We start from the raw sequence: 55,854 nt of genomic DNA, 5'->3' as shown, positions 1-55,854 counted from the left end.
GCCTCCTGGAGCATCCTGCTCGAGGCGAGCCTGCGCGAGGCGCCGGACCCCTCGGTGGTGGCCGCGCGGATGTCCCGCGCCTGCGCGGAGTTCCCGCACCTCGGCCCCGCCGCGGTCGTGCTGCGTCCGTCCGACTGGGACGGTGCGCGGACCGAGTTCGCCGACGGTCACTACCGCACGGGCGATCCGCTGGTCCGGGTCGCGCTCGCCGGCGACTCGCTGATGATCGCCGCCCACCACGGTGCGGTCGACGGCCTCGGCCTGCTGGCCTTGCTGGGCATCGCCCTCGGTGAGTCCGTGGGCAGCTCGGCGACCGGTGTGGCGTTGCGCAGCCCCGACCGGCCCTACCTCCTGAACGCCCTCGACCGCGTGCGCGAAGCCGTGTGGGCGCCCCCTGTGCGCATCCAGCCTTCGTTGCGCGGCAACGAGTCCGGTGACCACCTGGTGTCCCGCGCGCTGCCCGCCCTGAAGCTCGGCAGCGCCAGGCTCACCTCCGCCGCGCTGGACGCGACGAGGCAGTGGAACGCCGCCCGTGGTGCCGCGCACGGCCGCGTCGTCGCCGCGATAGGCGCTTCCTGGCGCGGTGGAGCGGATCCCCGTCCCGAGGCCGACAGCGCGCTGCTCAGACTGCGCCTGCCGGCCGGGGCGACCGAGGACGACGTGCGTGCGCTGCTGACGGCGGCCGCGCCGGAAGCGGGCTTCCCCAGCGCGCACAACCTGGTGGCGCAGTGGGGGATGCGGCTGCTGGCGTCCCGGCTCGGCAGCACCTTCCTGGTGTCGAACCTCGGTGTCGTCAAGGGGAACGTCAGCGCCCTGCGCTTCTTCCCCGCGGCGAGCGGCCGGTCGGGCGTCGCGTTCGGCGTGGTGACGACAGGGGAGGTGACCACGGCCACGGTGCGCGTGCGGCGCAGGAACTTCGACGCGGCCGCCGCCGCGGAGCTGCTCGACCTGCTGTGCGACGCGGTGCTCACCGGCCACGAGGCGCGGAGGTGAATGATGTGGTTCCGCGAACGGCGCAAGGTCAGGGCCCGGAGAATGCGTCTCTCGGAGGTAGCGGACAACGTCGGCGCGAGGTCCGGAGTGGTGCTCGGGGAGAGACGCACCGGCGGGGCCGGAATCGGGAGCTCGCCGGTCAGCCTGGTGATCCTCACGCTCCGCCCTGGCGTCGAGGACGAGGTGGCCCGGGCGCAGATCGATGCCGCCGTCGCCGTGGGATATGTCCGGCCGCCGACACCTCCCTGCGGGAAGGGGCAGAGCTGCTCCTTCTACGGCCAGCCCGACCTGCCCATGCTGACCATCGAGACCTTTTCACCAGGCGAGCGGTTTTCCTTCTTCCAGCCGGTTCCCGACGGGCACACCGGCGTCATCGTCAGCCTGAGTTAGCACGCGTCTGCTCGGCGCCGGTCGGGCGTCGCGTTCGGCGTGGCGACGACAGGGGAGGTCACCACGCCGACGGTGCGCTTACGGCGCAAGGCCGCCGCCGCCGGACTACTCGACCTGCTGTGCGACGCGGTGCTCGCCGGCCACGAGGCGCGGCGGTAGCCGCAGGGCGCTGTGCAGGGCGCTCTCGAACGCGCCGAGGCTCTCCTCCCAGCTGAACTGCTGGGCGCGTTCCCTGCCCGCCGCTCCCATCGCCTTGCGCAGCGGCTGGTCCCGCAGCAGCGTCTCCGTGTGCCGGGCGAAGTCGTCGAAGTCCTCGGCGAGCAGACCCGTGCGGTGCTCCACGATCGCCTCGGCCACGCCGCCCGCCGAGCGGTAGGCGACGGTGGGCACGCCGTGGCTCGCGGCCTCCATGATCACGATGCCCCAGCCCTCCTTGACCGACGGGCACACGTGCACCCACGCCCCGGCGAGGATCTCGTGCTTGGCCTGCTCGTCGACCCAGCCGTGGATGACGACGCTGTCCTCGACGCCGCGGTCGATCGCGTGCTGCCGCAGCACGTCCTTCCACGGGCCCTCGCCGACGAGTTCCAGCCGCAGGTCCGGCCACTGTGGACGGAGCCGCGCGACCAGGTCGATCGCGTGCTCGAGCCGCTTGTGCGGGACCAGGCGGGACACCGCGACGAGGACGGGGGCCTCGGTGCGCCGCGCGGTGACGGCGGGAGGCGCGTCCAGCCCGTTCGGCACGACCACCGTGCGGCGCAGCTCGACACCGAGCAGGCCCAGTTCGTCCCGCGTCACGTTGGAGACCGTGATGTAGCGGCACTTGCGGTACAGCCTCGGCGCCAGCCACGACTCGATCCACCAGCCGATCCGGCCGAAGACCGGGCCCAGCGCGCTGTGCCACTGCTCGCGGTGCACGTGGTGCACCAGCACCAGCACGGGGCAGCGCGCGACGAGGCGGCTGAAGAAGGGCATGCCGTTCTGCACGTCCACGATGACGTCCGCGTCGGAGCGCAGGATCGCCAGGAGGGCGTACAGGTAGACCGTGAACTTGTTGCCGCGCCTGCGGAAGCGGACGCCCGCCACCCAGCCGCCGGACGGGGCGCGGTCGTGGCCCGCGCACTGGATCGAGACCCGGTGGCCGAGCCGGACGAGGCCCTCGGCGATGCGCTCGACGTACCGTTCGGAACCACCGCCCTCGGGGTGTCTGGTGTCGCGCCAATTCACCAGCAGAATGCTCGGCCGGTAATCAGGACCACGCGACATCTGCCTCTCCCGATGCTAGGTTACTGCCAGGTAGCCATGGTAGACGGAATACGGGAGATGGCAATGGTCGAGATCGGTTCAGTTTCGGCCCCGGAAAAGTTGCGCAAGCCAACTTTCCGCCGTTCTGTTCGGCTTTTTCGAGCATTCCTGAAAGAGCAGACCGACCCCGACCACTTCTACCGGATCCTGGCGGACGACTCGGTCGCCCAGGTGTCGTCGTACGTGTCCCTGAGCGGTGCCGTCGTGCTCGACGTGGGCGGTGGTCCCGGCTACTTCGCCGAGGCGTTCCGCGGCGCCGGCGCCCGGTACGTGGGGCTGGACCCGGACGTCGGCGAGTTGTCCGCCCGCGGTGAACCCGACCCCGGCATGATCCGCGCGAGCGGCACGGCGCTGCCGTTCCGCGACGCCTCGGTGGACGTCTGCTACTCGTCCAACGTGCTGGAGCACGTCGACGACCCGTGGCTGATGCTGGCCGAGATGGTGCGTGTGACCAGGCCCGGAGGCACTGTCTTCATGTCCTACACGCCGTGGTACTCACCGTGGGGCGGCCACGAGACCGCGCCGTGGCACTTCCTCGGCGGGCACTACGCGCGCCGCCGTTACGAGCACCGCAACGGCAAGCCGCCGAAGAACTCGTTCGGCACGTCGCTGTTCCCGGTGAGCGTCGGGGCGGTCCAGCGGTGGGCTCACCGCCAGACCGTCGCCGACGTGGTCGAGACGTTCCCCCGGTACCACCCGTGGTGGGCGAAGTGGATCACCCGTGTCCCGGGGGTCCGGGAGATCGCCTCGTGGAACTTCGTGATCGTGCTCAGGCGACGTGCCTAGGCGACGTGCCTGGGTCGTCGTCCGAGCACACCGAGAAGAATTCCGGCGAGCAGCATCACCAGGCCGGCGGAAAGCAGGACGACCGGTCCGGTGCTGCTGATCAGAGTCAATTTGTCACGTGCCTCTGAGGCGCGTTCAATCGATTCTCTGACGGTTTTCTCGTTGAAGGTCAGGGTGGCGTCGAGCAGCACCGTACCTTCTTTTCCGTCGGGCCCGAACAACGCTTGCCGCTGCTGTTCCGAACCCTTGACGATGATGCCGCTGACCGGCTCGACCCACATGGTGCGGGTGTTCTCGTAGCGGCGCTCCGCCTTGACCGACGCCTCGGTGCTGTTCACCAGGTTGCCCGGCACGTCCTGGTCGCGGAACTTGGTCGACGGGATCTTCTGGACGAACTTGTAGACCTCGAGCCCGCCGACCTCGTCCGTGCCCTCGTACCGCGCGGTCGTCGCCTTGCGCAGGGTGGTGTCGAAGTACTCGTAGTCCTGGGGCTGGGTGTCGAACGGGAACTTGTAGTTGAGGCCCTCCTGGTGCACCGCCTTATCGGCCGCGGTGGGGTCGCCCTCGGCGTCGGTCACGTACTGCTGGGTGCACTGGAGTGCCATGTTCGTCCGGCGGTCGAGGCACACCCGGTGCTTCACCGCGGAGACGAGCTGGTTCTCGGAGTCGGTGACGACCAGACCCTGGTCCCACACCATCACGTCACCGTCGACCTTGGCCTCCGGCCTGGTCAGGTTGCTCTCGACCTTGCGGGTGGCCGTCAGTCGCGCGTCCTTGACGACGAGTTCCTTGGGGTAGAAGACCTTCGCCGCGCCTTCCGCGACGGATTCCGTCTTCTGGTCGAGCGGCACGACAGCGAGCTCGGGGTACACGTAGAAGCGCAGGACTGCTCCGAGCGCCAGCGAGAAGATGCCCAGTCCTACCAGCACGAGGCTCGCAACACGTCGCACTCGTCCTCCTTCTGGGTGTGTTCCGGGTATGAGAGGGACGTCACAGTGGCGTGGAACCTACCGGACAGTAACCTCTGCGCAACCCCTCGACCGGGGTGACTCAGGTCATCTTGATCGGTCCGCGTGGAGAAAGAAGCTACTCGGCCGCCGAACTTCAGAGCCGTTCGGCGGAACCCCTGCTGGGAAACGGGTAGCGGCTGAAAGAACCAGCTCCTTACTCGACGGCGACGATGCCGGAGGAAGAGACACGTGGAAGAAACCCCTGTGTGCTATCCGGGAGCAGTTGAGCAGGCCCGGCTGCTCGCGCGTGGTGCGGTGACCGCAGCAGAACTCCTTGCGACGGCCGAACATCGGCTCAGCTCGTCGCGGCACGTTTTCACAGATGTCGATTTGGCCACCGCCCGGCGCAGTGCGGAGGAGGCCGATCGGCGGTTGGCGGGCGGCGCGGCCGGCGGTCTGCTCGGACTGCCCCTGGCCGTCGAGGACTCCTTGCCGCGTTCGGCTTTCGACGCACTGGTGGCGGCGGGAGCCGTCGTGATCGGGAGAACGTCGGGAGCCGAGATCCACCGCAACCCCACCCCCGGCATGCCCGCCACGGCGCTCGACCCCAAGGTGTCGGGCACCGCTGTCGCCGTCGCCACCGGTGTGGTGTCCGCGGTGCTGGCACGCCGGGCGCCCGGTGCCGGCGGGGTGCCCGCGGGAGGTGCCGGCGTCGTCGGCTTCGAGACCTCCGGCGGGCGCGGCGTGGTGGCGAGGACCGTGGCCGACGTGGCGCACGTCGTGCGCGCGATCGGCTGGGCGGCCGAGCCCGCGGACCGTCCACTGAGGATCGGTGTGTCGTTGCGCGGCATCGCGATGACCACCCGCACCCGTCCGTCCATGCGAAGAGTCGTCGAGGACGTCGCCTCGCTGTTGTCCTTGCGCGTCGGCGAGGTGGTCGACCACGACCCGCACCTCGCCAGCGAGTCCAGGCTCCTGCTGGCACCGCACCTGGCCGCCGGTCCTCGTGAGCTGGACCTGCTCGACCGTTTCGTGCCCTCGCCGCTGCGGGGGATCTGCCGGTCGATGCGCGCGGCGGAGCGGGTGATGGTGGACCACATGTTCACCGGTGTCGACGTGCTGGTGACACCAGGGCACACCGGGCCGGCCGAGACGATGTCGCTGCCCGGCGGGGTCCTGGTGCGCAACGGCGCCACCTCTCCGTTCTCGCCGCTGTGGAAGGTCAGCGGCTACCCGGCCGTGTCCGTGCGCGCGGGCTCGGACGCCGACGGGAACCCGTTGCCGGTAACCCTGATCGCGGTGCCGAAGGCGGAGGGCGAACTGCTCCGGGTCGCCGGGATCATCGAGGAGGAACGTGACGCTCATCGGAGTCCGTAGTCGACGTTCGAGGACGACACCACGTTCTTGAGGTCGAGCGAGTCGTCCGGGTCGCTGGCGCCGGTGACGCCGTAGGTGATCGCGCCGGCCAGGCACGCACCGATCACCAGCGCCACCGGCCCGGCGACGAGACCGCGCCGCCACACGAGCAGCAGCACCAGCCCGACCGCGACCAGCACGGCGCCGGCGACCGACAGGACGGTGGGAAGGGTGGTGATGACGAACAGCTTCGGCATGTTCTGCTTGACCTGGTCCACGTTCGCGGAGACCGAGGCGTTCGTCAGCCGCAGTTCTCCTGCGAACACAGGGGTTCCCTCGCCCTCGTCCTGCGAGTCGGTGCGCAGCTCCTGCCGGATGTCCTCCCGGACCGAGAGCACCGCGCCGGTCGTGGGCTCGACCAGCAACGTGCGGGTGACGCCGTAGTACTGGGTGACGTCCACGGACGGCTCCGGGCTGCCGACCAGCGAACCGGGTACCGCGAACCGGTCGAGCTCCGTCTGCGGGATCGTGTGCGTGAACCGGTACACGCCGAGTCCCTGCAAGAGCTGCTCTCCGGCGAAGTGGATGTCGACCGGGCGCTTGAGAACCGTGTCGTACCAACGGTGGTCGCGCTGCTCGGTGTCGAACGGGAACACGAAGTTGAGGCCTGGTTGCAGCAACTGCCGTCCTTCGGCGGTGACCCGCTTGCCCCGTTCGGTCTCGTAGAACTCGCCGCGGCAGGGCGCGACCGCCTCGCCGGTGCGGCGGTCGAGGCAGATCTTGCGCACCTCGGCGCTGAGCACGAGCTTGTCCGAGTCCTCCTTGACGATCGTCGCCCGCTTCCACACGGTGACGTCGCCGTTCTCCTTGATCTCGGGCGCGGCCAGATCGCCTTCGACGTGAGTGGTCGCCGTGAGGCGGAGGTTGTGGCGCACTTCCGGCATTCCGCCGGGCGGGTACACGACGGCGGTGACTCCTTCTCCCTCGGAGACGGAGACCGTGTCGATGTCGTGCTGCAGCTTGGCGAGCAGGGGATAGGAGTGCAGTTGCAGCACCAATCCGGCCGCTACTGCGAAGGCACCGAGTCCGAGCAGGGCGGCGACGACTGCGGTTCGCACAGGTCCTCACAAGTATTCGGTTGGCAGGGAGGTCGTTCCGTGAGGCGCGATTTCCGGTAACCGTGCGTTCAGTTCTACCTGGTCCGTGAGCTAGATCACAAGGGCATACCTGAATCCCATTCGGGTTACCTGGCTGCGGCGGCTGGGTCACGATGGCTGCTCAACTAGGCCAAGCCGACACGAACCCCTGGCGTGGAACCGGTCTTCGTGAATGATCGACCGCGCACAGACTCGTTCAGGTCCAACAGCTTGGGGGACTTATGAGAGTTCGCAGATACCTGGCGTTAGCCTTCTCGGCCGCGATGGTCGCCGGCGCCGCCGTGCCCGCCGCGGCCGCGGAACCGGCGTGGCGCCTGGCCTCGATCCCGCAGAGCAAGGCGACGAGCAACCTCTGGGACGTCGCCGCCGTCGACGCCAGGAACGCCTGGGCGGTCGGCTTCGAGGGCTACCACCCGGACCAGCAGTACACGACCGGTGATCCCATGATGCTGCGGTGGAACGGGATCAGGTGGTCCCGGACGTCACTCCCGGTCGTGCAGGGGCGGGTGTCGTTCCAGCGCGTCGCGGCGTCGTCCGCCAGGGACGTCTGGGTCCAGGGTGCGCCGTGGTCGCCGGACGGCAACGTCACGCTGGTGTGGCGCTACAACGGCAGGACGTGGACCGAGGTGCCGTACCCGCCGGGTGCCACCCCCGGCACGCTGTCGATCCACGACTTGTCCGTTGTGGACGGACGTGCCTGGCTGGTCGGTCGCCACGGCAACACCCCGGTGTTCCACGAGTGGACCGGGAGCTCCTGGCAGGAACACCAGCCACCCGCCGAGTGCGTGACGGGCGGCGGAATCGTGAACTTCTGCACCATCAACGCCGTCAAGGCCTTCGCGCCCGACGACGTGTGGGCGGCCGGGCACGGCATGTGGAACGGCCACTCGGGCCCGCTGCTGTTCCACTGGAACGGCACGGCCTGGCGAACTGTCCAGGTAGGACTGAACCAGCAGCAGGTCACCCTGCGGTCGCTGGACGGCACGTCCTCCAGTGACATCTGGGCGGTGGGCGACGGCGGCGGCATGGGATCGGCCAACGTGGTCGTGCGAGGCGACGGCACCACCTGGCAGACCGTCGGCGGGCTGAACACCCCGGCCACCCCGGCCGTCGCGGTGGGAACCAACGGCACTCCGTGGGTCATCGGCCGCTTCCCGCTGGCGTCCTTCAGCTCTCACGGCCCGGCAGGGTGGACCACCACTCCGGCACCCGCGCCGCCGGGCTCGTTCGGCACGAACTACAACGCCATCGCCGCCGTGCCCGGCACGAACCGGTTGATCGCCGTGGGCTACGCGGACCTGCCGGGCACGAGCCCGTTGCGCCTGCAGGCGGTGATCGCCGAGTACTCGGCGCGCTGAGTCCGTTGTGCGGCCGTCCGTTCTGCCGGGCGGCCGCACCTACCTCCAGGTCCCGAGCGTGGTCAGCAGGTGGTCGATCATCGCGTCGGTGACCGGGCGGCGTTCGAACATGCTCCGGAAGACCAGGGGCCCGATGATGATCGCCGGGGCGTCCAGGAGGTCGGCCGAGGCCTGGAGCTCGCCGGTCCGCGCCGCCGACTCCAGCGCTGTGCCGAGCCGGCCGCTGATCGTGGCGATGAGCTGCTCCCGCCGGGCGGTCGCGTCGGGCTCGTCCGGTGCTCCGTGGAACAGCGCCGCGGTCACCGCCTGCACCTCGGGTAGCGCCAGTTCGTCGGCGAGCGTGCGCATCTGCCGCGCCAGCCACGGGCGGACCGGCGGAACGGGGTCTCGGAAGAACGGCATCCGGACGCCGGCCATCGTGTCGTCGAGCAGCAATCTCGGCTGCGGCCAATGGCGGTACACCGTCGCGCGCCCGACTTTCGCGCGTTTGGCCACGTTCTGGTGGGTGACCGCGGCCGGGCCGTCCTCGCGGAGGAGCTCCCGTGCGGCGGAGAGGATCGCCTCGCGGCTGCGGGTGATGCGCGGGTCGGTGGAGTCGGCCATGGCGACATCTTATGAGACAACTTGACTCAGAAGCATGCGGCACGGCACGGTGGAACTTATGAGACAAGATGACTCAAAGAGTTCCCGGCTGGTGGTCCTGGGTGCGAGCGGCGGAACCGGACGCGCTGTCGTCGATGTCGCGCTGCGAGCCGGGCACGCGGTCACGGCCGTCGTGCGCCGCGGCGACGCGATCCCGCCCGCCCCCGGTCTGACCGTGGCGGTGCTTCCGGTGCTGACCGGGCTGGCCCGCGTCGTCGCCGGACATGACGCGATCATCAGCGCACTCGGTACCAGTGACCCCGGCCCGTCCACGGTCTGTTCGGACGGCATCCGCGCCGCGTTGCTCGCGATGGCGGAAACGTCCGTGCGCCGCCTCGTGGCCGTCAGCGCGCACGGCGCGGCGGAGAGCCGTGACCGGTCGCTGTACTCGTTGCTGCTCTGGGCGTCGGTCAAGCACAAGATGCGGGACAAGGAGGTGATGGAGGCGCTCATCCGGCGGTCCGATGTGGACTGGACGATCGTCCGGCCGCCCGCCCTGAAGAACACTCCGGCGACCGGCGGCTACCGCACGGGCACCGACCTGCGCATCACCGTGACCTCCTCGGTGTCGCGCGCCGACCTGGCCGAGTTCCTCGTGGGCGAGGCCGTGCGACCGGCATTCCTGCGCCAGGCGCCGGGGATCGCCGCATGAACGTCCACAGTGGCCGGACGGATCTGAGCGGCCGGGTCGCGCTGGTGACCGGTGGCGCCGGCGGGATGGGCAGGGTCATCACCGCGGAACTGGTCCGCGCCGGCGCGCACGTCGTCATCACGAGCCGCGACGCGGAACGGGGAGAGGTCCTGCGGCGCGAGCTCGGCACCGACCGGCTGGAGGTGCTCACCGGCGACCTGGGCGTCCGCCGTGACCTGCACCGGCTCGCCGCCGAGTTCTCGCGCCGCCACGACCGGTTGCACCTGCTGATCAACAACGCCGGGGCGCACTACCGCGACCGGCGGCTGACCGCAGACGGCGTGGAGGCGCACCTGGCGGTGAACCACCTGGCCGGGTTCACGCTCACCTACCTGCTGCACGACCGTCTGCGGGCCGCCGCGCCCAGCCGTGTCGTCAACGTCGTCTCCGCGACCATGTCCGACACCCGCAGCGTGCCGCTGCCCGGCAAGCCGCGGCCGGTCTCGCTCGACCTGGCGGGCGTCACCGACCTGCGCGAGCTCAACCCCGCCGCGGGCTTCGCCCCGTTCACCGCCTACGCGAGGGCCAAGCTGCTGAGCACGATCTGCGGCTACGTCTTCGCCGAACGGTGGCACGACGAGGGCGTGACGGTGAACGCCGTGCACCCCGGGATCGTGAGCACCAGCATCGTCGACGACATCACGCCCGCCGCGCTCCGGCCGTTCCGCTCGCTGATCCACAGCCGTCTGCTGACCCCGGAGGCAGGTGCGGCGGCCGCGCTGCGCCTGGCCACGGACCCCGGTCTCTCGACCGTGACGGGCCGCTACTTCGTGCGGGACAAGGAAGAACGGTCGCCCAGCATCTCCTACGACCCCGTCACGCGAGCCGAGGCCTGGCGGCTCAGCGCCGGCTGGGCGGCGCTCGGCGGATGAGCGCGGGCGCGAGTAAGAAGATCTTCCGCCCGCGTCCGGTGCTCACCTCAGGAGCAGGCGTAGAACCGCGTCAGGCTTTCCTGCACTCAGCCTGCTGTACCCGCCGGCCGCTCTCGGCGTGTGAGCGGCCCCGCGCGGTGGGGGGTTCATCCCAGCGCGGCGACCGACGCGCAGCACGCCGCCAGGACGAGGCACAGCGGCGAGTAGATCCGCAGGTCGAGCCGCGCGAACTCGGTGTCCTGCCGGGACGACACCACCAGGCCCGCCGCGCCGCGCAGCAGGAGCACCGCGGCCACGCCGGCCGCCCCGGCGGTCGCCAGCCAGCCGGGGCCCGGCACCGGCAACACGCCCGCACGGCCCGCGACGACGTACGCGGCCACCCCGAGCAGGACCGCGACCGCGCCCGTCGCCGGCCCCGTCGGCAGCTTCTCCACCGGAACGCCCACCACACGACTGGCGAACTCCTCGCGAGTGCGCAGAGGCCACGGCGAGAACATCCACACCCCGTGCAGGACGCCGACCAGCACCAACACCGCGGCCGTACCCGAACCCACCAACGTCATCGCGTTCCTCCACCGTTCCGTACACCCCTGCATGGTCGACCGTACAGTACTGTACGGACGTGGCTCGGTTGTCGAAGCAGGACTGGCTCACCGCGGCACTCACCGCCCTGGCCGAGGGCGGCGTGAGCGCGGTGGCCGTGGTGCCGCTCGCCCAGCGGCTCGGCGTGACGCGAGGCAGCTTCTACTGGCACTTCACCGATCGCACGGAACTGCTGCGCGACGCACTGCTGTGGTGGGAGCAGCAGGGCACCATCGCGGTGATCGACCAGGTGGCGTCCATCGCCGACCCGCGGGACAAGCTGCGCCGGCTCTTCCTGATCGCGATCACCGAGGACCCGGCGAGCGGACTGGAACCCGCGCTGGTGGCGCACGCCGACGACCCGGTGGTCGCGCCGATCCTGCAACGCGTCACCGAACGCAGGGTCGCGTTCCTGACCGAGGCCTACGCGGAACTCGGCCTTCCTCCGGCACGCGCCCGGCGCCAGGCCGTCGTCGCCTACTCCGCCTACGTCGGCTGGACGCAGCTACGACGCGCGACGCCCGGCGCGTTGCCGGAGGTCGTCGACGACCCGGAAGCCTTGGCGTACCTGGTGGACAACCTCATCAGGACGGGCGACGCCTAGACCGCGGACGGACGTCGTTGTCGCGTGGTGCGATCGGCGCCGAAAAGGGTGAATAAGCTGGCGATCATGACGAAGCACAGGTGGACCGCCGGCGACCTCCCCGACCTGACCGGTCGTACCGTCGTGGTGACCGGTGCGGCCAGCGGCGTGGGCCGCGGCACGGCGGCCGCCTTCGCCGCGGCAGGGGCGCGCACGGTGCTCGCCGTGCGCGACGTCGCCGCCGGTGAGCTGGCCGCGGCCGCCATGTCCGGCAAGACCGAGGTCCGTGAGCTGGACCTGGCGAACCTGGCGTCGGTGCGCGCGTTCGCCGAGGGCTGGCAGGGCGAGCTCGACGTCCTGGTCAACAACGCCGGGGTGGCGATGACCCCGTTCGGCCGCACGGCGGACGGGTTCGAGCTGCAGTTCGGCACCAACCACCTCGGCCACTTCGCGCTGACCAACCTGCTGCTGCCCTCGATCACCGGCCGCGTGGTGACCGTGGCCTCCGGCGCGCACAAGGCGGGCGTGCTCGACCTCGACGACCTCGACTTCGACCGCGCCGGCTACACCCCGGTGAAGGCCTACGGGCGGTCGAAGCTGGCGAACCTGCTGTTCACCCTCGAACTGGACCGGCGCTGCCGTGAGGCCGGGTCGTCCGTGCGCGCGCTGTCGGCGCACCCCGGCTACTCGGCGACCAACCTGGGCACCAAGGGCCGCAACCGGCACCTGGTCAAGATCGTGCACCTGGCCGGGCGCTACCTCGCGCAGACCGAGGCGCAGGGCGCGCTGCCGTCGTTGTACGCGGCGACCCAGGACCTGCCGGGCGCCAGCTACGTCGGCCCGGACGGGCGGTTCGAGCTGCACGGCCACCCCGCGCTCGTCGGCCGGTCGGCGGCGGCCAGTGACCCGATGCTGGCGCGGCGCCTGTGGGAGGTGTCGGAGCGGGTCACCGGGGTGACCTTCCCGCTGGCCGCGAAGTCCTGAGTCACGCGAGCTCGGCGACGCGGCCGGTGTCGCACTGACGGGCGGCGTCCTGCAGGGCGCGCAGCGCCGCCCGGCACGCGGGACGGTTCGTGGTGCTGTTGCGCCACAACGCGAACACCCGTCGCCGGGGTGCCGGGAGCAGCGGCACGAACCGGACGCCGTCCGGTGCGGGGCCGCGGCCGAGCCGGGGGATGATCGCGGCGCCGAGCCCCGCCGCCACCAAGGCGAGCTGGGTGGAGTGCTCCGAGGCGGTGTGGGTGATGCGGCGCTCGATCCCGTTGCGGCGCAGCATGTTCTCGAGCCAGCCGTGGCAGATCTCGTCACTGGGCCACCCCACCCAGTCCTCGCCGTGCAGCTCCTCCAAAGTGGTGGAATCCCTGTCTGCCAACGTATGCCGGGCGGGTAGAGCCGCGTCGAGGACGTCTTCCAGCAGCGGGGCGCACGAGATCCCGTCGGGCACCGCGAGCGGCTGCTCCGGCCAGTCCTGCACCACCGCGATGTCGATGTCCGCGTGACGCAGCTGTGCGATCGACTCGACGGGTTCCAGCTCCGTGAGCCGTGCCGACAGGTTCGGGTGCCGCTGCCGCAATGCGTGCAGCACCGCCGGCAACAGGCCGCGAGCGGCCGTGGCGAACGCGGCCACCGTGAGTGATCCGGCCACCGCGCCGCGGTGGTCTGCCAGGTCGGTCTCGGCGAGTTCCACCTGCTGCAGCAACCTGCCCGCGTGGTCGGCGAGCAGGTCGCCCGCGTCGGTGAGCCTGATGCCGCGGCCCTGCTTCTCCAGCAGGCGCTGACCGACCTCGCGCTCCAGCCTGGACAGTTGCTGCGACACCGCCGAGGTGGTCACGTGCAACGCTTCGGCGGCGCCGCGGACCGATCCCGTGGTGGACACCGCGTGCAGGGTCCGCAGGCGTTCCAGGTTCAACACTTCAGCGATGCTACGCGGTCGAGCCAAGAAGGTTTCGATTGTCTTAGCGGAAGCGGAACGGCAGTGTCGGTGCCGCAAGAACCGACATCCGCAAGGAGATCCTGTGCACCCCGACCGTCACCACCTCGTCCTCGGCGGCGACCTTCCCGTACACCGCCTGGGTTTCGGCGCCATGCGGCTGCCCGCGGACGACCCGGCCGCCGCGCACGCCCTGGCCCGCCGGGCGGTCGAGCTCGGCGTCACGTTCATCGACACCGCCGACTCCTACGACCTCGGCCGCAACGAGGAGCTGCTGGCCGAGGCCCTGCACCCGTACCCCGGCGGTGTCGTGGTGGCCACCAAGGCCGGCCAGTGCCACCCCGGCGACGACTGGATCCCGCTCGGCCGCCCGGAATACCTGCGCCAGCAGGCCGAGCTGAGCCTGCGCCGGCTGCGGGTCGAGCGCATCGACCTGTTCCAGCTGCACCGGATCGACCCCGCCGTCGCACTGGCCGACCAGATCGGCGCGCTGCGGCGGCTGCAGGACGAGGGGAAGGTGCGGCACGTCGGGCTGTCCGAGGTGTCCGTCGAGCAGATCGTCGAAGCCGGGCGGATCACGCCGGTCGTGAGCGTGCAGAACCGGTACAACCTCGACGACCGGCGCTCGGAGGACGTGCTGGCGCACTGCGAACGGCACGGCATCGCGTTCCTGCCGTGGTTGCCGATCGCGCCGAGCGTCCGGCCGGGCTCACCGGTGGCGGAGGTGGCCCGCCGGCTGGGGGCCACCCCGGCGCAGGTCGCGCTGGCGTGGCTGCTGCGCCGGTCGGAGGTCGTGCTCCCGATCCCGGGCACGTCCTCCCTGCGCCACCTCGAGGAGAACGCCGGCGCGGCGGACGTCGAGCTGTCCGACGAGGACTTCCAGCACCTCGATCAGCTCGGCCGAACGGCCGGGATGTCGCGCGCTTGAGTGTGGACCGGCCGTGAGCGGCTCCTCTGCCGTGAAGCGCGACATCGGGAACGGGAACCACTCACGGCCGTGCCCCGCACCCGGCGGTGCGCAGGCCGAACTGAGCACCGCCGGGGGTGCCTGCCTAGGCGTTCGATGACCGAGCCGCACGCGATCGTGTCGGTGACTCGGGGTGTGGGCCGCGGTGTGGCGGCCCGTGCGGATCAAGTGTGGCGGGGGTCCGGGCCACGATCCAAGGGGCCAACCGTGATCAGATCAGGCCGAGTCGCCTGGCGACGAGGACGGCGTCGCGCCGCTGGTTCACGCCGAGTTTCCGGTAGATGCCGCGCAGGTGCGTCTTCACGGTGTTGACGGAGACGAACAGGGAGCTCGCGATCTCCTCGGTGGTGCGCATGGACGGCAGCTCGACCAGGAGATCCCGCTCGCGACTCGTGAGCACGCCCGCCGAGGTCGTCGCCGCCGTGGGCAGCGCCGTCATCGTCGTCGTGGCGAACCGGTCCAGCCTGCCGAATCGGCCCGCGCCGCGGGCGAGGAGCTCGCGGACCGGCTTGCCCGCGTGGACGAACGGCCGGATCGTGCCGACGGGCTCCGCGGCCGCCAGCGCGCGGGTGACGGCCTCGTGTGCGCGCCGCTGGTCGCCGGAACGCTCCACCAGCACGGCCTCCAGCAGCCAGGCGTCCACCACGGTCGGTGCCGCGACCGCGGGCAGATCCCCTGACAGCAACGGTTTCACCAGTTTGCGGGCCTGGTTGACGCGGGAGTGGTGGGAGTGCAGGACGGCCTGGAGCACCGCCTGCTCCCCGCACGGGCCGAACATCGCCTCGACCTGGCCGGGCATCGCCGCGGCCCACTGTTCGTCCCCGGTCCGCAGGGCCATCCGTTGCAACGCCGGTGCCACGTGCGCGACCACCGGTGGCGTCACCTCACGCCCGGCGACGTCCTGCCACTGCCGGCGCAGGCGTCCGGCGACGGCGCGCGGGTCGCCGGCCGTGGTGAACGACACCGCCGCGTCCAGCGTGCGGACCGCGATCCCGACCCCCAGGTCGGGCCGGTCGCCCAGCGCCGCGGTCGCGCGCATGGCCAGGTCGGTCGCCTGCACGTCCTCCATGCGCAGGTAGGCGTGCACGCCCATCAGGGAGTAGGCGAGGGCACAGGTGAAGTGCGTCTGCCAGCCCTGTCGCTCGGCGAACTCGACCGCCTCGCGCGCCTGCCGCGCTCCCTCCGCGATGTCGCCCATCGCGCTCGCCAACGCCGCGAGGTGCACCCGGCAGTCCAGTTCGGCGTGGGTGAACCCCTCCTTCCTGGCGAGCGCCGCCGCACGCACCAGGTCGGTCTCCGCGGCGCGGTGCTCGCCGCGTGACAACGCCGCGACACCGCGGTCGAGCAGGGCGGCGACGTCCGCGTCCGGTGCGCCGCTCAGTCCGGCGGGCGTCCTGGCCATGATGCCGAGCGCCTCGCCGACGTGCGCGTCGAGCCGGCCGCGGCGCAGCAGTGCGGTGCCGTGCAGCACCCGGACCCGTTCCGGTCGCAGAGCGGGGGACGCGCCGCCGATGCCGGCGAGCACCCGGTCGGCGGCGGCGAGGTCACCGGCGTCGAGCGCGACGAGTGCCGCGACCACCCCGACCGCGGGCCTGGCCAGCACGTGGCCGGGCACCGCGCTCAGCACCGGGTGCACCTCCGCGCCGCCCGCGTGCAGCATCTGCCGCAGCACCGAGTGTTCGATGATCTCCGAGGTGAGCTGGTCCTCGCCGGCCGCGACGGCGTGCCGCAACGCGGTCAGGGGCAGGTCGTTCTCGTGGTGCCAGCGTGCCGCGGACCGGTGCAGCGCGCTCTCGCCGGCCGGACGGGTCCGGCGCAGTTCGGCGAGGAGGTGCGCCCGCAGCACCGGATGACATCGGTACCACTCGGGTGTGCTGCTCAGCCTGCTCACGAACGCGTTGGTGCGCTCGAGGTGGTCGAGCACGACGCCGGGACTCGGGTGCTCCGGTGCCAGAGCGCTCGCGAGGCCGGTGCTCACCGCGTCGCAGACACTGGTCGCGATCAGCAGGTCGTGCGTGCTCGGCGAGTGGGGCGCGAGCACCTCCTCGGTCAGGTAGCTGCTCACGATCTCGTCCTGCCCGGTGAGCATGGGCAGGCCGGCCGGCGGTGTGCCGGTCGTGTTCATCCGCATCGCCGCGAACGTCAGCCCACCGGCCCAGCCCTCCGTGCCGGTGAACAGCGCCTCGATCTCCTCCGCCGAGAGCGAGACGCCGTACATGGCGAGCAGGGCCTCGGTCTCGCCCCGGTCGAACGCGAGCTCGTGGGGCAGCACCTCGCGCAACCGTCCCTCCAGGTGCAGCCGGGCGAGGTGCAGCGGTGGCGGGAACCGGCCGAGCAGCACCAGTCTCAACCGGTCCGGTGGCTGCCGGGTGAGCAGGTCGATGGTGGCGAGGGCTTCCTGATCACGCAGTTCGTGCACGTTGTCTAGGACCAGGCACGCGGACGCGGGTAAGCGGTCGAACGCGGCCACTATCGCCGAGGAGAAACCCGGTTCGGACCACGGGATCGACTCGAGGCGGCCCTGGTCCGGCCAGACGCGGGTGAGCGCGTCTCTCACCGCGATGCGCAGCCGGGCGGGCGCGCTGTCGTGTTCGTCGAGGGTCAGCCACGCGACCCGGTCGGTGCGGCGTCGTGCCCACTCCGCGAGCAACGTCGTCTTGCCACACCCCGCGGGCCCGGTGACGAGGGTGACCGGTGCCGCCGCGACGTTCTCGTCCACAATGGACAGAAGCCGGTCGCGTGCTATGAGCGGAACGGCCGAGACGGGAACCCGGAACCTGGGCGGACTGGTGTCGTGCGCTGATCGCTCGCACTCCGAACTGTCGGACATTGCGATGACTCTCCCCGATGGAATTTTCGTGGATGATCACGTGATCGAACCGCATCACTTCGCTGGGCAGGGCGGCCGAATGGCCTTGCCCGGCTGGGAGATCACCACGAGCACCCGCCCGGCCACCCCGATCACCCTGGGCAGCAGGCCGGCGGCGGCGAGCACACCGGTGACCGCGAGCGGGGACTCCTGCCCGCACTCGTCGTCCCCGGTGGCGGAGACGATGAACGCGAACAGCACGACGGCCAGCACGATGCGACGGGAACGGGAACGATCAGGTTGACGGCTCATGGAAGTCCGCACCTCCTTCGTGGTCCCGACGCTGCCCGCCTCACCCGGGCCGGACTTCCCCCGCACGGGGCGAGGAGCGCACCGGTGCCGGACCGCCTGTTCATCCGCGCCGGGTGAAGAAGCGGATCACCACCTCCCCGGACTCTGTGACCAGTTCACGACGGGGAAGAGGAGTCGCTGTGCCCAAGACCTGCCGGCCCGCTCTGCGGGATCTGATCGACGTAGTCCGGCCGGCGCGGCCGGTCGCGTCCGTCTACATGGGATCGAGTCCGTTGCACTCGTGGAGGTCGCGCTGGGTCCGCCTCGCCGACCAGTTGCGCAGTGACGGAGCGGGTGACGACGTGGTCGGTGCGATCGGTGCCGCGCTGCACAGAGCACACGACGCTGATCCGTCCGCGGGAACGCTGGTGGCGTTCGCGGGAGGCGAGGTTCCTCCGCGCGTCTTCGAGGCGCCCGGACTGCGCCATCTGGACCTCGCGTGGTTCAGCTCGCCGGCACACGTGCTCCCGTTGCTCGCGTGGGTGCAGGAGCGGCCGCCGTGCGTGGTCGCCGCCGTGAGCCGCGAGACCGCCGGCCTCGGCACGCCCACCGCCGACTGGATGTCGCTGCACTACGAGGACGAGAACTGGTTCGAGGGCGTGCGGTCCGCGGCGGCGGCGGTCGCCGGGATGCTGGTCCGGCAGGACGCCAGGCTGCTGGTCGTGGCGGGGGAGGACGAGGTGGTGGCCGCGCTGTGGGGCGCACTGCCGGCCGCCGTCCGGCGGGACACGACGGCGCGCTGGGTCGGCACCGACCTGAGCCCGAGCCGGATCGAGGACGAGGTGCGGGCGGCCGCCCGCACGTGGACCTCGGGAGTGCTGGCGGACTTCCACGAACGTGGCCGGACCCGGCGGCTGGGGGTCGAGGGCGCGGACGAGACCCTCGGTGCGCTGGCTGACGGCCGGGTGGACGACCTGTTCGTGGGCCAGCCGGAGGACATCACGGCCACCGCGTGGTACGGCCTCGAGCCGACCGACGTGGCTCCGGCGCAGCCCGTGGGGTCGGGCCGCCGCTGCGGCTTGCTCGCGGACGTCGCCGTGCGGGCGGCGCTGCTGAGCGGCACGCGGGTGCACGTGATCAACACCGGTACCCGGCAGGCCCCCGAGGACGGCATCGGCGCGCTGTGCCGCGTGCCGCTGACGCTGGTGCGGCCGTGACCGCGGAGCTGGTGCCGCTGCGCACCGGGTTCGACGTCGCGTGGCTGGGCTTTCGGCGCGACCAGGTCTGGCACTACGTCCACGAGGCCGAGCGCGACGTCGAGACGCTCACCGCGGACCTCGACGCGGCGGAGGCGAGGGCGGAGTCGCTCGCCCGGCACCTGGAGTCCGAACGGGAGGACAACCGCGTCCTGCGGGAGCGGCTCGACCGGCTGCGGGCGGCCCCGCAGTCCCCGTACGCGGTCGGTGAACGCCTTCGGTACGTCGTGGAGCGCACGCTCGCGCAGGCGGCCGAGATCACCGAACGCGCCACGGCGCTGGAGGACCACGCGTGGAAGTCCGCCCGCCGCACCCACACCGAGCACCGGGAGCTGCTCGCGCAGACCAGGGAGCGGATGGCGCGGATCCTGCGGGAGGGGGAGGCGGGCCGCCGTGCGCTGGACGAGGCGGCGGCCCGCCACCGGGCGGAGGTCACCGAGGACTTCGAGCTGGCACTGGCGTTGCGGCGCAAGCAGACCTGCCACGACGTGCGGCTGATGGAGGAGACCGCGCGCCGCCGGGCCGAGGCCGTCGTGCGGCAGGCGGCCCGCCGGGCCGACGTGATCAACGAGCACCGCGACCACGTCGCGGACGTGCTGCGGGTCGTGCACTCGCTGCTGGGCGAGGCGGCCGCGCGAGTGCCGGCGGTGAGCCCGGCACGGTGAACGCGCGAACCGGCCGGAGCAAGGGCATCTGCTCCGGCCGGTCCATCAGCGGGCGGTGGCGAGCCGGCATCGGCACCCCGGCAGTCGTCGCCGGTCCGGTCACCGCCAGGTCATCGAGCGGTCACGACGCGAACGTGTCCCGCAGCAGTTCCTCCTGTTCCTTGGTGAGGTTGGTGGTCAGCAGGGTGGCGCCGGTCTGCTTGAACCTCTCGGCCACCCGGTCGACGACGGCGCCCTCCGACATCACGAACAACGCGGAGGTGCCGGGCGTGACGGTGTCCCGGATCTCCTTCACGAAGTCGTCGTCGATGCCCGCACGGGACATCGAGCCCGCCAGCGCACCGATACCGGCCCCGATCGCCGCACCCAGCACGGGCACGAAGAAGATCAGGCCGAACAACAGTCCCCAGAAGCCGCCACCGAGCGCTCCCGCACCGGTGAGCTTGCCGAGCTCCCTGGTCTTCGGCCGTTTCGCGTCCGGGTCCCAGTACACGTAGGCCGCGTCGCGGACGATGATCAGCTGCTGGTCCTGCAGCTTCGTCAGCTCCTGCAGCGCGCTGTGCGCCCCGTCGGTCGTGTCGAACTTCCACACGGTCAAAGTCGCCATGCCGATGACTGTGCGAGGCGGAGGCCGCCGCGTCCTCACCCGTCACGAGTGAGCTGGTCGTCGAGGGTGACGGCGGCGTCGATGAGGGCCAGGTGGGTGAACGCCTGCGGGAAGTTGCCCAGCTGCTCCCCGGTCACCGCGATCTCCTCGGCGTAGAGGCCGACGTGGTTGCCATAGGTCAGCATCTTCTCGAACACCAGCCGGGCCTCGCGGGCACGCCCGGACAACGCCAGCGCGGTCACGTAGTTGAAGGTGCACAACGAGAACGAGCCCTCCGAGCCGCGCAGCCCGTCGGGCGACGCGTCCGTGTCGTAGCGCCGCACCAGGCTGTCGCTCACCAGTGACTCCATCGCGGCCAGAGCGTCCAGCCACAGCGGGTCCCGCGGCGCGACGAACCCCACCTGCGCCATCCGCAGCAACGACGCGTCGAGGACCTGCGAGCCGTAGCGCTGCACGAACGCCCCGGTGCGGTGGTCCCATCCCTGATCCCACACCTGGCCGTAGATCCGGTCGCGCTGCGAACGCCACCTCGCCACCGGCGCGGGTTTCCCCTCGCTCTCGGCGATGCGGATCGCCCGGTCGAACGCGACCCAGCTCATCACCCTGCCGTAGGTGAAGTCCGCACGGCCGGCGCGCGTCTCCCAGATGCCCTCCTCCGGCTGGTTCCAGTTCTCCGCGAGCCAGTCCAGCAGCTCGACCACCGCGTGCCAGCCGCGGTGCCCGATGCGCAGGCCGTGCTGGTGGGCGGTGTGCACGCTGTCCAGCAGTTCGCCGTAGATGTCGAGCTGCAGCTGCCCGGCCGCGTCGTTGCCGATGCGCACCGGCGAGGACCCCCGGTGTCCCTCCCAGTGGTCGAGAACGTGTTCGGTGAGGTCCGCCGACCCGTCGACCGCGTACATCACCCGCAGCGTCTCACCCTCGGCGACCCGCTCGGTGAGCCAGCCGCCGAACGCCCCGGCCTCCTCGGTGAACCCCAGCCGCAGCAACGATCCGACGGCGAACGAGGCGTCCCTGATCCAGGTGTAGCGGTAGTCCCAGTTCCGCTCGCCGCCGAGCTGTTCGGGCAGGCCGGCCGTCGGGGCGGCGACGACCGCCCCGGTCGGCGCGTAGGTGAGCAGCTTCAGGGTGATGGCCGAGCGCTCGACCGCCTCCCGCCAGCGGCCCCGGTAGGTGCCGCGGGCGAGCCACTCGTGCCAGAACCGCACTGTCCGCTCGAACAGCGCTTTCGCCTCGGCCGCGCCGACGGCCAGCGGCGGACCGTCCACACCGGACTCCAGCACGATGCCGCGGGTCTGTCCCTCCTCCAGGCTGATCGTCGCGCGCAGGTCGCCGGTGTCGGTGATCTGCCCGGACACCAGCCGGGCGTCACCCGGTTCGCGCACGGCGTGCAGCACCAGGCCGAACTGGCCGCACGCGAAGACCACGCCGTCGTCGGTGAGGTGCGTGCGGTGCGCCCGGCGGCCGTAGTCGAAGCGGGGGGCGACGTCGAGCTCGAACGTGATCCGCCCGCGGACGCACCGCACCAGGCGCACGAGCCGGTGCCGCTCGGTCGGGCCCTCGTCCGGCAGCGGCGGCATGAAGTCGATGACCTCCCCGGTGCCGTCCTCGGTCATGAAGCGGGTGATCAGCACCGCCGTGTCGGGGAAGTACAGCTGCTTGCCCGTGCCGGTGAACCCGGCGGGCCGGAACCGGCAGAACCCGCCGCGCTTGCGGTCCAGCAGCGAGGCGAACACCGAGGGCGAGTCGAACCGGGGGCAGCAGAACCAGTCCACGGTGCCGTCGGTGGACACCAGCGCGGTGGTCTGGAGGTCGCCGATCAGGCCGTGGTCGGCGATCGGCGCGTACGGGGGTGTGGTCATGGTGACGAGGCTCGCCCGACGAACGGCCCCGGTCTTCACCCGCCGGAGCGGACACGTGCCCCCGCACTCACACGTGGCGGGTGAAGATCCACCCGCCGGCACCGGGGCACGGTGGGCCCGACCAACGCTTCGGGAGACAACGGAGGCACGATGCAGGACACAGGCTGGCTCGGCTGGATCTGGTTCGCGGGCATCATGATGATCGTCATGGGGGCGTTCAACGCCATCGAGGGGCTCGTCGGGTTGTTCCGCGGCGAGTACTACGTCGCCAACGGCGAGCAGGTGATCGTCTTCGACCTCACCACCTGGGGCTGGATCACCCTGCTGCTGGGCGTGCTGGTGGCGCTCGCGGGCGCCGCACTGCTCTCCGGTGCCGCGTGGGCCAGGGTGCTCACGGTGATCCTCGCCGCGGTGAACGCGGTGGCACAACTCGCTTTCGTCTCGGTGCACCCGGTGTGGTCCACGATCGTCATCACGCTGTGCGTGCTGGTGATCTGGGCCGTGGTGGTGCACGGCAGCGAGGCGGCGGCAACGCTCGAGTCGTCATCTCGTTGATGCCACGCGCATTGACGATTCTGCTCGGTGCCGCGTCGGCGGTGGTCGTGGTCGCCGGGCTCAAGGCGGTCGCGTGGCTGGTGGCGCCCACCGTGCTGGCGGGGCTGATCGTGATCGCGATCAGCCCCGCGCACCGGTGGTTACGAGGGCGGGGTGCACCGCCCTGGCTCGCGACCACGGCGGTCGTGGTGCTGGTGTACGCGGTGCTGGGCGCGATCGCGGTGACGGTGGTGGTGTCCGGTGTGCGGCTGGCCGGGATGCTGCCCGAGTACGCGGCGCACCACCTGGTGCAGCAGGCGGAGCACGTGCTCGCCGGCCTGGACCGGGGCAAGGTGCTCGCCTCGCTCACCGGCCTTCTCTCGGACCTGACCGGGCTCACCACGAGCCTGGTGTTCCTGCTGGCGCTGCTGCTGTTCCTCGGCGTCGAGGTGCACTGGACCGACAGCCGGCTGGCCGAGATCGCGGACCAGCGGCCGCGGCTGACGGTGGCGCTGCGGGAGTTCGCCCGCCGCACCCGGCGCTACCTGCTGGTGACGACGGTGTTCGGCGCGGTGGTCGCGGTGCTGGACACGGTGGCGCTGGCGTTGCTGGGCGTCCCGCTCGCCCTGCTGTGGGGCGTGTTGTCCTTCGTCACCAACTACGTTCCCACCGTCGGGTTCGTGCTCGGTGTGCTGCCGCCCGCCGCGCTCGCCCTGCTGCAGCACGGTCCGCGTCGCGCACTCGCGGTGCTGGCCGTGTACGGGGTGCTGAACTTCGTGGTGCAGTCGCTGGTGCAGCCGCGTTACACCGGGGACGCCGCAGGACTCTCGACGACCACGACGTTCCTGTCGCTGGCGTTCTGGGCGTGGGTGCTCGGCCCGCTCGGCGCGTTGCTGGCGGTGCCGCTCACCCTGCTGGTGAAGGTGCTGCTGGTGGACGCGGACCCGCGTGCGGGCTGGGCCGCCGCCCTGCTCCGCACGCGGGCCCGGTCACGCCACGGACAACACGTGGAAACCCCACGGGCGCAGTGACACGAACAGCCCCTCGGCGGTGAGGTCGCGGTCGAAGACCTCACCGCCGAGCAGGTCCGTGAACCGCCAGGCCCCAGGCGCCCAGTCGAGCGGAATCCGGGCCTGCGCGGGTGAGTCGGAGAAGTTGACCACCACGACGTGCCGGGACCCGCCGACCTCGATCCACTCCCACGCGAGCAGCGAGCGGTGCGACTGGTTGTCCGGCCAGCCCTCGGTGCCGAGCAGGAACCACTCGCCGTCCCGGAGCCGGTGTTCGCGCACGGTCGCGAGCAGGTGCCGGTACCAGGCGGCGAGGTCGTGGTCGGGCGGCTCGTCCGGGCGGCGGTTCAGGAACACCGGCGGCCGGACCGTCCGGCCCTCGAACTGGCCCTCGTGCCACAGCGTCGCGCCGGGCAGGGTGGCGACGACGACCGCTGCCGCCCTGGCGGCGTCCGGCGGGAGCGTGGCCGCCAGCCTCGGTTCGTCCTGGTTCTCCAGGAACCGCACCAGCTTCGCCTGGTAGCCGATGTCGGCACGCAGGTGCGCGCGCACCCCCTCGGCGTCCCGCGAGACGAGCCGGTCGTAGAGCCGCTTGTCGTAGCAGAAGGCGAAACCCTGCTGCTGCAACGTCCATTCCATGTCCCAATACGCCTCGGCGATCAGCACGGTCCCGGCGTGCTGGTCGCGCAGACCTTCGATGATCTCAGGCCAGAACTCGCGTTCCGGCGCCTCGCGGCCCCAGGCGCGCGCGAACACGTCGTTGGTCATGAGCATCGCCATGTCGCAGCGGACGCCGTCGCAGCGGGCCGCGATGCCGGCGAGCGTCGTCGTGGCCGCGGCCCGCAGGGCGGGAGAGAATGCGTCGAGCTGCACGACGTCCGGCCACGGCGGGAAGAACGGGTCCCGGCCGCGCGCGAAGACGTGCTCACCGATCGCGAGCCAGTGCTCGGGGTTCTCCGCGTAGTCGTCGACATCGCCGCGGACGAACAGTTCCGGGCGATTGGTCACCCACGGGTGGTCCGGCGCCACGTGGTTCGGCACGAAGTCGAGCACCAGCCGCACCCCGCGGATCGCGAGCTCCGCCCTCGCCTGCGCGAGGCCGTCGTCGCCGCCGAACTCCTCGGCCACGACGTAGCGCCGCACGCAGTACGGCGATCCGCTCACGTCCTGCGGGCGCAGGTCGGGCAGCGCCGCCTTGAACGACACCCGCAACCCGCTCCGCGCGTTGGCGAGTGCCAGTCCGGTCGTGCTGCGTTCCCAGACCCCCATCAGCCACACCGCGTCCACTCCGGGCGGTGTCAAGGAGTTCCAGGCGAAGGCGGGCACCTCGCCGAGCGTGACGGGCCGCCCGGCGTCCCGTGACAGCTCACCCAGCCACACCGCGGTGTTGACCTCGTAGACCACGGGACGGTCCGGCCAGCCGCTCATCGCGCACCCTCCCTCGCGGGCACGCGGGACAGCAGCGCCACGAGCGCCGTCCACCCGGTCTGCTGGCTCGCGCCGATGCCCGCACCGTTGTCACCGTGGAAGTACTCGTAGAACAGCGGCAGGTCCCGCCAGTACGGGTCGTCGCGGTAGCGCGTCTGTCCACCGTGGACCGGGCGGCGGCCGTCCTCGCCGGGCAGGAACGTCGCGAGCAACCGGTCGCTGATCTCGCCCGCCACCTGCTCCAGGGTGAGGCGCCGCCCCGACCCGGTCGGGCACTCGACGGTGAAACCTTCCCCGTAGTAGGTGTGCAAGTGCAGCAACGCGCGCACGACCATCGCGTTGATCGGGAACCACACCGGGCCGCGCCAGTTGGAGTTGCCGCCGAACATGGAGCTGTCCGACTCCGCGGGCTGGTAGCCGACGCGGTGCTCCGCGCCGTCCACCGTCAGCACGTACGGGTGCTCGGCGTGCCACCGTGAGAGCGATCGGACGCCGTACGGCCCCAGGAACTCGTTCTCGTCGAGCACCCTGGCGAGGATCCGGCGCAGCCGGCTCTCGTCGAACAGCGCGAACAGCACCGGCCCGTCGCCGTCGGTCTGCGCGCCGTGGCCCCACAGCGCGGCGCGGACCGCGGGGTGCCGGTCGAGGAAGTCCCGCATGCCGTCGACGAGTCCCGGGTGGTCGCGGCGCAGCTCGGCCCCGACCACGGTCGCGGCGGCGAGCGGGATCAGCCCGACGGCCGACTGGACGCGCAGCGGCGTCGACGTGCCGTCGGGATTGCGCAGCACGTCGTGGAAGAAGCCGTCCTCCTCGTCCCACAGCCCGTTGCCGACGTGGTTGGTCGCCGCCGCGATCCACGCGAGGTTCTCCAGCAACGTCGCGGCGTGCTCCAGGTACGCGGGGTCCTCGCGCGCGAGCTCGAGCGCGATCTGCAGGAGGTTCTGGCAGAACAGCGCCATCCACGCCGTGCCGTCGGCCTGGTCGGTCCGCCCACCGGCCGGCAGCGGCGCGTTGCGGTCGAAGACGCCGATGTTGTCCAGCCCCAGGAAGCCGCCCTGGAACAGGTTGCGGCCGTCGGCGTCCTTGCGGTTGAGCCACCAGCCGAAGTTGCGCAGCAGCGGCGGGAACACGCGTTCCAGGAAGGCTCGGTCACCGGTCCCGGTGGTGTCGCGGTCGTGCTGGTAGACGAACCAGGCCGCCCACGCGTGCACCGGCGGGTTGACGTCGCCGAAGTTCCACTCGTAGGCGGGCAACTGCCCGTCCGGGTGCAGGTAACGGCGGCCCAGCAACAGTTCCACCTGCTGCTTCGCCGCCGCCGGGTCCACCACCGCGAGCGGTACCGCGTGGAACGCGAGGTCCCACGCCGCGAACCACGGGTACTCCCACTTGTCCGGCATGACGACGACGTCCCCGGCCGCGAGGTGGCGCCAGTCCTCGTTGGACAGACCGCTCGGTGCGCCGATCGGATCCGCGCCGCGTTCGACGAGCCAGCGCTCGACGTCGAGCCCGTAGTACTGGCGCGACCACAGCAGCCCGGCCAGCGCCTGCCGGCACACCAGCCGCTCGTCGCTCTTCGGATCGCCGCCGAGCACCTCGTCGTAGAAGTCGTCGGCCTCCTCGCGGCGGGTGGAGATCACCGCGTCGAACCCGCTGAACGGCTCGTCCGCGGCGGCGGCGGTGAAGCGGACGCGGACGGTCTCGCTGCCACCCGCGGGAATCGTCAGCACCTGGTGGGCGGCGGCCTTCGTGCCGACGCCGTCCGGGGCGAGCGCGGTGAGATCTCCGCGCAGCACAGCGCGTTCGATGCCGTCTTTGACGTACGGGGTGGTGTTGGGAATGCCGAAGACCCGTTCGTCGTCGGTCTCGTTGCCGGTGACCATCAACTGGCCCTCGGCGTACCACCACCACACGCCGAGCTCGGGGTGCGCGGCCCGCACCGTGCCGGTGCCCAGCGTGTGCAGTGAGGGCTCGGTGGTGCCCGCCCACGACCACGTGTGCCGGAACCACAGCGCCGGCAGCACGTGCAGCGTCGCCTCGTCCGGCCCGCGGTTGTGCGCGGTGACCCGCATCAGGACGTCCTCGGGTCCCGCCTTGGCGTACTCCACGACGACGTCGAAGTAGCGGTCGTCGTCGAACACGCCGGTGTCCAGCAGCTCGTACTCCGGGTCGTCACGGCCGCGCTGTCCGTTGGTGGCGACCAGGTCCTCGTAGGGGAAGGCCCGCTGCGGGTACTTGTAGAGCATCCGCTGGTACGACGAGGTGGGCGTGGCGTCGAGGTAGAAGTAGCACTCCTTGACGTCCTCGCCGTGGTTGCCCTCGCTGTTGGTGAGGCCGAACAGCCGTTCCTTGAGGATCGGGTCGGCCCCGTTCCACAACGCCAGCGCGAGGCACACCCGCTGCCGGTCGTCGCTGAAGCCCGCGAGCCCGTCCTCGCCCCAGCGGTAGGCGCGGTAGCGCGCCTGGTCGTGGGTGAACGACGTCCACGCGTCGTCACCGTTCGACGCCTCCCGGACCGTGCCCCACTGCCGTTCCCCGAGGTACGGCCCCCAGCGCCGCCACTCGTCCGGCTCTCGCAGCCTTTCCTTCTCCGCACCGGCCACGTCGCCCGCCTTTCGCTCGGCACATCAGGTGATCGCCAGGCTGGTGGCGGGCGGCGCGCGGCGGGTCACCCGGCGCGGGTGGTTCGGCCGGGGACTGGCCCCTCGTGAGCGGGGACGCCCGGCGGCAGAATGGTCAGGTGAAGACCGCGTTCGTGTTCGCAGGCGGCGGAAGTCTGGGCGCGGTCGAGGTGGGCATGCTCGCGGCGCTCGCCGGCGAGAGCATCCAGCCCGACTTGGTCGTCGGCACATCGGTTGGCGCTGTCAACGGCGTTTGGCACGCGGCCCACCCTGGACCCGAGGGGGTCCGCACCCTCACGGATCTGTGGACGTCGTTGTCCCGCAAGGACGTCTTCCCGATCCGTCCGGTGCGCGGCCTCCTCGGTGTCGTCGGGCTGAGCGACCACCTCGTGCCCAGCACGGCGCTGCGGCGCCTGCTGCGGACCCACCTCTCCGGCGTCACGCTCGGGAACACGCCGACGCCCGCGCACGTCGGTGCCACGGACGTGTTGTCCGGGGAGGAGGTGGTGCTCTCCGAGGGCGACGCGGTGGACGCGGTGATGGCCAGCACCGCGATCCCGGCGGTGTTCCCGCCGGTGCCGCTCGGTGGGCGGTACCTGATGGACGGCGGCGCGGTGAACAACAACCCCGTGTCGCACGCGGTGGCGCTGGGCGCGGACAGGGTGTGGGTGCTGCCGACGGGGTACGCCTGCGATCTCGAAGAGCCGCCGCGCAGCGCTCTCGGGATGGCGTTGCACGCGTTGACACTGCTGGTGAACCACCGGCTCGCGGTGGACGTCGAGCGCTACCGCGACGAGGTCGACCTCCGCGTCGTGCCGCCGTTGTGCCCGCTCAGCGTGTCACCGGCCGACTTCAGCCGGTCCCGCGAACTCATCGACGCCGCCCACCGGAGCACCCAGCGGTGGCTCGCGGCGGGCCGGCCGGAACGCGGCCTCCTGCACCCCGTCACCGGATGAGGCCGGCCTGCCGGTCCGCCGAGGTCACGATCACCAACGGACACGGCGCGTGCGAGACGAGGGCCTGACTCGTCGAGCCGAGCAACATGCCGTCGAACCCACCGCGGCCGTGACTGCCCACCACCAGGAGCTGTGCCTCGGTGCCGTACCGCATGAGCGCGCGCACCGGGCGGTCCCGTGGCAGCGCGCGTTCCACCCGCACGCCGGGATACCGGTTCTGCCACTTGGCGAGCACCTCGCACGCGTCGTCGTCGGCCTCGTCGCGGGCCGCGGCGAACCGCGCGGTGCGATAGGCGCTCTCCACGGTGAAGCCGGGCCTGCACAGGAGCACAGTGAGGCGGGCGGCGCGCAGAGAAGCGGCCTCGAAGGCGAACGCCAGCGCGGCCTCGCTCGCGGCGGAACCGTCGTGGCCCACCACGATCGTGCCGCCGGTCGCGGCCAGGCCGCGCACGATCACCAGCGGGCACTTCCCGTGCGAGGCCAGCGCGGCCGCCGTCGACCCGACCAGCATGCCCCTGACGTTGCCCAGGCCGTGAGCCCCGAGCACCAGCAGCCGCGCGTGCTGTGACTCCTCGATCAGCAGGGTCGTCGCGCCACCGCCGACCGGTTCGGTCGTGACCTGCACGTCCGGTCCTGCGGCACGGGCGGCCGTGGCGGCCTCGTGCAGACACGCCGCGACCCGCTCCTCGTCCGTCGCGGTGAGTCGTCCTTCGGCGGGCAACGAGAACGCGTGCACCAGCCGCAGCGGTGCGTCGCGCCGGGCGCATTCGTCGGCGGCCCACATGACCGCGGCCAGCGCGGACGACGAGCCGTCGACCCCGGCCACCACCGGCCCGCTCATCGCAGGGGCCCGAACGGGAGGAGCTCCTCGACGCCGCCCCGCGCGACGACGCAGGTCGACTCGGGCACCTCGCGCCAGGCACCGTGCAGGTCGCCCAGCGGTTCCGACACGACGAGCCGGGTGTCGGGGGAGAGCCCGTGCAGTCTCGGGTTGTCCGGGTACTGCTGCCGCAGCGTCGTGATGTCGGTGCTGTGGAACAGGCTGCGCGAGCGGCGTTCGCTGGAGTAGCGGAACGCCCAGGTGGTCTCGCCGTCGGTCGTGGCGACCGTCATCTGGAGCGGGTGCGCCACGCCGTGGTTCCTGCCGACCGCCTCGACGAACCCGGCGGTGCGGGCGACGGCGGTGGGAGGGTCGTGCTCGAGACCGAAGGTCAGCGCGAGGAAGAACAGGATCTCCGAGTCGGTCGACCCCTCGATCCCGGCGTAGAGCGAGGGGTCGACCACCAGCGCGAGTTCCCGGCGCACCAGAGGAAGTCCGGCGATGAGCCCGTTGTGCATCCACAGCCGGCGGCCGTGCCGGAACGGGTGGCAGTTGGTCTGCTGGACCGCCGTGCCGGTGGACGCGCGGACGTGCGCGAAGACGACGCCCGCTGTGGTCTGCGCGGACAGCTCCCGCAGGTTGCGGTCGTTCCAGGCGGGTTCGGTGCTCAGGAACAGACCTGGTTGCGACGCGGTCGCGTACCAGCCGACCCCGAAGCCGTCACCGTTGGTGGTCTCCACTCCCAGCCGCGAGTGCTTGCTCTGGGTGACGAGCGAGTTCGCCGGCACGTAGAGGAGCTCCTCCAGCAGCACCGGGGAACCGGAATACGCGAGCCATCGGCACATGTGTGTCCTCCACAGAAGGGGGTTCTTTCCTGGCAAGCGATCGTCACAGTCCACTTCGGACCTCGATGCGCCCGGCCATGGCCGCGCGCGCGACCAGCCGGTAGTCCTGCTCGTTGCGGTCCGCGTAGCTCTCGGCGAACTCGGCCAGCGCGGTGTCGAACACCTTGCCGTCGTCCAGGTACGCGGCCATCGCCACCCGGTCGCCGGTCCGCGCGTGGGCTCTGGCCAGCGTCCACCCGCACAGCGTTCCGTACAGCCGCAGGCCCGCCGCGTCCATGGACTCGACCGCCGCCGAGCCCTTCCAGTCGCGCAACTGCCGGACGTGGAAGTCCCTGGTGAGCCCGTCGATGCCTTCGGCGGTCTCCCAGCCGAGGAAGATGTCGCCGGTGGCCTGCATCAGCCGCTGTCCGGTCACGACCCGTTCGCCCTCGCTGCGGTGGTTCGGGCGCACGTCACCGGGCAGGTGGTCCGCGAGCACCGACCGCGGCGCCTCCTTCACCTGCAGCAGCAACGGATCGTTCTCGTCGCGCCCGTACAGCAGCACGATCCAGCACCGGGTCCCGACACTGCCGACGCCGACGACCTTGCGCGCCATGTCGACGAACCGGTACCCGTTCATCAGATGACGCCGGTCGGCGGACAGCGTGGCGGCGTAGCCGGCGAGCAGGTCCTGGACCATGAACTCCAGGTCCTCGCGGTCCGCGTCGGGCACCAGGTGGCCGACCGGCACGAGAAGCGGCGGATCGGCGGTGATGCGGCGGCACCCGTCGACGACGGAGGTCAGCTTGCGGTAGGCCTGCAGACTGTCCCGCGTACGGGCCTTCGCCTGCTGGTGCGCGAAACGGCGCTGCTTCGCCTTGTCCGCGCGTGCCTTGAGCATGATCTCCACCTCGTCGGCACCGGCCTGGGCGTACCAGACCTCCAGGTCACCCTGCTGCGCGAAGCGGATCATCGCCGACCGGTACCGGCCGGCGGCGGCGCGCACGGCGGCCGCCCGTGCCTTGCGCCCCAGCCCGTTCTGCCGGCCGGCGACGGCGATGCTGGCCGCGAGGCGTTTGACGTCCCACTCCCACGGACCGGGCAGCGTCTCGTCGAAGTCGTTGAGGTCGAACACCAGTCGCCGCTCCGGGGAGGCGAAGACCCCGAAGTTGCTCACGTGCGCGTCCCCGCTGAGCTGGCAGGTCAGACCGGACGACGGCGTCGCCGCCAGGTCACCGGCCATCACCGCGGCCGCGCCGCGGAAGAACGCGAACGGCGAGGCCAGCATCCGCCCGTACCGGATCGGCACCAGTTCCGGCAGGCGCGTGGCGTCCTGGCCGGCGAGGACCTCCACCGGATCGGGCCGGCCGGTGCCCTCGGGCAGTTCCGCGTGGGCGGCGAGCGGAACCTCCTTGCGGGCGGCCAGACCCGTGGTGATCCTCGCGGCCACCGAACCGGTCATCGCGCACCTCCCCGCTGACGGAACCGGCGGCTCCGGTCCACCTGCGACGCAACACCGCCGCGGTCGCCGGCACACCACCCGCCGCGGGGGAGCACCGGCGGGGCACCTCATCCGCGGCGCGTGAAGCGCTCGGGCCGCGGCCGCCGGAGTCTGCTCGAGTGGACTCCAACGCCTTGCGCAGAGTGCTCGTGCCCCTCGCCCTCGCCCAGTTCATCTGCAGCTTCGCCGGCTCCAACATGAACGTGATGATCAACGACATCAGCCGGGACCTGGACACCACCGTCCAGGGAGTCCAGCTCGCGATCACCATCTTCCTGCTGGTCATGGCGGCGCTGATGATCCCCGGCGGCAAGCTGACCGACCGCTACGGCCGCAAACGATGTCTCACCGCGGGCCTCGCCGTGTACGGCCTCGGCGCCGTGCTGAGCGCGTTCGCGCCCGGCCTGCCGGTCCTCATCGTCGGCAACTCGATCCTGGAGGGCATCGGCACCGCGTTGCTGATCCCGCCGGTCTACATCCTGGCGACGATGCTGTTCACCGGCGTCACCTCGCGGGCCCGCGCGTTCGGCGTGATCAACGGCATGGCGGGCATCGGCGCCGCCACCGGGCCGTTGATCGGCGGGCTCATCACGACGGTGCTCAGCTGGCGGGTGGCCTTCCTGTTCCAGGCGCTGGTCGTCGTGGTGATCTTCGTGCTGAGCCGCAAGCACGTCCGGGACCCGCGGCCACCGGACCCGAGCCGCCCGTTCGACGTCCGCGGTGCCGTGCTGTCGTCGGCCGGGCTCGTCCTGATCGTGTCTGGTGTCCTGGCGGCGGACGACAACCTCTGGCTGATGCTGGGGCTGCTCGCCGCCGGAGCCCTGACGCTCGTGTGGTTCTTCCACTCCGTGCGCGCCAAGGAACGCGCCGGCGTGGAACCGTTGCTCTCGACCGAGTTGTTCCGCAGCCGCACGTCCAACCTCGGCCTGGTCACGCAGAACGTGCAGTGGCTCGTGCTGATGGGCATCTCGTTCGTGGTCTCGGCCTATCTGCAGGTCGTGCGCGGCTACAACGCGATCGAGACCGGCCTGATCCTCACCGCCGCGACCGCGGGCGTGCTGCTGGCGTCCCTGTCCGCCGAGCGCCTCGCGCGCCGGCACGCCCAGCGCAGCCTCGTGCTGACCGGTTTCGCCGTCACGATCACCGGCATCGCGCTCTTCCTCGGCCTGCTCGCCCTCTCGCCGCAGGTGTGGACCTTCCTGCCGGGCCTGTTCCTGATCGGGCTCGGCATCGGCGCCATGCTGACCCCGTCGGTGAACGTTGTGCAGTCGAGCTTCCCGGACGCGCTGCAGGGCGAGATCTCCGGTCTGTCGCGCAGCGTGTCCAACCTCGGGTCGTCGCTCGGCGCCGCGATCGCGGGCACCATCCTCGTCGCCGGCATCACCCGATCACCCGAAACCTCGTACGCGCTGGCGCTGGTCGTGCTGGCGCTGATCGCACTCGGCGGCATGGTGGCGGCGGCGTTCCTGCCGCGGACCACGCCGGTCCAGGCGCGGTGACCGGGATGACGGACGAACTGCCGCGGTTGCGCGCCGAGGTCTACGCGCTGCAGGCACGGCTCGACCGGCGGGCGCGGCGCGCGGCCACGGTGAGGATGGTGCGCCGGATCGGTGCCGCCGTGCTGGTCGCGGTGACGGCGTTCGCGCTCGTGATGAGCGTCGTCGGCATCTGGAGCGCGCGAACGGCGCTCGACACCGACCGGTGGGTCGCCACGGTCGCGCCCCTGCCGAAGGATCCAGAGGTCGCCGCCGCGGTCGCGGACTTCGCGACGGTCAAGCTCTTCGAGGCCGTCGACGTCGAGCAGCGGCTGCGGTCGGTGCTGCCCGAGCAGGCCGCGTTCGTCGCCGGGCCGCTGGCGAGCCAGCTCCACGCCCCGGTGCGCGCGACGGCCACCAAGGTCCTGGGCAGCGACCAGTTCCAGCGCGCCTGGACCGAGCTCAACCGCCGTGCCCACCAGCGCGCGCTCGCCGTCGTCGAGGGCGACAGCGACCTGGTCGCCGTCCACCAGGACAGGGTCGAGATCGACCTGCTGCCGTTGATCAACGAGATGCTCCGGGCGCTCAGCGCGCAGCTGCCCACCCTGTTCGGCAGGCAGCTCTCGCTGCCGGACCTCGGCAGCGGGGAGATCCCGGCGGATCTGCGGGTCCGGGTGCAGGACTCGCTCGGCGTGACGTTGCCGGAGAACTTCGCGCGGTTCACCGTCTACGACTCCGGGCAGCTGTGGGCGGCGCAACAGGCCGTGGTGACGGCCAAGCGAAGCCTGGTCCTGTTCCTGCTCAGCACTTTCGTGCTGCTCGTGCTCGCACTGCTCGTCTCGCCCGATCGCCGGCGCACGGCGCTGCAACTGGGCCTGTGGCTGGTGATCGCCGCGGTGGCGGTCACGGCGGCGCTGCGCGCGGTCCGGGAGCAGGTCCTCCTGAACGTGCCGGAAGGGCTCTACCGCGACGGCGCCGCGGACGTGCTGACGGCGGTCTTCAGCCAGCTGCGCACGCGAGGCTGGCAGATGCTCTGGACAGGCGCGCTGCTCGCCGCCCTGATGTACGTGATCGGACCAGGCAGGGGACCGGTGTGGTTGCGCCGCAGGACGATCCAGGCCTTAGGAGCGATCCGCTCGGGCGGGCAGGCGCTCGCCGCACACGGTCCCAGTTGGACCGCGCGCCATCTCGACGCCGTGCGCGTCGGCGGCGTCGCCGTAGCTGTCCTGCTCGCGCTGCTGCTCTCGTCGTGGACAGCCCTGTTGTCGATCGTGGTGGTGCTGGCGGCCTATGAGCTGCTCGTGACCGTGTTCGCCCTGCGCTCCACCCGCACCGGATGACCCAACTGATCGAACAGAGGAGAAGTCGTATGGCCATCGGGCCGATCCAACTGATCGTGCTGGGCTTCACCCACCCGGACTTCCGCGGTGAAGTGATCGCCGAACTGGAGGAACTCCGCAAGACCGACACCGTCCGCGTGATCGACGCCCTGGCCGTCCACAAGGACCCCAAGGGCGCCATCGCGGTCGAGCACCTGAGCAACCTCTCGCCCGCCGAGGCGGTCGAGCTGGGCAGCAAGATCAGCGTGCTGCTCGGCCTCGGTGCGGACGCGGGAGCCGAGTCGGCGCGGGAGAAAGGAGGCGTCCACCCGTTCAGCGACGCGGACGCGTGGGACGTGCTCGCCGAGATCCCCAACGACAGCGCGGCCGCATTGCTGCTCGTCGAGCACCACTGGGCCGTACCGCTGCGCAACGCCGTCGCCCGCGCCAACGGCTTCCGCATCTCCGACGGCTTCATCAGTCCCCTCGACCTGATCGCGATCGGGTTGGTGAGCGCGGAAGAGGCCAGGGAACTGCACGACCTGGAAACAGCGGGATCGGCGAAATGAGGAGGCAGACATGTTCGGATCACGGCGAGTGGCCCGCCGCACCGCACGACGCACGGTACGGCGAGCCGGAAGAGCTTCCGGGATGTTCAGGTCACGCCGGCTAGCCCGGTAACTCAGGACAGGGCGAGTTCACGCAGCCGCGCCCAGTCCAACTGCGGACGCGGCTGCGGGACCCCGGGCCGGTGGCGCGGCACCCTCACGCGCAGCGCCCCCGGCCTGACCACGCACCGCACGGGAGTCGTCATCGTGACCGCCTCGCCGTCCACGCCGACCGGGATCAACGGGGTGTCCGCCGTGATGACGACCTCCGTCGAGGTGCGCATGAGCACGGCGTCCGACCGCCGCCGGCCGCGCAGCAGGCCGGCGGCTTCCGCCGCGTCGCGCACCGTCACCGCGAGCACGCCCAGCACGCCGCCGTCCAGTCGTGGCCTGCGCCCCAGCCCGGCCAGGTCGCTCGACCCGTACGGGTTGTTGCTGACCAGCACCGCCTGCGCCCCGGCCAGCCAGGCCCCGCCCGCCTGCAGTCGCAGCGCCGTCGACCGCGGCCCGTTGAGCAGGTCCGGCAACAGGTCCAGCGTCGTGCGGGTCTTGCCCTCGCGGTAGGCGGGACTCCGCACGACCTCGGCGTACGCGCCGAACGACGCGTTGTTGACGAAGGTGCGGTCCCCGGCCACGCAGAGGTCGACCCGCACCTCGACGCCGTCGGTGAGAGCGTCGAGGCAGCGGCGGGGATCTTCCCGGTCCAGCCCGAGGTCGAGCGCGAAGTGGTTGCGGGTGCCCGCCGAGATGACCATGAACGGCACCCCGCGTTGCGCCGCGATGCCGGCGACGACCGCCTGGGTGCCGTCGCCCCCGGCCACCCCGAGGAGGTCGGCGCCGTCGTCCAGCGCCCGCCGGGCGAGCGCGGCGACGTCCTGCGAGCCGTCGAGCACGCAGACCTCCGCACCCAGGGCCGCGGCCAGTCCGGGAAGTCCGAACCGCCCGACCTTCCCGTCACCGGACCTCGGGTTCATGATCAGGAACGGCCGCCGGGGCCGGGGCACCTCGAGTTCGACCGGGCGGCCGGCCACACCTTTCGCGGCGAGCGCCCGCCGTCCGCAGGCCAGCGCGACGAACCACAGCAGGGCGCACACGACGACCACCCACGCCAGGCGGGCCTGCACGTACAGGACGACCACGGTCAGCGGTGCGAGCACCACGAGCAGCCCGCCCAGCCACCGCACGGGACCGCGGTGGGCGAGGAACCACCAGGCGCCCGCCAGCGCGATCACCGTCCCCGCCGCACCGGTCAGCACCAGCCCGGCGCCGGCGCGCACACCGGCCGCCACCAGCACGACCACGACGGCCGTTCCCGCCGCCAGGAACGCGAGCCGGGCCATCCGGCGTTGTTCTGGCGGCACAGTCACATCGGTCACGGCAGCCTCCAAAGTGGAATGTCCCTCCACCCTGGCGGCGCCCGGCGCGGGCAGCCTCACCCCGGCCGGATGAACGGGCCCTGCGGGCTCATCCGCGCCGGCGGAAGCGCCCCCGCGGGACCGGCACGACGATCGGTGCGGTGAAACCGTTGCGCGTCACCAGAGTTCTCTGTCCACTGACCGCGGGACTGCTGGCTCTCACCGCCTGTTCGGCTCCCCAGCCCGTCGCCCAGAGCACCTCGGCCAGTCCCGTGCCGATAGCCACGAACTCCACCGCACGGCACTTCCGCGCACAGGTCCTCGCACGTGTTCCCACCGACCGGGCCGACGCGCGTGGCCTGGAACTGGTCGGCGATCTCCTGGTCGAGAACACGGGGCCGGTGATCCGCGCGGTGGCGCCCGCCACCGGTGAGGTCCAGGCCCAGCAGTCCGTGCGGCCGGGTAGCGGAACCGCGCTGACCCCGGCCGGGTTGTGGCACGCCGGCGTGGCGCTGCTGGACCCGCGCTCACTGGCCGAACGCCGCCGGGCCACGGTCACCGCCGAGGCCTGGGGACTGTGTTACGACGGAACGCACCTCGTGCAGTCCGACGGCTCCACCACACTGCTGCTGCGCGACCGCGACACCGCGGAGTTGATCCGCGAACTCCGGGTCGACGCCCGCGAGTGGGCGGCGGCACGGCTCGGCGAGCTCCACTGCGCGACCGTCGACGGCCGCCCGCAGGTGTGGGCGGCCGTGACCGGCACGGACTGGATGATCCGCGTGGACCTCGTCTCGGGCACCGTCACCGCGGACGCCGACCTGACCGCCGTCACCGTCGCCGAGGTGCCGACGGGCCGGAACCAGGTGATCGGGGGCATCGCGGCGGTGCCGGACGAGGCGGGGGAGTTGTGGCTCACCGGCAGGCACTACCACCACCGCTACCGGGTCCGGCTGCACCCCAGGTCGTGACGCGGTCCTGAAACAGTTGTCTCCATAGCTTCAGTGTTGACAGAAATCAATCTCACAGCAGTCAACGCCGGGCAGCTTCTCCTTCGATCGCACACCGCAGCGCTGAAGCCAGCCAGTGCAGTTCTTCGGTCGCGTCCGGAGAGCGGCGTCGTCCCTGCACGCGACCGACGAGCTCCCGGTACCGTTCCGCGCCCGCGTCGATCCCCGCTTGCAGCGACGCCAGCACCGCGCTCAGATCGGTGTCGCGGAACATGGTGGAGATCAACTCCGCTGCGGCGGGATCGCCGGGTTCGATGCCGTCCTCCCTGGCCTGCGCGACCTTGTTCACCACCTGCCGGGCCCACCAGATGGTCGCGCCGGGCGGTGCTTTCTGGCCGGGGGCGGGGGTGTTGAGCTCCAGGAAGGTGCCCAGCCGGGCGCGGAAGTCCGGATCCTGGAGGAGTTCCGCCAGTTCGATCCAGGCGTCCACCTGGTCCGGTGTGGGGTCTTCCGGCAGGTCGATGCTGAGGTCGCGCACCCGTTCGCGCAGCTCCGGGGCGATGTCGAGGCGGCCGAACACGTCCGCCTTGAAGTCGTCGACGATCTGGGCGCGTTCGGCGGTGGAAAGCCGTGCCAAGCGGTTCATCAATGCTGTCTCCTCGAGGGTGGACCGGCGTTTGGACACTGTGGACAGCACGGCCCGGCTCACCTTCAGGGCGCGGATCTGCGTGTCGATCGCGGCGACGTGCGCCGCGGCGACATCGCCGACCGTTGCCTTGCGTTCGAGCACGCGGCGCACGTCGTCGAGTCCGAGACCCAGTTCGCGCAGAGCGCGGATGAGCTCGACGCGGGCCACGCACGCGGCGTCGTAGAGCCGGTAGTCGCCTGCCGTGCGGCCTACCGGCTCGATGACGCCCTCGTTCGACCAGAAGCGCAAGGTACGTGCGGAAACGCCCGTACGGCGGGCGAGCCGGCCGATGGTGAGCAGGTCCGTGCTGTCGTCCATGGGTCAATCCTCGACGTTGCAGCCGCTGGAAGGTCAAGCGCGACCTTCGGTCAGTTCGGTGGCTCGCCGACGAGGACGTGCACGAACGTGCCGGACAGGCCGTAGCTGCTGACCCCGGCGATCGCAGGGCCGTCACCCGGCCACGGCGTCGCCCGGGGCACGGGTGCGATGTTGAGTCCTGCCCAGTCCACTTGGGACGTGGGGCTGTCGCTGTACAGGCTGGCGGGAACGGTGCGTTCGCGTACGGCGAGCGCTGCCTTGATCAGCCCGGCGAGACCGCCTGCCGCCTCGGGGTGGCCGATGTTGGTCTTGACGGAGCCGACCAGGCAGGGGCTGCCCGCGGGCCGGTGGGCGCCGATGGTGGCGCCGATCGCCTGCAGTTCCAGCCGATCGCCGGCCGGGGCGGCGTTGCCGTGGGCCTCCACGTAGGCGATGTCGCCCGGTGTGATGCCCGCGGTGGCCGCTGCTCGCGTGATCACCTGCAGGTAACCGTCGACCGACGGCGCGATGATCGCCTTGGCGGTGCGGCCCTTGCTGGCCTGGGCGCTGCCGAGGATGAGCGCGTGGATCGTGTCACCGTCGGCCTGTGCGCTGGAAAGTCGTTTCAGGACAAGCACTCCGGCGCCGTCGCTGCGCACGAAGCCGTCGGCGTCCTCGTGTGCGAAGCGGCAGCGTCCGGTGGGGGAGAGCATGCCCGCGGCGGAGTAACCGGCGGTGTGGCCGGTGCCCAGCACGAGGCTGACACCGCCGGCCAGTGCTGTGTCGCACTCCCCGGTGCGCAGGCTCTGGCAGGCGAGGTGGACGGCCAGCGTGCCGGAGGAACAGGCCGCGTCGACGGTGGTGCACGGGCCGCGCAGGTCCCAGGCGTAGCTGATGCGGCCGGACGCCATGCTGCGCGCGGCGGCGGTGGCGATGGCGTACATGTCGACGGTGGTCGTGCCCTGCAGGTGGTCCCAGTGCTCTCCGGTGCTCTGCCCCATGAACACGCCGACGTCGCGGCCGGCGATCGCCTCCGGGGGCAGGCCCGCGTCCGCGAGCGCGTCACCGGCACAGGTGAGCAGTACGCGGTGCTGCGGGTCGAGGGTGGTGTTCTCGCGTTCGGTGACGGAGTAGGCGTCTTGCGAGAAGTCCGTTGTGTCGAACCGGTTCGCGGCGCTCACCGCGTCGGTCTCGCCGAGGACCAGCTCCCAGAGCTGTCCGGGGGTGGTGGCGCCGGGAAAGCGGCACCCCATGCCGACGATGGCGATCGGCTCGCAGGTGTTCATCAAGACCTCTTCTGACGACGGATCCGGGCACGACCGTAGTGGCGGGCCGGGGTGCACCCTCATGATCGTCATCACTTTGAGTGACTCAATGGCACTTTGGGTTACATCTCTGTTCTCATTGGCCCACTTCATGATCGTTCGATCGAAAGAACCGTGAGCCGATGTGCGGCATTGCAGGCTGGGCCGATCTCGCCCGCCCGTCCACCGGGATGCGCGACCGCGTCCAGCGGATGAACGACGCCATGGCGTCCCGCGGACCTGACGGAGACGGCATCTGGTCCGGACCGCACGCCGTGCTCGGCCACCGCCGCTTGGCGGTGCTCGACCCGGCGCACGGTCAGCAACCCTTCGTCTTCACCGACGACAGCGACGAACCGGTCGTCGCGCTGACCTACAGCGGCGAGGTCTACAACCACCGCGAACTGCGCGACGAGCTGGAACGGCGGGGCCACAAGTTCCGCACCGGCACCGACACCGAGGTCGTGCTGCACGCCTACCTCGAGTGGGGCGTCGACTCGGTCTCCCGCCTCAACGGCATGTACGCGTTCGCGATCTGGGACCACCTGCGGGGCCGGCTCGTCCTCGTCCGCGACCGGCTCGGCGTCAAGCCCCTGCACTACACCCGGCGCGGCGCTGGACTGCTGTTCGCCTCCGAACCCAAGGGCCTGTTCGCCAGCGGCCTCGTCCGCCCGTCCGTGAGCACCGACGGACTGCGTGACTTCCTCGCGTCCGTGCACACGCCGGGGCAGAGCCTTTTCCAGGGCGTGCACGAGGTCCGGCCGGGCACGGTCGTGATCCTCGACGCGATCGGAGTGCGCGAACAGCGTTACTGGCAGCTGGAAGCACGTCCCCACCACGAGGGCGTCGGCGCCACTGTCACGCACGTCGCCGATCTCCTCCAGGACATCACCGAGCGCCACATCCAGGCCGACGTCCCGCTCGGCGCCCTGCTGTCCGGCGGCCTGGACTCCAGCGCCCTGGTCGCACTCGGTCAACGCGCCGCGCACCGCGGTGGGAGGCCGCTGCGGACGTTCTCCGTCGACTTCACGGGCAACGCCGGCCACTTCGCCGGCACCAGCCTGCGGTCCACTCCGGACGCTCCGTTCGTGCGCGACGTCGCAACCCGGTGCGGTGTCGAGCACCACGACATCGTGCTCGACTCCGCCGAGCTGACCGATCCCCGTCACCGCCGAGCCGTGGTGACCGCCAAGGACGCGCCCGCGCTCGGCGACATGGACACCTCGCTGTACCTGTTGTTCCGAGCGGTCCGTGAACGCACCACCGTGGTGCTCTCCGGGGAGAGCGCCGACGAGGTCTTCGGCGGCTACCCGTGGTTCCACGACCCGGACCGCGTCCACGCCGACGACCACCCGTGGCGGTACTTCACCGGCCACAGCGGTACCTACCAGGCGTTGCTGCGCGACGACGTCACCACAGGCCTCGGCATCGCCGCACACCGCGAGGCGCACTACCGGCAGGCACTCGGCGAGGTTCCCCGCCTGGCCGGTGAGACCGATGACCGCATGCGGAGGATGATGTACCTGCACCTCACCAGCTGGCTGCCGCACCTGCTCGACCGCAAGGACCGGCTCAGCATGGCGGTGGGTCTCGAGGTGCGGGTGCCGTTCTGCGACCACCGGCTCGTCGAGTACGCGTTCAACACCCCGTGGGCGCACCACACCTTCGACGGACGCGAGAAGTCCTTGCTCCGCGCGGCCGTGGCACCGCTGCTGCCCGCGAGCGTGATCGGCCGGACGAAGGCGCCGTACCCGGTCACCCACGACCCGGCCTACCACCGCGCGATCACCGACCAGGCCCGGGACCTGCTCGCCACCCCGTCCGCTCCCGTGTGGACACTGCTGGAGCCCGAACGGCTGCGCGACCGGCTCGATCGGCCCGGAACCGATCACGCCACCCGTTCGGGCATCGACTTCGCACTCAACCTCGACCTGTGGTTGCGCACCACACAACCGCAGTGAGTCCTCTATGGACTGATCAACGGGTCTGAGTCGCGGAATCCTGGCTTTCCAGCCACTTCAGGATCGCGCGGTTCGTCTCCTCCGGCTTCTCCTGCTGGATCCAGTGACCGCAGTCCAGGGTGACGACTTCCACGTTCGGCACGAAGTGCGTCAGGTTCTCCGACCTCGGAACCACGTCCCGGTCGCCGTAGATCATGAGCGCGGGCTGGCGGATGATCGGGTCCACGTCCGCCAGCCGGTGCCAGTTGCGATCGGAGTTCCGGTACCAGTTGATGCCACCCGTGAAGCCCGCCGACTCGAAGGCGGTGACGAAGACGGCCAGCTCGTCGTCGCTCATCAGGGGCTCGCCGAGCGGTACCTCCGCTCCGGCGAGATCGATCAGCGCCATGCCCGGCTGAGGCGCCCTGGGGGGTTCGTTCTTCCGGTACATGTTGCGGAGGAACCGGAACGTGTTCTTCTCGAACACGGCATCGGCCACGCCGGGATGCCGGTTGAAGTGGACGTAGTAGAAGTCGCTGCCGAGCGCGTCCTCGATGAACTCGACCCAGGGCTTCTCCCCGCGCTCTTGGTACGGCACGCTCAGGTTCACCAGCCTGCTCACGCGGTCCGGGTGCAGCAGGGTGAGTCCCCAGACGACGATCGCACCCCAGTCGTGACCGACGAAGGTGGCGTTCTCGTAGCCGTAGTGGTCGAGGAGTGCGACGAGATCACCCGACAGGTGTTCGAGGTCGTAGGCCGTCACCTCGGCCGGACGCGCCGAGCCGCCGTAGCCCCGCTGGTTCGGGACGATGACGTGGTAGCCCGCCGCGACGAGGGCAGGTACCTGATAGCGCCAGGAGAAGGCGTGCTCGGGCCAGCCGTGGCAGAGCACGACGGGGCGTCCCGCGTTGTGCCGGCCTGCTTCGAAGACTTCGAGTTCCACGCCGTTGACGGGAACGAGGGTGGGCTCGGGAAAATCGGTCGGATCGAACGCTGAGGTCATGCCGTGATCCTGCCGACCGAAACCGGTCACCCCATGACCGCTTTCCGTGAAATCTTGGCGGAGTGCGAACCGACCGGCTGGTGGCCGTTCTCCTCCTGCTGCAACGACGGGAGCAGGTGACGGCGGCGGAGGTGGCCCGGGAACTGGAGGTCTCCGAGCGCACCGCCCGCCGCGATCTCGACGCACTGGCCATGGCCGGGGTGCCCGTGTACTCCCTGCAGGGCCGGGGCGGCGGCTGGCGCCTCGTGGGCGGTGCCCGCACCGACCTGTCCGGGCTGACCGCGAGCGAGGCCCGCGCCCTGTTCCTGGCCGTCGGCCCGGCCTCGGTCATGACGCCGGCCGTGAAGGCGGCTCTGCGCAAGCTCGTCCACGCCCTGCCGGAATCCTTCCGGGGCCAGGCCGAAGCAGCGGCGTCGTCGTTGGTCGTGGACCCGCGGCGGTGGGGGGCGAGCCGGAGCGAGCACCGGCCGCCCCGCTTCCTCGACGAACTCCAGGAGGCGGTGATCCGCGGCGTCCAGGTGCGGCTCGGCTACGTCGACCGCGAAGGCGCCGAGACCGGGAGAACCGTCCACCCGCTGGGCATCGTCGCCAAAGGCCCGTCGTGGTACCTCGTGACCGAGACCGAGGCCGGCCGGCGGACCTTCCGCGTCGACCGCGTGTCGTCCGTCGCTCCGACCGGCGATCCCGTGCACCGGCCCGGCGACTTCGACCTCGCCGGGAGCTGGCGCGCCATCGCCGACGAGGTCGACCGCAGGCGAACGCCTGTCGAGGTCCAGGCGGTGTGCGTGCCCCACGGGACGGGTCTGCTCCGGATCGCGTTCGGCGACCGGCTCGAGGTGGGAGGTGCCACGGCGGACGGCCGCGTCGAGGTCGTGATCCGCGGCCGGGACGAGCACGTGCTCGCCGGTGAGCTCGCCGGACTGGTCGACTGGGTCGAGGTGACCGGTCCACCGCGGGTGCGAGAGCACCTGGTCTCCATCGGCAACGCGCTCGTCGAGCGGTACGGCTGAGAGACCGCGTCCGGACGATCGGTACTGTTGGCCCGCCTGACGGAAGGACACGGGTGGACGACTCGTCGAAGGTCGGTAGGCACGCTCGCGGGGTGCTGGCCGCCGCGAAGGCGTTCCGCGCCGAGGCGGCAGGGGTGCGCGCGGAACCGGACCGGTTGCGCGCGCTCGCCGTCGCGCACCACCAGGCGGTCCGCGACTCGCTGGTGGCCGACCGGCTCCGCGCCATGCCGGTGGACAAACTGCGGGACACGAAGGCGAACCTGCGGCTGAGCAAGCTGAAGGCCGCGGGGTACCGGACCGTCGCCGACGTCGTCCGGGCGCGCCCGGAACAGCTCGACGGCGTGCCCGGGGTCGGCAGGCAGTCCGCCGAGGACATCGTGCGGGTCGCCCGCGCCGTCGTCGAGGGTGTCACGCGCGACACCTCCGTCCGGCTGAACCCCGACCGCGCCGACCGCGCCCAGACCGAGCTGCTGCAGCTGATGTCCAAGCTGCGCAGGGCGAACCAGCTCGTCGGCCCGCTGCGCGAGCCGCTCGGAGAGGTGCTGGGCAGCGTCGACGCCGACGTGCGCGCCGCGGCCCGTGCCCTGAGCCGGGTGCGGATGTTCTTCTCGCTGCGGAAGAACCGGCAGGCCGCACTCGACTCGCTCGGCCGGCTCGAGGCCCTGCTGGCCAGTCGTGACGTGGCGGCGTTGCGCGCGGTGAGCACGCAGCTGCGCGTGCCGGACCTCGACCACCGCGCATTGTGGCGCGACTACGAGCTCGACGCGGCCGCCTACAACACGCTGCTCGCCGACCTCGCCGGTGCGGACGGGGTGCCGGATCGCGGTGCCGCCAACGGTTTCGTCCCGGCCGACATCGAGCACGAGGTCGACGCCACCACACTGGACACCAGCCTGCTGAAGGTGTCGCTGCGCGGCTACCAGGTGTTCGGAGCCAAGTTCGCCCTGGCCCGCAAACGCGTCATCATCGGCGACGAGATGGGACTGGGCAAGACGATCGAGGCCATCGCGGTGATGGCCAGCCTCGCCGCCGGAGGGCGGCGCGGGTTCCTGGTGGTCTGCCCGGCGAGCGTCGTCGTCAACTGGGTCAACGAGATCGCCCGGCACAGCGACCTGGTGCCGCACCGGATGCACGGCGCGGGCCGCGACGGCGCGGTCGGCGAGTGGCTGGCACAGGGCGGCGTCGGCGTGACGACCTTCGGCACGTTGCCGAAACTGGTGCTGCCGAAGAGGTTCCGCCCGGCTCTGGTCGTGGTCGACGAGGCGCACTACGTGAAGAACCCGGACACGCAGCGTTCGCAGGCGGTCAACAAGATCGTGCAGCGCGCGGAGCGGGCGGTGCTCCTCACCGGCACGCCGATGGAGAACCGCGTCGAGGAGTTCCGCAACCTGGTCGCCTACCTCCAGCCGGGCGTCGCGGCGGGCACGGGCTCCATCGACGCCGTGGTGGGGGCGAAGGCCTTCCGCCGCGTCGTCGCACCGGTGTACCTGCGGCGCAACCAGGAGGACGTGCTGGGGGAGCTGCCAGAGCTGCTCGAGGTGGAGGACTGGGTCGAGTTCGGCAAGCAGGACCGAGCCGCGTACCTGGACGCGGTGCGCGCGGGGAACCTGATGGCGATGCGCCGCGCCGCCTACACGCCGGGCACGCCCGGCGGCTCGGCGAAGCTGGAGCGGCTGCTGGAGATCATCGAGGAGTCGAGGGACAACGGCTGGAAGGTCGTGGTGTTCTCGTACTTCCACGACGTGCTGGACGCGGTCGCGGAGCACGTCGAGGTCTTCGGGCCCCTGACCGGTGCGACGTCGGCGCAGGGCCGTCAAGAACTGGTGGACGCGTTCACCGCGCGCGAGGACCACGCGGTGCTGGTGGCCCAGATCGAGGCGGGCGGCGTGGGCCTCAACATCCAGGCCGCGTCCGTCGTGATCATCACCGAGCCGCAGTGGAAGCCGAGCACGGAGGACCAGGCGATCGCCCGGTGCCACCGGATGGGCCAGGTCCGCAAGGTCCACGTGCACCGGTTGCTGGTCAAGGACAGCGTGGACGCGCGGGTGCAGGAGGTCCGCGACCACAAGACCCTGCTGTTCGACCACTTCGCGCGTGAAAGCGACACGAAGCACTCGCACGCGAGCGCGCTGGACTCGGCGGTGTCGGTGGAGCAGCGAGTGGTGCAGGCGGAGCAGCAGCGCCTCGGCCTCTGAGCCTTGCATCCGATACCCCGGTACGGGTTTACCGTCGAACCATGGAGGAAGCAGAGAGCTGGGCGCCTCGGTCCTGCACGTTGCCGACGGCTGAGAGACCGTTGCGCCTGGCCGAGTTCGACGAACTGCTCGCCGGTGCCGCACGCCACCGTTCCCAGAAGACTCGATTGGTGCTGGAACTGCAGCCACGGCCCGAAGTCGCGGCCCGTGCGGCGGACCTGGCGGTGCGGGAGACGGGCTGCTGCTCGTTCTTCACGTTCGAGCTGACGGCCACCGGTGGCGGCCTGACCCTGGCGATCTCGGTGCCGGACTCGCGGGCCGAGGTGCTCGACGCGCTGGCGGCGAGGTGAGCGGGATGCGGACGGGCGAGGTCGTCGAGGCGGCCGGGATGAACCGGGAGACGCTGCGGTGCTACGAGCGAGTCGGCCTGCCCGCCCCGCCGAAACGATCACTCGGCGGGCATCGGCTCTACCCGCGCGAGACCGTGAAGGTGCTCCGCGTGATCAAGGCGGCGCAACGGCTCGGCTTCACCCTCGACGAGGTCGCGGACCTGCTCGCACTCGCCGTCGTGCCCGCTGCCCTTCGCCGGGCCGGGGTGAGCGAGGAAGGCGTCCACCAGGGGATATCGTCCTGATCAGCTGATCAGGAGGGTGCTGTGCCGGGGTTCGTCGCGGGGATGGAACGTCACCAGGTCGCCGTCTGCCTCGGCGCGCTGGCCGCGGGGGCGGTGGCGGGCTGGGCCGCTCCGGGGGCGGGCCCGGTGCTCGAACACGCCATCAACCCGGTGCTGGCAGTCCTGCTGTACGTGACGTTCCTGCAGGTGCCGGTGGCCGAACTCGGGCGTTCGATGCGTGCGGGCCGGTTCCTCGGGGCCGCCCTCGTCGTGAACTTCGTGGTGGTGCCGTTGGTGGTGGCCGCGCTCTTCACGTTCCTGCCCGACGACCAGGCCGTGCGGCTGGGCGTGCTGTTGGTGCTGCTCACACCGTGCGTCGACTACGTGATCGTGTTCAGCGGACTGGCCGGTGGCGACAGCCGGCGCCTGCTCGCCGCCACGCCGTTGCTGCTCCTCGCGCAGATGGTGCTGCTGCCCGGTTATCTCTGGCTTTTCCTCGGCTCCGGCCTGGCCGTCGTCGAACCCGGCCCGTTCGTCGAGGCGTTCGTCGTGCTGATCGTGGCCCCGCTGGCCCTGGCGTGGCTCACCCAGGCCAGGGCGGCGCGGATCATCGGGGCGATCAGCACGACGATGGTGCCGTTGATGGCCGCGACCCTGTTCGCGGTGGTCGCGTCGCAGGTGCCGAAGCTCGGCGACGACCTGCCGCAGGTCGCCCGCGTGGTGCCGTTCTACGTGGCGTTCCTGGTCGTGATGGCCTTCGCCGGGCTCGCCGTGGCCCGGTTGTTCCGCCTGGACGCGGTTTCGGGGCGCGCGGTCGTGTTCACCGGGGCGACGCGCAACTCGCTGGTCGTGCTGCCGCTCGCGCTGGCGTTGCCGGACGACCTCGCGGCTGTCGTCGTGGTGACGCAGACGCTGGTCGAGGTGGTCGGCATGGTCGTCTACGTCCGGGTGGTGCCGCGTCTGCTGCCCGGCCGTCAGGCCTGAAGCCGGCGATCTTCGCCGGCCCCCAGCCGTCTTCTACGATGAACCGATGAGGGGGCTGCGGTGGCCGGACGCCGTGTTGTGGGTGGTCCTGGCGGTGCCGCTGGTGCCGGGAGCGATCGGCGAGCCGGTGGAGCTGATCGCCGGACTGGTCCTGCTGACCGCCGCCGTGCTGCTCTTCCGGAGGTTTCCGGTGTGGACGCTGTGCGCGCTCGTGGCGGCCGCTGCGGTACCCGCGCTGGCACTGGTGCCGACCGTGACGAACCCGCCGTGGGTCTGGCCCTTCCTCGCCGCCGGGGTGTTCGGGTTCCGTGCCGGACGGTGGGCCGGCGACTCGGTGCTCGTGCCGCTGGCCACCGTGCTGCTCGGCGGGCTGCCGGTCAGCGTGCTGGCGGACGGGACGGCGCGCGGCGGGTTCGGTGTGCTGTTCGGGCTCTACGACTGGTTCCTGCTGGTGCTGATCGTGCTGGTCGTGGTGCTGTGCCCGTGGTTGCTGGGCCGGTACCTGCGGCTGCGCGCCGAGGTCGCGGCGGCGGGTCTGGAGCGGGCGGCCCTGCTGGAACGGGCGCGGATCGCGCGGGACATGCACGACTCGCTCGGTCACGAGTGGGGGCTCATCGCTTTGCGCGCGGCCGCTCTCGAGGTGTCGCCGGACCTGCCCGAGCGGCACCGGGCGGCGGCAGGCGAGCTGCGGGCCGGCGTCGCGGCGGCGACCGAGCGGCTCCAGGAGATCATCGGCGTGCTGGGGCCGCGAGACGAGCGGACCGACGTCGCCGCGCTGGTCGAACGCGCCGCGGCCGCGGGCATGGACGTCGAGTGGACCCCGGCGGAGCCGTCACCCGAGGCCGTCGAACGCGCTGTGCACCGGATCGTCCGGGAAGGACTGACGAACGCCGCCAGGCACGCGCCGGGAGCGCCGGTCAGCGTACGGGTGGAACGCCTGTACGCCAGCACGACCGTCACCGTCGCGAATGGACCGGCGGTCGACACACCAGGTCCGCCGGGCGGCGGCAACGGGCTGGCCGCCTTGGCCGAACACGCCCGGCTGCTGGGCGGCACGCTCACCACCGGGCAGGGTGACGGCGGGTTCACGCTCGTCGCGGAACTGCCGCACGACGCGCGACCGGCGAACGTCGGCAGGCCGGCCCGCCGAAGCCTGGTCAGGGCGGCCAGGACACCGCTGCTGGCCGGCGCCGCCATCGCCGTGCTCGCCATGGCGCTCTACGCGGCGGTCGGCGCCAACAACAGCCTCGACCCCGAGGTGTTCGAGAAGATCCAGCTCGGCACACCGCGCGCGGACGTCGAGACGCGCCTGCCACCGTTCCAGATCCTGGGGGACCCCGAACGCATGCTGTCCGACCCGCCGAAGGGCGCCGACTGCCGCTACCACTGGTCGCGGGAGCAGACCGACGAGCAGCTGTTCTTCCGGCTGTGTTTCGCCGCGGACCGCCTGGTGCACAAGGAAGCCGTGCCGCGCGGCGCTATTTCGGGCGAAGCGCCGTGATCCGGGTGCTGCTGGCCGACGACGAACCGCTGACCAGAGCCGGGGTCCGGGCCGTGCTCGGCGCCGAGCCGGAGTTCGAGGTGGTGGCCGAGGCCGCCGACGGGCACGCGGCGGTGGAACTCGCGCTGGCCCACCGGCCGGACGTCGTGCTGCTCGACATCATGATGCCGCGCATGGACGGCCTGGCCGCGGCGGCCGAGATCCGCCGCGTCGTCCCGGGCACCGGCGTGATCATGCTGACGACGTTCTCCGAGGACGAGCACATCGCCCGCGCGTTCGACGGCGGTGCCAGCGGTTTCCTGCTCAAGACAGGAGATCCGAGGGAGCTCTTCGCGGGCATCAGGGCCGTGGCGGAGGGTGCCGCGTACCTGTCGCCGAAGATCGCGCACTGGGCGATCCGGCGGCTGGGTGAGGAACGGGTGTCCGGAGCCGCCCGCGCGCGGGACCTGGTCGCCGGGCTCACCGAACGGGAACGGGAAGTGCTCGCCCTGGTCGGCGCCGGGCTCCCGAACGCGGAGATCGGCCGCCGGCTGCACGTCGTGGAGGGCACGGTGAAGGTGTTCGTGAGCTCGATCCTGCGCCGGCTGAAGGTGCCGAACCGGGTGCGCGCCGCGATCATCGCCTTCGAGGCGGGACTGGTCGACCAGGCCTGATCTATGTCTTTCGTGCAGTGCTCCGGCGGCGTTCGGCAGATGCCGGCCGGCGTGCGTGATCGACAGGCTGGGCCGCATGAGATCCAGCTGTTGGGCCGTCGTCGCGGCGGGAGCCTTGACGGTCGCGCTGGCCGTTCCCGCGGTCGCCGCTCCCGTCCCGCTCACCCTGCCGACACCGTCGGGTCCGTTCCCGGTGGGCACCACCGAACTGCACCTCGTCGACGAGACCCGCACCGATCCGTGGGCACCGGGCAGATCGCGCGAACTGATGATCTCGCTGTGGTATCCGGCCACGCCCTCGTTCCGGGCCCCGGTGCGCCACCTCAGCCCGGGGATCGCGGCCTTCTACGACCAGACCGCCGCCGGCTCGGTCGGACTCGATCCCGGCGTCGCGGACTTCGCGGGCACCCGGACCCACGCGAGGACGGCCACGCCACTTCTCGGCCGCCGCCCCGTGATCCTCTACTCGCCGGGACGCGGGCAGTCGCGTTCGTTCGGCACGACGCTGGTGGAGGACCTCGCCAGCCGCGGCTACGTCGTCGTCACGATCGACCACACCTTCGCGGGCCCCGTGGAGTTCCCGGACCGCGTCGAACTCCCGGTCAGCCGCGCGGACACGGCGCTGATGATGCGGGAGAGGGTGCGCGACACCGGTTTCGTGCTGGACCGGCTCGGCTCCACCACGCTCGCCGCCGCGATGGACCTGTCGAGGGTCGGCATGGCCGGCCACTCCATGGGCGGGTTCACCGCGGCCGAGGCCATGCTCACCGACCCGCGCATCGACGCGGGAGTGAACCTCGACGGCAGCATGGACCCGAACTCCGGCCAGGCGAGCGCGCGCGGCGCCGACCGGCCGTTCCTGCTCATGGGCGGCGGGACCAGCGGTGCGGACAAGCACCCGCATGACCACGTGCACGCACCGGACTGGGCGGCGTTCTGGGCGAACTCCACCGGCTGGAAACGCGACGTCCACCTGCCCGCGGCGGAGCACGCGAGCTTCACCGACGCCCAGGTGCTGCTGCCGCAGATCGACAGCTCGCACCCGTTGCCCGCGGACAAGCTCGCGGCGGCGATCGGCACCGTCGACCCGCGCAGGAGCCTGACCGCGCAACGGGAGTACCTCGCCGCGTTCTTCGACCTGCACCTGCGCGGCCGGCACACCGCGCTGTTCGACGGCGACTCGCCCGCCTACCCGGACGCGAGGCTCGTCCCGTGACCGCGTTCCTCGACTGGCTCGCGAACCTGCCGCCGGTCTGGGTGATCGTCGCCGCCGGTGTGCTCGTGTTCGGCGAGTGCACGCTGGGGCTGGGCTTCATCGCTCCCGGCGAGACCGGCCTCTTCGTGCTCGGCACCACCGCCACCAGCCCGCCCGCGTTCGTGGTGATGTGGCTGGTGACCACGGTGTGCGCGGTCGGTGGCGACTCGGTCGGCTTCCTGATCGGCCGCCGCTACGGCGCACGGCTGCGCGAGTCGCGGATCGTGCGGCGGCACGGCGCGCAGCACTGGGACCGCGCGACCGCGTTTCTGCGCCGCAGGGGAGCGGTCGCGGTGCTGGTCGCGATCTTCCTGCCGGTCCTGCGCACGTTGCTGCCCGCCGCCGCGGGAGCCGCCGGGCTGCCGTTCCGGACGTTCCTGCCCGCCGTTCTCGTCGGCGCCACCGGGTGGTGCGCATTGCACATCGGCCTCGGCGCGGCGGCGGGGGAGACCGCGCGGCGGGTCGAGAAGCTCGTCGGGACGGGCAGCACGATCGCGGCCGTCGCCGTGGTCGTCGTGCTGGCGGTCGTGGTGCTGCGCAGGCGCAGGACCGTGAGCCGGTCAGGAATCGAGAAGCACGGGACCCAGGGTGGCGAATAGCGTTCCCGGCATGACCTCATTCGACGCGATCACCCTCGAAGTGTCCGACCTCGCGGCCGCCGAACGCTTCTACGCCAACGCTTTCGGGCTCGGTTCCCGCCTGCGCCTGCGGGCTTCGCAGGAACCGGCCACCGGCTTCCGCGGCTTCACCCTGTCCCTCACGGTGGCGCAGCCCGCGGACGTCGACCTCCTCATCGGCGGCGCTCTCGACGCCGGCGCGACCGTGCTCAAGCCCGCCGGGAAGTCGATGTGGGGCTACGGAGGGGTCGTGCAGGCACCGGACGGCACCATCTGGAAGGTCGCGACCTCGGCCAAGAAGAACACCGGAGCGGCCACCGCGCAGGTCGGTGACGTGGTGCTGCTGCTCGGCGCGACGGACATCGTCGCGAGCAGGCAGTGCTACGTCGACCAGGGCTTCACCGTGGAGAAGAGCTTCGGCCGCATGTATGTCCAGTTCGCCGCGGCCGGCACCGTGACGCTGGGGCTGTACCGGCGGCGCGCGCTCGCCAAGGACGCCGGGGTGGCGCCCGAAGGTTCCGGTTCGCACCGCGTCGTGATGATCGGCACCGGCGACTTCACCGACCCGGACGGGTTCGCGTGGGCGTCAGGGCAGCCGGCCGGCCGGCTCGGCGCGTGAGCGGACGCCGAGCTTCGGCGCGTGTTCGCCGCCGGATCCGCCCCGGCACCTCGCCGCCCGCGGTCAGTCGGTCTGACGGTCGTCGGCCGCCGCGGTCTGGGTGAGCACGGCGACCGTCTGCTCCAGCCCGCGCTGCACCTCGTCGCCCTGCGCCTCACGTACGCTGTGCAGGCTCACCGTGATGCGCGACCGTCCCGGTGCGACCTCCTCGACCTGGAGTTCGCCGTGGTAGTCGTCCGGGCCCTCGGCGCCCCACTCGAGCGTGCGACGTTCCGCGTCAGGCCGGACCCACGCCTCGCCCTCGACGTGGTGACCGTGCACCTCGGCCTCCACGTGCACCTGCTCGCCGCCCTCGGGCTCGGCCGCGGTCATCTGCGGGAAGTACCGGGGCAGGTTGCGCGGCTCGGCGAGGAAACCGAACAGCGTGTCGGCCGGGATGTCCGCCTCAGCTGTGTGCGTGTACGTCGTCATGGACGTCCGGGTACCCGGACTCCCGCACCACGAACACGTCCCTCGTCTGAGCCACCTGTTCGTGCCATCCGCGCTGGTCACGGCGGAACACGGGCGCGACGAACGCGCCGCCGAGGTACAGCGCCGCGACGGCTAGGTCCCACCAGCCGATGCCGATCAGCGGCGACACGACGGTCGCGTACGCCATGAAGCCCGTGAAGCCGAGCAGTTCGCGCAGGGCCAGCTGGAACGGGTTGGCGCGTGACCCGTCGTCGGCGCGGATCCGGTAGTGCAGCAGCACTCCGCCGATCGTCATGCCCTTCGCCGCCGCCGGCAGCAGCACCCGGAAGGCCACGAGCAGGCACACGGCCCATCGCGGATCGGAGTTCAGCAGCAGCTTCGCGATCACGATCACCAGCACGAGCTCGGAGATCAGGCCGAGGATCCGGCGCGGCACGGTCACGGTGTCGCTCGGAGCGGCCGACTCGTCGGACGAGGGCAGCCTGGGCACGACGAACGCGGCCGGCGCCATCATCCACCCCAGCAGGCCGCCGAAGGTGTTCGAGATCAGGTCGTCCACGTCGGCGATGCGGTAGGGGCACGGGTAGAAACCGAGGTTGCCGGTGAACTGCACGACCTCGATGGCCAGCGACAGGCCCAGGCTGATGGCGATGACGGCGAGCGGCCCCTTGCGGTACGCCTTGCGCAGCACCACACCCAGCGGGACGAACAGCGCCACGTTGAACAGCTGCTGCAGGAACGCCTGCGACTTCACCATCGAAAGGACGCCGGAACGCCCGTTCGCCGCCATGTTGTTGCCCATGTCGGTGACCCACTGGAACGGGACCGTCGATAGCATCTGGTCGCCCGTGCACAGCTTCGCCACGTCGGACGGGAACGGTAAGAAGATCAACGCCAGTGCCACGAGCCCGTAGGCCAGCAAGCCGTACAGGACGAAGGCCCGCCGCGGCTCGACCCGCCGGAATCGGAAGTAGTGCAACAGGACCAAGGGGAGGAGAACCAGTAGCCCGACACCCACGAACGCCAGGAAACCGGTTCGGGCGGTCTCCCAGTACGACGCCATCATGAGTCGTCCAATGCCCGCTCACGAGAAGCGCCAAACCACGATCACCAAGGTTGCGGCGAATGGATCAACCGCGCCGGGCGAGGTACACGGTGTTCGTCGATTCCCTTTCCTGCAGGGGATTCGGGAAGCTGACGACCTCGGCCCGCACGTCGGTGAAGACCTCGGCGAGAGTGGCGGAGTACTCGGTCTCGGGCGGGTCGTTGGACCACAACGCGAACACCCCGCCGGGCGTGAGCAGCGCGGCGAGGCGCTGAGCGCCCTCGGCGGTGTAGAAGTCGGCGTTGGTCGGGTGCAGCAGGTGGCGCGGTGAGTGGTCGATGTCGACGACGATGGCGTCGAACAGCCTGCCGGGCGCCGTCCCGTCGAAACCCTCGCCGGAGCGGGTCAGGGCGAAGAAGTCGCCGTGGACCAACCGGCACCGCTCGTCGGCCGCCAGCGTCCTCCCGGCGGGGATGAGACCCTGCTGGTGCCACTCGATCACCTCACCGAGGGCGTCGACGACCAGCAGCGAGCCGACGTTCGAGTGCTCCAGCACCGTCTGCGCCGTGTAACCGAGTCCGAGGCCGCCCACGACCACGTTCAGCGAGTCCCCGGAGAGTTCCGCGAGTGCGAGGTGTGCCAGTTCGACCTCGGCGACGGTGAACAGGCTCGACATCAGGAACTCTTCGTTCAGCTTGATCTCGTGGATCTCCCTGCCGGTGCCGGGCTCGAGCCGGCGGCGCAGGCTGAGCTCACCCAGCGGGGTCTGGCGGTAGTCGAGTTCCTGGAAGCGCGCGCTCATGCGGCGGCACGCTACCCCGTGTGCACGAACAGGTGACCGCAGCCGTGCGTTCGTGAGGTGTCGTCCGATGTGGACGTGGCCGAGGGGTGCGCGTCGTGGCGTTCACAGCCGCCCGTGAGAGGATTCCGGCTTCCTGGCGGGAGAACTGATGCACTTACCTGACATCCTTCTGGTGCACGGCGCGTGGCATGGTTCGTGGTGCTGGGAACTGGTGACAGCGGAGTTGCGGCGGCTCGGCCGCACCGCGCACGCCGTCGACCTGCCCAGTTCGGGATCACCCGCCGGGCTGCACGAGGACGCGGAGGTCATCCGGCACGCGATCGCGGCGATCGACCGGCCGGTCGCGGTGGTGGGGCATTCCTACGGCGGTTTCCCGGTGACCGAGGCGACGGCGGGGTCGGCGTTCGTGACCCGCGTGGTCTACCTGGCGGCGTGGGTGCCGGAGGCGGGCACGTCGATCAGCGAGGCGGCCGGAATGCCGGAGTTCGAGGCGGAGTTCGTCCCTCCTCCACCCGACGCGGTCGCCCGGTTCTACGACGACGTCGACCCGGTGCTGGCCGAGCGCGCCGCCGCGATGTTGCGGCCGCAGAGCGCCCGCTCCGCCACCGACCGGCTCAGGGGAGCCGGGTGGCTCACGATCCCGTCCACGTACCTGGTGTGCGACAACGACAAGACGATGCCGCCCGCGTCGCAGGAGGAGATGGCCGCCCGCGCGTCCTCCGTGCACCACCTGCCGTCGTCGCACTCGCCGTTCCTGTCCGTGCCCGCCGACCTGGCGGCGTTGCTGGACCAGGTCACGCTCGATCAGGCACGCGTGCGCTCGTAGTGCCGCGCGACCCGGGCCCGGTTGCCGCACACGTTGGCGGCGCACCAGACCCGGCGCCTGTTCTCCGCCAGGAACACCATCGAGCACGCCTGGTTGGCGCACGCGCGCAACGCGTCCAGCCGCTTCTGGTCCGCCAGCAACCGGATCGCCTCGCCGGCGATCGCGGCCAGCGCCGGGTGACCGTTGTAGTCGTCGTGCCAGCGAACCCCTGCCCGCGCTCCGGCTCCCCAGCCGTCGAGCCGCGGGCTCGTGGGCACCGCGGCGGCGACGGCGTTGAGGTCCGCGATCAACGCCGGATCAGGCGTGCGCTGGGTCAGGTGCGCGTCGAACAACTCCCGCAGCACCGTCCGGAGCCGGCGGGTCGCGCTCATCGTCGGCGGTGCCGCCCCAGGCAGCCGATCCGCCTGCAGGGCCCACCACTTGGCGTGCGCGGCCTCATCCGCGAGCAGGTCCTGGACCGGGTCCAGGCACAGCGCCTGCGTGTCCACCAGGTCGAGCGCTACGAGCGGTTCGGCACCCATCGGGAAACCCGCCGCCTGGAACTCGGACAGGGTCGCGACCACGGGGTCTCCTAACGCATGAAG

General features: G+C 71.4%; 54 protein-coding genes (1 of these 54 running past the window's edge). 31 read left to right on the top strand and 23 right to left on the bottom strand.

The features are described 5' to 3' along the window. Both LX88_RS23080 and LX88_RS23075 read left to right on the top strand, forming a co-directional pair. On the top strand, positions 1-993 hold the 3' portion of the coding sequence (locus LX88_RS23080; RefSeq protein ID WP_258949886.1) for a hypothetical protein. Its footprint begins 30 nt before the window's first position; 993 of the gene's 1,023 nt are visible here — the last part of the coding sequence; its start codon lies beyond the left edge, outside the window; its stop codon occupies positions 991-993. Between the two features lie 3 nt (positions 994-996). Next, complete coding sequence (locus LX88_RS23075) at positions 997-1,383, top strand: hypothetical protein (protein WP_258949885.1); 387 nt, start codon at positions 997-999, stop codon at positions 1,381-1,383. 105 nt (positions 1,384-1,488) lie between these two features. Here LX88_RS23075 and LX88_RS23070 read toward each other — a convergent pair whose 3' ends face one another. Beyond that, a complete protein-coding gene (locus LX88_RS23070) occupies positions 1,489-2,610 on the bottom strand; it encodes a glycosyltransferase family 4 protein (RefSeq protein WP_258949884.1) in 1,122 nt (373 codons plus the stop codon). Between the two features lie 138 nt (positions 2,611-2,748). On the opposite strand from LX88_RS23070, the gene LX88_RS23065 reads away from it, so the two are divergent. Next, positions 2,749-3,474, top strand: a complete 726-nt coding sequence (locus LX88_RS23065; RefSeq protein WP_258949883.1) for a class I SAM-dependent methyltransferase — start codon at positions 2,749-2,751, stop codon at positions 3,472-3,474. Here the strand turns inward: LX88_RS23065 and pgfA (LX88_RS23060) are convergent. Beyond that, positions 3,471-4,424: a cell envelope lipid trafficking protein PgfA gene (gene pgfA / locus LX88_RS23060; RefSeq protein ID WP_258949882.1), complete on the bottom strand. Its 954-nt coding sequence runs from the start codon at positions 4,422-4,424 to the stop codon at positions 3,471-3,473. The genes LX88_RS23065 and pgfA (LX88_RS23060) overlap by 4 nt on opposite strands. A gap of 390 nt (positions 4,425-4,814) precedes the next feature. Between pgfA (LX88_RS23060) and LX88_RS23055 the strand changes: the two genes are divergently transcribed. Further along, on the top strand, positions 4,815-5,801 hold the full coding sequence (locus LX88_RS23055) for an amidase family protein (RefSeq protein ID WP_258949881.1): 987 nt from the start codon (positions 4,815-4,817) through the stop codon (positions 5,799-5,801). On the opposite strand, the gene pgfA (LX88_RS23050) is transcribed toward LX88_RS23055, so the two are convergent. Beyond that, complete coding sequence (pgfA, locus tag LX88_RS23050; RefSeq protein ID WP_258949880.1) at positions 5,786-6,898, bottom strand: cell envelope lipid trafficking protein PgfA; 1,113 nt, start codon at positions 6,896-6,898, stop codon at positions 5,786-5,788. The two genes, LX88_RS23055 and pgfA (LX88_RS23050), sit on opposite strands and share 16 nt — an antisense overlap. Before the next feature lie 260 nt (positions 6,899-7,158). Between pgfA (LX88_RS23050) and LX88_RS23045 the strand changes: the two genes are divergently transcribed. Continuing rightward, a complete protein-coding gene (locus LX88_RS23045; RefSeq protein WP_258949879.1) occupies positions 7,159-8,295 on the top strand; it encodes a beta propeller repeat protein in 1,137 nt (378 codons plus the stop codon). A 39-nt stretch (positions 8,296-8,334) separates the two neighbouring features. Here the strand turns inward: LX88_RS23045 and LX88_RS23040 are convergent, their stop codons facing one another. Next, complete coding sequence (locus LX88_RS23040) at positions 8,335-8,898, bottom strand: TetR/AcrR family transcriptional regulator (RefSeq protein WP_258949878.1); 564 nt, start codon at positions 8,896-8,898, stop codon at positions 8,335-8,337. 58 nt (positions 8,899-8,956) lie between these two features. Between LX88_RS23040 and LX88_RS23035 the strand changes: the two genes are divergently transcribed. Together LX88_RS23035 and LX88_RS23030 are read left to right on the top strand one after the other, a co-directional pair. After that, positions 8,957-9,589, top strand: a complete 633-nt coding sequence (locus tag LX88_RS23035) for an NAD(P)-dependent oxidoreductase (RefSeq protein WP_258949877.1) — start codon at positions 8,957-8,959, stop codon at positions 9,587-9,589. Beyond that, a complete protein-coding gene (locus LX88_RS23030; RefSeq protein ID WP_258949876.1) occupies positions 9,586-10,500 on the top strand; it encodes an SDR family NAD(P)-dependent oxidoreductase in 915 nt (304 codons plus the stop codon). The genes LX88_RS23035 and LX88_RS23030 overlap by 4 nt, the downstream gene beginning before the upstream one ends. A 146-nt stretch (positions 10,501-10,646) precedes the next feature. On the opposite strand, the gene LX88_RS23025 is transcribed toward LX88_RS23030, so the two are convergent. Next, positions 10,647-11,063: a DUF3995 domain-containing protein gene (locus tag LX88_RS23025; RefSeq protein WP_258949875.1), complete on the bottom strand. Its 417-nt coding sequence runs from the start codon at positions 11,061-11,063 to the stop codon at positions 10,647-10,649. A gap of 59 nt (positions 11,064-11,122) precedes the next feature. Here LX88_RS23025 and LX88_RS23020 point away from each other — a divergent pair, with 59 nt between their 5' ends. Both LX88_RS23020 and LX88_RS23015 read left to right on the top strand, forming a co-directional pair. Next, positions 11,123-11,686, top strand: coding sequence for a TetR/AcrR family transcriptional regulator (locus LX88_RS23020; RefSeq protein WP_258949874.1), 564 nt, complete (start codon positions 11,123-11,125; stop codon positions 11,684-11,686). A gap of 66 nt (positions 11,687-11,752) precedes the next feature. Then, a complete protein-coding gene (locus LX88_RS23015) occupies positions 11,753-12,649 on the top strand; it encodes an oxidoreductase (RefSeq protein WP_258949873.1) in 897 nt (298 codons plus the stop codon). A gap of 1 nt (position 12,650) precedes the next feature. Here the strand turns inward: LX88_RS23015 and LX88_RS23010 are convergent, their stop codons facing one another. Further along, on the bottom strand, positions 12,651-13,577 hold the full coding sequence (locus LX88_RS23010) for a LysR family transcriptional regulator (RefSeq protein WP_258949872.1): 927 nt from the start codon (positions 13,575-13,577) through the stop codon (positions 12,651-12,653). A 103-nt stretch (positions 13,578-13,680) separates the two neighbouring features. On the opposite strand from LX88_RS23010, the gene LX88_RS23005 reads away from it, so the two are divergent. Further along, complete coding sequence (locus LX88_RS23005) at positions 13,681-14,523, top strand: aldo/keto reductase (protein ID WP_258949871.1); 843 nt, start codon at positions 13,681-13,683, stop codon at positions 14,521-14,523. A gap of 250 nt (positions 14,524-14,773) precedes the next feature. Here the strand turns inward: LX88_RS23005 and LX88_RS23000 are convergent, their stop codons facing one another. Together LX88_RS23000 and LX88_RS22995 are read right to left on the bottom strand one after the other, a co-directional pair. Further along, positions 14,774-17,392, bottom strand: coding sequence for a winged helix-turn-helix domain-containing protein (locus LX88_RS23000; RefSeq protein ID WP_258949870.1), 2,619 nt, complete (start codon positions 17,390-17,392; stop codon positions 14,774-14,776). 54 nt (positions 17,393-17,446) lie between these two features. Beyond that, positions 17,447-17,683, bottom strand: a complete 237-nt coding sequence (locus tag LX88_RS22995) for a hypothetical protein (RefSeq protein WP_258949869.1) — start codon at positions 17,681-17,683, stop codon at positions 17,447-17,449. Between the two features lie 179 nt (positions 17,684-17,862). Here LX88_RS22995 and LX88_RS22990 point away from each other — a divergent pair, with 179 nt between their 5' ends. Together LX88_RS22990 and LX88_RS22985 are read left to right on the top strand one after the other, a co-directional pair. After that, a complete protein-coding gene (locus LX88_RS22990; RefSeq protein ID WP_258949868.1) occupies positions 17,863-18,879 on the top strand; it encodes a hypothetical protein in 1,017 nt (338 codons plus the stop codon). Next, positions 18,876-19,583 (top strand): coiled-coil domain-containing protein, encoded by a 708-nt coding sequence (locus LX88_RS22985; RefSeq protein ID WP_258950172.1) that lies wholly within the window; start codon positions 18,876-18,878, stop codon positions 19,581-19,583. Before LX88_RS22990 ends, LX88_RS22985 begins: the two co-directional genes overlap by 4 nt. Before the next feature lie 121 nt (positions 19,584-19,704). Here LX88_RS22985 and LX88_RS22980 read toward each other — a convergent pair whose 3' ends face one another. Both LX88_RS22980 and LX88_RS22975 read right to left on the bottom strand, forming a co-directional pair. Further along, positions 19,705-20,190, bottom strand: coding sequence for a DUF1269 domain-containing protein (locus LX88_RS22980; RefSeq protein WP_090064412.1), 486 nt, complete (start codon positions 20,188-20,190; stop codon positions 19,705-19,707). 35 nt (positions 20,191-20,225) lie between these two features. Beyond that, positions 20,226-22,049 carry a glycoside hydrolase family 15 protein gene (locus LX88_RS22975; RefSeq protein WP_258949867.1) on the bottom strand — a complete coding sequence of 608 codons (1,824 nt, stop codon included), beginning with the start codon at positions 22,047-22,049 and terminating at the stop codon, positions 20,226-20,228. Positions 22,050-22,199: 150 nt separating this feature from the next. Here LX88_RS22975 and LX88_RS22970 point away from each other — a divergent pair, with 150 nt between their 5' ends. Both LX88_RS22970 and LX88_RS22965 read left to right on the top strand, forming a co-directional pair. Then, positions 22,200-22,604, top strand: a complete 405-nt coding sequence (locus LX88_RS22970) for a DUF7144 family membrane protein (protein WP_090064608.1) — start codon at positions 22,200-22,202, stop codon at positions 22,602-22,604. Beyond that, complete coding sequence (locus LX88_RS22965; RefSeq protein WP_258949866.1) at positions 22,604-23,614, top strand: AI-2E family transporter; 1,011 nt, start codon at positions 22,604-22,606, stop codon at positions 23,612-23,614. Before LX88_RS22970 ends, LX88_RS22965 begins: the two co-directional genes overlap by 1 nt. Here the strand turns inward: LX88_RS22965 and LX88_RS22960 are convergent. Continuing rightward, positions 23,573-25,021: an alpha-amylase family glycosyl hydrolase gene (locus LX88_RS22960; RefSeq protein ID WP_258949865.1), complete on the bottom strand. Its 1,449-nt coding sequence runs from the start codon at positions 25,019-25,021 to the stop codon at positions 23,573-23,575. The two genes, LX88_RS22965 and LX88_RS22960, sit on opposite strands and share 42 nt — an antisense overlap. Beyond that, positions 25,018-27,621, bottom strand: coding sequence for an MGH1-like glycoside hydrolase domain-containing protein (locus LX88_RS22955; protein ID WP_258949864.1), 2,604 nt, complete (start codon positions 27,619-27,621; stop codon positions 25,018-25,020). The genes LX88_RS22960 and LX88_RS22955 overlap by 4 nt, the downstream gene beginning before the upstream one ends. 137 nt (positions 27,622-27,758) lie before the next feature. On the opposite strand from LX88_RS22955, the gene LX88_RS22950 reads away from it, so the two are divergent. Then, positions 27,759-28,595: a patatin-like phospholipase family protein gene (locus tag LX88_RS22950; RefSeq protein ID WP_258949863.1), complete on the top strand. Its 837-nt coding sequence runs from the start codon at positions 27,759-27,761 to the stop codon at positions 28,593-28,595. Here LX88_RS22950 and LX88_RS22945 read toward each other — a convergent pair. From LX88_RS22945 to LX88_RS22935, 3 genes are read right to left on the bottom strand one after another with little or no spacing between them, the layout of a single operon-like run. Next, on the bottom strand, positions 28,585-29,436 hold the full coding sequence (locus tag LX88_RS22945; protein WP_258949862.1) for a universal stress protein: 852 nt from the start codon (positions 29,434-29,436) through the stop codon (positions 28,585-28,587). The two genes, LX88_RS22950 and LX88_RS22945, sit on opposite strands and share 11 nt — an antisense overlap. Further along, positions 29,433-30,260: a class II glutamine amidotransferase gene (locus LX88_RS22940; protein ID WP_258949861.1), complete on the bottom strand. Its 828-nt coding sequence runs from the start codon at positions 30,258-30,260 to the stop codon at positions 29,433-29,435. Before LX88_RS22940 ends, LX88_RS22945 begins: the two co-directional genes overlap by 4 nt. 43 nt (positions 30,261-30,303) lie before the next feature. After that, the gene (locus LX88_RS22935) at positions 30,304-31,701 is read right to left on the bottom strand and encodes a DUF2252 domain-containing protein (protein WP_258949860.1); all 1,398 of its coding nucleotides are present in this window, start codon (positions 31,699-31,701) and stop codon (positions 30,304-30,306) included. Positions 31,702-31,859: 158 nt separating this feature from the next. Here LX88_RS22935 and LX88_RS22930 point away from each other — a divergent pair, with 158 nt between their 5' ends. The 3 genes from LX88_RS22930 to LX88_RS22920 are packed head-to-tail and all read left to right on the top strand — an operon-like array spanning position 31,860 to position 35,103. Continuing rightward, positions 31,860-33,239 (top strand): MFS transporter, encoded by a 1,380-nt coding sequence (locus tag LX88_RS22930; RefSeq protein ID WP_258949859.1) that lies wholly within the window; start codon positions 31,860-31,862, stop codon positions 33,237-33,239. A gap of 5 nt (positions 33,240-33,244) precedes the next feature. Continuing rightward, positions 33,245-34,555, top strand: a complete 1,311-nt coding sequence (locus LX88_RS22925; protein ID WP_258949858.1) for a hypothetical protein — start codon at positions 33,245-33,247, stop codon at positions 34,553-34,555. A gap of 29 nt (positions 34,556-34,584) precedes the next feature. Continuing rightward, the gene (locus LX88_RS22920) at positions 34,585-35,103 is read left to right on the top strand and encodes a hypothetical protein (RefSeq protein WP_258949857.1); all 519 of its coding nucleotides are present in this window, start codon (positions 34,585-34,587) and stop codon (positions 35,101-35,103) included. Positions 35,104-35,216: 113 nt separating this feature from the next. Here the strand turns inward: LX88_RS22920 and LX88_RS22915 are convergent, their stop codons facing one another. Next, a complete protein-coding gene (locus LX88_RS22915) occupies positions 35,217-36,518 on the bottom strand; it encodes a diacylglycerol/lipid kinase family protein (protein WP_258949856.1) in 1,302 nt (433 codons plus the stop codon). Between the two features lie 140 nt (positions 36,519-36,658). Here LX88_RS22915 and LX88_RS22910 point away from each other — a divergent pair, with 140 nt between their 5' ends. Further along, complete coding sequence (locus LX88_RS22910) at positions 36,659-37,468, top strand: glutaminyl-peptide cyclotransferase (protein WP_258949855.1); 810 nt, start codon at positions 36,659-36,661, stop codon at positions 37,466-37,468. A gap of 61 nt (positions 37,469-37,529) precedes the next feature. Here LX88_RS22910 and LX88_RS22905 read toward each other — a convergent pair whose 3' ends face one another. Next, positions 37,530-38,453: a helix-turn-helix domain-containing protein gene (locus LX88_RS22905; protein ID WP_258949854.1), complete on the bottom strand. Its 924-nt coding sequence runs from the start codon at positions 38,451-38,453 to the stop codon at positions 37,530-37,532. Positions 38,454-38,503: 50 nt separating this feature from the next. Next, on the bottom strand, positions 38,504-39,718 hold the full coding sequence (locus LX88_RS22900; protein ID WP_258949853.1) for a beta-ketoacyl [acyl carrier protein] synthase domain-containing protein: 1,215 nt from the start codon (positions 39,716-39,718) through the stop codon (positions 38,504-38,506). A 161-nt stretch (positions 39,719-39,879) separates the two neighbouring features. Between LX88_RS22900 and asnB the strand changes: the two genes are divergently transcribed. After that, a complete protein-coding gene (gene asnB / locus LX88_RS22895) occupies positions 39,880-41,697 on the top strand; it encodes an asparagine synthase (glutamine-hydrolyzing) (RefSeq protein WP_258949852.1) in 1,818 nt (605 codons plus the stop codon). Between the two features lie 16 nt (positions 41,698-41,713). On the opposite strand, the gene LX88_RS22890 is transcribed toward asnB, so the two are convergent. Continuing rightward, a complete protein-coding gene (locus tag LX88_RS22890; RefSeq protein WP_258949851.1) occupies positions 41,714-42,679 on the bottom strand; it encodes an alpha/beta fold hydrolase in 966 nt (321 codons plus the stop codon). Between the two features lie 62 nt (positions 42,680-42,741). Between LX88_RS22890 and LX88_RS22885 the strand changes: the two genes are divergently transcribed. From LX88_RS22885 to LX88_RS22840, 10 genes are all read left to right on the top strand, one after another. Then, entirely contained in the window at positions 42,742-43,689 is a 948-nt protein-coding gene (locus LX88_RS22885; protein WP_258949850.1) for a helix-turn-helix transcriptional regulator, read from the top strand. A 53-nt stretch (positions 43,690-43,742) separates the two neighbouring features. After that, the gene (locus LX88_RS22880; protein ID WP_258949849.1) at positions 43,743-45,884 is read left to right on the top strand and encodes a DEAD/DEAH box helicase; all 2,142 of its coding nucleotides are present in this window, start codon (positions 43,743-43,745) and stop codon (positions 45,882-45,884) included. Positions 45,885-45,925: 41 nt separating this feature from the next. After that, positions 45,926-46,234 (top strand): hypothetical protein, encoded by a 309-nt coding sequence (locus LX88_RS22875; protein ID WP_258949848.1) that lies wholly within the window; start codon positions 45,926-45,928, stop codon positions 46,232-46,234. Positions 46,235-46,239: 5 nt separating this feature from the next. Beyond that, positions 46,240-46,518, top strand: a complete 279-nt coding sequence (locus LX88_RS22870) for a MerR family transcriptional regulator (protein WP_258949847.1) — start codon at positions 46,240-46,242, stop codon at positions 46,516-46,518. Between the two features lie 42 nt (positions 46,519-46,560). Beyond that, positions 46,561-47,481, top strand: coding sequence for an arsenic resistance protein (locus LX88_RS22865; RefSeq protein ID WP_258950157.1), 921 nt, complete (start codon positions 46,561-46,563; stop codon positions 47,479-47,481). 46 nt (positions 47,482-47,527) lie between these two features. After that, a complete protein-coding gene (locus tag LX88_RS22860) occupies positions 47,528-48,982 on the top strand; it encodes a sensor histidine kinase (protein ID WP_258949846.1) in 1,455 nt (484 codons plus the stop codon). Continuing rightward, positions 48,979-49,635 carry a response regulator gene (locus tag LX88_RS22855; protein ID WP_258949845.1) on the top strand — a complete coding sequence of 219 codons (657 nt, stop codon included), beginning with the start codon at positions 48,979-48,981 and terminating at the stop codon, positions 49,633-49,635. Before LX88_RS22860 ends, LX88_RS22855 begins: the two co-directional genes overlap by 4 nt. A gap of 76 nt (positions 49,636-49,711) precedes the next feature. Then, positions 49,712-50,851: an alpha/beta hydrolase family protein gene (locus tag LX88_RS22850; protein WP_258949844.1), complete on the top strand. Its 1,140-nt coding sequence runs from the start codon at positions 49,712-49,714 to the stop codon at positions 50,849-50,851. Then, a complete protein-coding gene (locus LX88_RS22845) occupies positions 50,848-51,489 on the top strand; it encodes a DedA family protein (RefSeq protein WP_258949843.1) in 642 nt (213 codons plus the stop codon). The genes LX88_RS22850 and LX88_RS22845 overlap by 4 nt, the downstream gene beginning before the upstream one ends. A 10-nt stretch (positions 51,490-51,499) precedes the next feature. Beyond that, positions 51,500-52,126 (top strand): VOC family protein, encoded by a 627-nt coding sequence (locus LX88_RS22840; protein WP_258949842.1) that lies wholly within the window; start codon positions 51,500-51,502, stop codon positions 52,124-52,126. A gap of 63 nt (positions 52,127-52,189) precedes the next feature. Here LX88_RS22840 and LX88_RS22835 read toward each other — a convergent pair whose 3' ends face one another. The 3 genes from LX88_RS22835 to LX88_RS22825 all read right to left on the bottom strand — a co-directional run bounded on the left by LX88_RS22835 (position 52,190) and on the right by LX88_RS22825 (position 54,444). Beyond that, positions 52,190-52,597, bottom strand: coding sequence for an SRPBCC family protein (locus tag LX88_RS22835; protein WP_258949841.1), 408 nt, complete (start codon positions 52,595-52,597; stop codon positions 52,190-52,192). Beyond that, positions 52,572-53,663, bottom strand: coding sequence for a VanZ family protein (locus LX88_RS22830; RefSeq protein ID WP_258949840.1), 1,092 nt, complete (start codon positions 53,661-53,663; stop codon positions 52,572-52,574). Before LX88_RS22830 ends, LX88_RS22835 begins: the two co-directional genes overlap by 26 nt. Before the next feature lie 64 nt (positions 53,664-53,727). Then, positions 53,728-54,444: a spermine/spermidine synthase domain-containing protein gene (locus LX88_RS22825; protein ID WP_258949839.1), complete on the bottom strand. Its 717-nt coding sequence runs from the start codon at positions 54,442-54,444 to the stop codon at positions 53,728-53,730. A 148-nt stretch (positions 54,445-54,592) separates the two neighbouring features. On the opposite strand from LX88_RS22825, the gene LX88_RS22820 reads away from it, so the two are divergent. Then, positions 54,593-55,270 (top strand): alpha/beta fold hydrolase, encoded by a 678-nt coding sequence (locus tag LX88_RS22820; RefSeq protein ID WP_258949838.1) that lies wholly within the window; start codon positions 54,593-54,595, stop codon positions 55,268-55,270. Here the strand turns inward: LX88_RS22820 and LX88_RS22815 are convergent. Further along, positions 55,249-55,833, bottom strand: a complete 585-nt coding sequence (locus LX88_RS22815) for a CGNR zinc finger domain-containing protein (RefSeq protein WP_258949837.1) — start codon at positions 55,831-55,833, stop codon at positions 55,249-55,251. The two genes, LX88_RS22820 and LX88_RS22815, sit on opposite strands and share 22 nt — an antisense overlap. Positions 55,834-55,854 lie beyond the last annotated feature (21 nt).

The organism is Lentzea californiensis (assembly GCF_024648825.1).
GTDB lineage: Bacteria > Actinomycetota > Actinomycetes > Mycobacteriales > Pseudonocardiaceae > Lentzea > Lentzea californiensis.
This window is presented reverse-complemented; position numbering and strand designations above follow the sequence as displayed.

What these genes read in the sequence shown, in the direction of transcription:
- LX88_RS23075 (WP_258949885.1), top strand. Translation starts at nt 997, where the DNA reads ATGTGGTTCCGCGAACGGCGCAAGGTCAGGGCCCGGAGAATGCGTCTC.
- LX88_RS23045 (WP_258949879.1), top strand. Translation starts at nt 7,159, where the DNA reads ATGAGAGTTCGCAGATACCTGGCGTTAGCCTTCTCGGCCGCGATGGTC.
- LX88_RS23040 (WP_258949878.1), bottom strand. Translation starts at nt 8,898, where the DNA reads ATGGCCGACTCCACCGACCCGCGCATCACCCGCAGCCGCGAGGCGATC.
- LX88_RS23035 (WP_258949877.1), top strand. Translation starts at nt 8,957, where the DNA reads ATGAGACAAGATGACTCAAAGAGTTCCCGGCTGGTGGTCCTGGGTGCG.
- LX88_RS23030 (WP_258949876.1), top strand. Translation starts at nt 9,586, where the DNA reads ATGAACGTCCACAGTGGCCGGACGGATCTGAGCGGCCGGGTCGCGCTG.
- LX88_RS23025 (WP_258949875.1), bottom strand. Translation starts at nt 11,063, where the DNA reads ATGACGTTGGTGGGTTCGGGTACGGCCGCGGTGTTGGTGCTGGTCGGC.
- LX88_RS23015 (WP_258949873.1), top strand. Translation starts at nt 11,753, where the DNA reads ATGACGAAGCACAGGTGGACCGCCGGCGACCTCCCCGACCTGACCGGT.
- LX88_RS23000 (WP_258949870.1), bottom strand. Translation starts at nt 17,392, where the DNA reads ATGTCCGACAGTTCGGAGTGCGAGCGATCAGCGCACGACACCAGTCCG.
- LX88_RS22995 (WP_258949869.1), bottom strand. Translation starts at nt 17,683, where the DNA reads ATGAGCCGTCAACCTGATCGTTCCCGTTCCCGTCGCATCGTGCTGGCC.
- LX88_RS22980 (WP_090064412.1), bottom strand. Translation starts at nt 20,190, where the DNA reads ATGGCGACTTTGACCGTGTGGAAGTTCGACACGACCGACGGGGCGCAC.
- LX88_RS22975 (WP_258949867.1), bottom strand. Translation starts at nt 22,049, where the DNA reads ATGACCACACCCCCGTACGCGCCGATCGCCGACCACGGCCTGATCGGC.
- LX88_RS22970 (WP_090064608.1), top strand. Translation starts at nt 22,200, where the DNA reads ATGCAGGACACAGGCTGGCTCGGCTGGATCTGGTTCGCGGGCATCATG.
- LX88_RS22965 (WP_258949866.1), top strand. Translation starts at nt 22,604, where the DNA reads ATGCCACGCGCATTGACGATTCTGCTCGGTGCCGCGTCGGCGGTGGTC.
- LX88_RS22960 (WP_258949865.1), bottom strand. Translation starts at nt 25,021, where the DNA reads ATGAGCGGCTGGCCGGACCGTCCCGTGGTCTACGAGGTCAACACCGCG.
- LX88_RS22945 (WP_258949862.1), bottom strand. Translation starts at nt 29,436, where the DNA reads ATGAGCGGGCCGGTGGTGGCCGGGGTCGACGGCTCGTCGTCCGCGCTG.
- LX88_RS22940 (WP_258949861.1), bottom strand. Translation starts at nt 30,260, where the DNA reads ATGTGCCGATGGCTCGCGTATTCCGGTTCCCCGGTGCTGCTGGAGGAG.
- LX88_RS22935 (WP_258949860.1), bottom strand. Translation starts at nt 31,701, where the DNA reads ATGACCGGTTCGGTGGCCGCGAGGATCACCACGGGTCTGGCCGCCCGC.
- LX88_RS22925 (WP_258949858.1), top strand. Translation starts at nt 33,245, where the DNA reads ATGACGGACGAACTGCCGCGGTTGCGCGCCGAGGTCTACGCGCTGCAG.
- LX88_RS22920 (WP_258949857.1), top strand. Translation starts at nt 34,585, where the DNA reads ATGGCCATCGGGCCGATCCAACTGATCGTGCTGGGCTTCACCCACCCG.
- LX88_RS22905 (WP_258949854.1), bottom strand. Translation starts at nt 38,453, where the DNA reads ATGGACGACAGCACGGACCTGCTCACCATCGGCCGGCTCGCCCGCCGT.
- LX88_RS22900 (WP_258949853.1), bottom strand. Translation starts at nt 39,718, where the DNA reads ATGAACACCTGCGAGCCGATCGCCATCGTCGGCATGGGGTGCCGCTTT.
- asnB (WP_258949852.1), top strand. Translation starts at nt 39,880, where the DNA reads ATGTGCGGCATTGCAGGCTGGGCCGATCTCGCCCGCCCGTCCACCGGG.
- LX88_RS22890 (WP_258949851.1), bottom strand. Translation starts at nt 42,679, where the DNA reads ATGACCTCAGCGTTCGATCCGACCGATTTTCCCGAGCCCACCCTCGTT.
- LX88_RS22875 (WP_258949848.1), top strand. Translation starts at nt 45,926, where the DNA reads ATGGAGGAAGCAGAGAGCTGGGCGCCTCGGTCCTGCACGTTGCCGACG.
- LX88_RS22870 (WP_258949847.1), top strand. Translation starts at nt 46,240, where the DNA reads ATGCGGACGGGCGAGGTCGTCGAGGCGGCCGGGATGAACCGGGAGACG.
- LX88_RS22865 (WP_258950157.1), top strand. Translation starts at nt 46,561, where the DNA reads ATGGAACGTCACCAGGTCGCCGTCTGCCTCGGCGCGCTGGCCGCGGGG.
- LX88_RS22860 (WP_258949846.1), top strand. Translation starts at nt 47,528, where the DNA reads ATGAGGGGGCTGCGGTGGCCGGACGCCGTGTTGTGGGTGGTCCTGGCG.
- LX88_RS22850 (WP_258949844.1), top strand. Translation starts at nt 49,712, where the DNA reads ATGAGATCCAGCTGTTGGGCCGTCGTCGCGGCGGGAGCCTTGACGGTC.
- LX88_RS22840 (WP_258949842.1), top strand. Translation starts at nt 51,500, where the DNA reads ATGACCTCATTCGACGCGATCACCCTCGAAGTGTCCGACCTCGCGGCC.
- LX88_RS22835 (WP_258949841.1), bottom strand. Translation starts at nt 52,597, where the DNA reads ATGACGACGTACACGCACACAGCTGAGGCGGACATCCCGGCCGACACG.
- LX88_RS22830 (WP_258949840.1), bottom strand. Translation starts at nt 53,663, where the DNA reads ATGATGGCGTCGTACTGGGAGACCGCCCGAACCGGTTTCCTGGCGTTC.
- LX88_RS22825 (WP_258949839.1), bottom strand. Translation starts at nt 54,444, where the DNA reads ATGAGCGCGCGCTTCCAGGAACTCGACTACCGCCAGACCCCGCTGGGT.
- LX88_RS22820 (WP_258949838.1), top strand. Translation starts at nt 54,593, where the DNA reads ATGCACTTACCTGACATCCTTCTGGTGCACGGCGCGTGGCATGGTTCG.